This is a genomic window from Mycobacterium sp. ACS4331, from assembly GCF_001667265.1.
In the GTDB taxonomy this organism is placed as follows: Bacteria; Actinomycetota; Actinomycetes; order Mycobacteriales; family Mycobacteriaceae; genus Mycobacterium.
This window is the reverse complement of sequence record NZ_LZHW01000031.1, coordinates 57,672-115,342: the sequence shown is the minus strand read 5'-3', so window position 1 is coordinate 115,342 and position 57,671 is coordinate 57,672. Positions and strand designations below refer to the sequence as shown.

The 57,671-nt window shown below is 68.2% G+C and carries 51 protein-coding genes, 1 tRNA gene and 1 pseudogene (1 of these 53 only partly in view); 22 read left to right on the top strand and 31 right to left on the bottom strand.

Annotation, left to right across the window (positions count from 1 at the left end):
* Positions 1–222 precede the first annotated feature (222 nt).
* A complete protein-coding gene (locus tag A5727_RS08620; protein ID WP_157521283.1) occupies positions 223–1,575 on the bottom strand; it encodes an ABC transporter substrate-binding protein in 1,353 nt (450 codons plus the stop codon).
* A 166-nt stretch (positions 1,576–1,741) separates the two neighbouring features.
* Here A5727_RS08620 and A5727_RS08615 point away from each other — a divergent pair, with 166 nt between their 5' ends.
* The gene (locus A5727_RS08615; protein ID WP_068247619.1) at positions 1,742–2,392 is read left to right on the top strand and encodes a GntR family transcriptional regulator; all 651 of its coding nucleotides are present in this window, start codon (positions 1,742–1,744) and stop codon (positions 2,390–2,392) included.
* Between the two features lie 50 nt (positions 2,393–2,442).
* On the opposite strand, the gene A5727_RS08610 is transcribed toward A5727_RS08615, so the two are convergent.
* The 3 genes from A5727_RS08610 to A5727_RS08600 form a co-directional block, all read right to left on the bottom strand.
* Positions 2,443–2,634, bottom strand: a complete 192-nt coding sequence (locus A5727_RS08610) for a hypothetical protein (RefSeq protein ID WP_157521282.1) — start codon at positions 2,632–2,634, stop codon at positions 2,443–2,445.
* Between the two features lie 75 nt (positions 2,635–2,709).
* Positions 2,710–3,597: a universal stress protein gene (locus tag A5727_RS08605; protein WP_068247612.1), complete on the bottom strand. Its 888-nt coding sequence runs from the start codon at positions 3,595–3,597 to the stop codon at positions 2,710–2,712.
* Positions 3,594–5,417: an amino acid permease gene (locus A5727_RS08600; RefSeq protein WP_068247893.1), complete on the bottom strand. Its 1,824-nt coding sequence runs from the start codon at positions 5,415–5,417 to the stop codon at positions 3,594–3,596. The genes A5727_RS08605 and A5727_RS08600 overlap by 4 nt, the downstream gene beginning before the upstream one ends.
* A gap of 477 nt (positions 5,418–5,894) precedes the next feature.
* On the opposite strand from A5727_RS08600, the gene A5727_RS08595 reads away from it, so the two are divergent.
* Both A5727_RS08595 and A5727_RS08590 read left to right on the top strand, forming a co-directional pair.
* Positions 5,895–6,071 (top strand): hypothetical protein, encoded by a 177-nt coding sequence (locus A5727_RS08595; protein ID WP_197507619.1) that lies wholly within the window; start codon positions 5,895–5,897, stop codon positions 6,069–6,071.
* Positions 6,072–6,373: 302 nt separating this feature from the next.
* Positions 6,374–7,111 carry a carbonic anhydrase gene (locus A5727_RS08590; RefSeq protein ID WP_068247606.1) on the top strand — a complete coding sequence of 246 codons (738 nt, stop codon included), beginning with the start codon at positions 6,374–6,376 and terminating at the stop codon, positions 7,109–7,111.
* A gap of 74 nt (positions 7,112–7,185) precedes the next feature.
* Here the strand turns inward: A5727_RS08590 and A5727_RS08585 are convergent, their stop codons facing one another.
* From A5727_RS08585 to A5727_RS08570, 4 genes are all read right to left on the bottom strand, one after another.
* Positions 7,186–8,343, bottom strand: a complete 1,158-nt coding sequence (locus A5727_RS08585; RefSeq protein ID WP_068247603.1) for an alpha/beta hydrolase family protein — start codon at positions 8,341–8,343, stop codon at positions 7,186–7,188.
* On the bottom strand, positions 8,336–9,124 hold the full coding sequence (locus A5727_RS08580; protein WP_068247600.1) for an SDR family NAD(P)-dependent oxidoreductase: 789 nt from the start codon (positions 9,122–9,124) through the stop codon (positions 8,336–8,338). Before A5727_RS08580 ends, A5727_RS08585 begins: the two co-directional genes overlap by 8 nt.
* 90 nt (positions 9,125–9,214) lie before the next feature.
* Positions 9,215–9,982, bottom strand: a complete 768-nt coding sequence (locus A5727_RS08575; RefSeq protein ID WP_082949677.1) for a nitroreductase family protein — start codon at positions 9,980–9,982, stop codon at positions 9,215–9,217.
* A gap of 10 nt (positions 9,983–9,992) precedes the next feature.
* Positions 9,993–10,643 (bottom strand): HD domain-containing protein, encoded by a 651-nt coding sequence (locus A5727_RS08570; protein ID WP_068247597.1) that lies wholly within the window; start codon positions 10,641–10,643, stop codon positions 9,993–9,995.
* 90 nt (positions 10,644–10,733) lie between these two features.
* Here A5727_RS08570 and A5727_RS08565 point away from each other — a divergent pair, with 90 nt between their 5' ends.
* Both A5727_RS08565 and A5727_RS08560 read left to right on the top strand, forming a co-directional pair.
* A complete protein-coding gene (locus A5727_RS08565; protein ID WP_197507618.1) occupies positions 10,734–11,723 on the top strand; it encodes a GlxA family transcriptional regulator in 990 nt (329 codons plus the stop codon).
* Positions 11,724–11,993: 270 nt separating this feature from the next.
* The gene (locus A5727_RS08560) at positions 11,994–13,064 is read left to right on the top strand and encodes a pirin family protein (RefSeq protein WP_068247593.1); all 1,071 of its coding nucleotides are present in this window, start codon (positions 11,994–11,996) and stop codon (positions 13,062–13,064) included.
* Here the strand turns inward: A5727_RS08560 and A5727_RS08555 are convergent.
* Entirely contained in the window at positions 13,057–13,302 is a 246-nt protein-coding gene (locus A5727_RS08555) for a hypothetical protein (RefSeq protein ID WP_068247588.1), read from the bottom strand. The two genes, A5727_RS08560 and A5727_RS08555, sit on opposite strands and share 8 nt — an antisense overlap.
* A 224-nt stretch (positions 13,303–13,526) precedes the next feature.
* Here A5727_RS08555 and A5727_RS08550 point away from each other — a divergent pair, with 224 nt between their 5' ends.
* Positions 13,527–14,330 (top strand): M15 family metallopeptidase, encoded by an 804-nt coding sequence (locus tag A5727_RS08550; protein WP_082949676.1) that lies wholly within the window; start codon positions 13,527–13,529, stop codon positions 14,328–14,330.
* A 43-nt stretch (positions 14,331–14,373) separates the two neighbouring features.
* Here the strand turns inward: A5727_RS08550 and A5727_RS08545 are convergent, their stop codons facing one another.
* Both A5727_RS08545 and A5727_RS08540 read right to left on the bottom strand, forming a co-directional pair.
* A complete protein-coding gene (locus A5727_RS08545; protein WP_502687666.1) occupies positions 14,374–15,507 on the bottom strand; it encodes a PDR/VanB family oxidoreductase in 1,134 nt (377 codons plus the stop codon).
* Positions 15,500–16,408 (bottom strand): metal-dependent hydrolase, encoded by a 909-nt coding sequence (locus tag A5727_RS08540; RefSeq protein WP_068247585.1) that lies wholly within the window; start codon positions 16,406–16,408, stop codon positions 15,500–15,502. Before A5727_RS08540 ends, A5727_RS08545 begins: the two co-directional genes overlap by 8 nt.
* A 257-nt stretch (positions 16,409–16,665) precedes the next feature.
* Here A5727_RS08540 and A5727_RS08535 point away from each other — a divergent pair, with 257 nt between their 5' ends.
* A complete protein-coding gene (locus tag A5727_RS08535; protein WP_068247582.1) occupies positions 16,666–17,505 on the top strand; it encodes a glycoside hydrolase family 16 protein in 840 nt (279 codons plus the stop codon).
* Between the two features lie 147 nt (positions 17,506–17,652).
* Here A5727_RS08535 and A5727_RS28090 read toward each other — a convergent pair.
* Positions 17,653–17,835: pseudogene (locus A5727_RS28090) on the bottom strand (nitroreductase family deazaflavin-dependent oxidoreductase); the annotation flags it as partial.
* A 401-nt stretch (positions 17,836–18,236) separates the two neighbouring features.
* Positions 18,237–19,436 carry an ABC transporter substrate-binding protein gene (locus A5727_RS28085; RefSeq protein ID WP_231991995.1) on the bottom strand — a complete coding sequence of 400 codons (1,200 nt, stop codon included), beginning with the start codon at positions 19,434–19,436 and terminating at the stop codon, positions 18,237–18,239.
* 559 nt (positions 19,437–19,995) lie between these two features.
* Between A5727_RS28085 and A5727_RS08510 the strand changes: the two genes are divergently transcribed.
* Together A5727_RS08510 and A5727_RS08505 are read left to right on the top strand one after the other, a co-directional pair.
* Positions 19,996–21,495, top strand: coding sequence for an Eco57I restriction-modification methylase domain-containing protein (locus A5727_RS08510; protein WP_082949674.1), 1,500 nt, complete (start codon positions 19,996–19,998; stop codon positions 21,493–21,495).
* On the top strand, positions 21,495–22,439 hold the full coding sequence (locus A5727_RS08505; RefSeq protein ID WP_068247576.1) for a BsuBI/PstI family type II restriction endonuclease: 945 nt from the start codon (positions 21,495–21,497) through the stop codon (positions 22,437–22,439). The genes A5727_RS08510 and A5727_RS08505 overlap by 1 nt, the downstream gene beginning before the upstream one ends.
* 638 nt (positions 22,440–23,077) lie before the next feature.
* On the opposite strand, the gene A5727_RS26855 is transcribed toward A5727_RS08505, so the two are convergent.
* From A5727_RS26855 to A5727_RS28360, 5 genes are all read right to left on the bottom strand, one after another.
* Positions 23,078–23,260, bottom strand: a complete 183-nt coding sequence (locus tag A5727_RS26855) for a helix-turn-helix transcriptional regulator (RefSeq protein WP_082949694.1) — start codon at positions 23,258–23,260, stop codon at positions 23,078–23,080.
* Between the two features lie 117 nt (positions 23,261–23,377).
* Positions 23,378–24,658, bottom strand: coding sequence for a tyrosine-type recombinase/integrase (locus A5727_RS08500; protein ID WP_068247573.1), 1,281 nt, complete (start codon positions 24,656–24,658; stop codon positions 23,378–23,380).
* Positions 24,659–24,761: 103 nt separating this feature from the next.
* Positions 24,762–24,835 (bottom strand) — tRNA-Leu (locus tag A5727_RS08495).
* A gap of 29 nt (positions 24,836–24,864) precedes the next feature.
* A complete protein-coding gene (locus tag A5727_RS28520; protein ID WP_502687665.1) occupies positions 24,865–25,182 on the bottom strand; it encodes a hypothetical protein in 318 nt (105 codons plus the stop codon).
* A gap of 209 nt (positions 25,183–25,391) precedes the next feature.
* Positions 25,392–29,876, bottom strand: coding sequence for a hypothetical protein (locus A5727_RS28360; protein WP_068247570.1), 4,485 nt, complete (start codon positions 29,874–29,876; stop codon positions 25,392–25,394).
* 398 nt (positions 29,877–30,274) lie between these two features.
* Between A5727_RS28360 and A5727_RS08485 the strand changes: the two genes are divergently transcribed.
* The 8 genes from A5727_RS08485 to A5727_RS08450 all read left to right on the top strand — a co-directional run bounded on the left by A5727_RS08485 (position 30,275) and on the right by A5727_RS08450 (position 40,544).
* A complete protein-coding gene (locus A5727_RS08485; RefSeq protein ID WP_082949673.1) occupies positions 30,275–30,835 on the top strand; it encodes a DUF6611 family protein in 561 nt (186 codons plus the stop codon).
* 67 nt (positions 30,836–30,902) lie between these two features.
* Complete coding sequence (gene lysA / locus A5727_RS08480; protein ID WP_068247567.1) at positions 30,903–32,288, top strand: diaminopimelate decarboxylase; 1,386 nt, start codon at positions 30,903–30,905, stop codon at positions 32,286–32,288.
* Positions 32,289–32,479: 191 nt separating this feature from the next.
* Entirely contained in the window at positions 32,480–32,584 is a 105-nt protein-coding gene (locus tag A5727_RS28075) for a potassium-transporting ATPase subunit F (protein WP_231991994.1), read from the top strand.
* Between the two features lies 1 nt (position 32,585).
* Positions 32,586–34,256, top strand: a complete 1,671-nt coding sequence (gene kdpA, locus A5727_RS08470; RefSeq protein WP_068247564.1) for a potassium-transporting ATPase subunit KdpA — start codon at positions 32,586–32,588, stop codon at positions 34,254–34,256.
* Positions 34,256–36,382 (top strand): potassium-transporting ATPase subunit KdpB, encoded by a 2,127-nt coding sequence (kdpB, locus tag A5727_RS08465; protein ID WP_068247560.1) that lies wholly within the window; start codon positions 34,256–34,258, stop codon positions 36,380–36,382. The genes kdpA and kdpB overlap by 1 nt, the downstream gene beginning before the upstream one ends.
* A 1-nt stretch (position 36,383) precedes the next feature.
* On the top strand, positions 36,384–37,217 hold the full coding sequence (locus A5727_RS08460) for a potassium-transporting ATPase subunit C (RefSeq protein ID WP_068247558.1): 834 nt from the start codon (positions 36,384–36,386) through the stop codon (positions 37,215–37,217).
* Between the two features lie 124 nt (positions 37,218–37,341).
* Positions 37,342–39,867 (top strand): DUF4118 domain-containing protein, encoded by a 2,526-nt coding sequence (locus tag A5727_RS08455; RefSeq protein WP_502687664.1) that lies wholly within the window; start codon positions 37,342–37,344, stop codon positions 39,865–39,867.
* Entirely contained in the window at positions 39,864–40,544 is a 681-nt protein-coding gene (locus tag A5727_RS08450; RefSeq protein WP_068247555.1) for a response regulator, read from the top strand. The genes A5727_RS08455 and A5727_RS08450 overlap by 4 nt, the downstream gene beginning before the upstream one ends.
* Positions 40,545–40,548: 4 nt before the next feature.
* Here A5727_RS08450 and A5727_RS08445 read toward each other — a convergent pair whose 3' ends face one another.
* On the bottom strand, positions 40,549–41,751 hold the full coding sequence (locus tag A5727_RS08445) for a cytochrome P450 (protein WP_068247553.1): 1,203 nt from the start codon (positions 41,749–41,751) through the stop codon (positions 40,549–40,551).
* Positions 41,752–41,873: 122 nt separating this feature from the next.
* Between A5727_RS08445 and A5727_RS08440 the strand changes: the two genes are divergently transcribed.
* Positions 41,874–42,275: a DUF4383 domain-containing protein gene (locus tag A5727_RS08440; protein ID WP_068247551.1), complete on the top strand. Its 402-nt coding sequence runs from the start codon at positions 41,874–41,876 to the stop codon at positions 42,273–42,275.
* Positions 42,276–42,291: 16 nt separating this feature from the next.
* On the opposite strand, the gene A5727_RS08435 is transcribed toward A5727_RS08440, so the two are convergent.
* From A5727_RS08435 to A5727_RS08420, 4 genes are read right to left on the bottom strand one after another with little or no spacing between them, the layout of a single operon-like run.
* Complete coding sequence (locus A5727_RS08435; RefSeq protein WP_068247548.1) at positions 42,292–42,513, bottom strand: hypothetical protein; 222 nt, start codon at positions 42,511–42,513, stop codon at positions 42,292–42,294.
* Positions 42,510–43,346 carry an FAD-dependent oxidoreductase gene (locus A5727_RS08430; RefSeq protein WP_068247874.1) on the bottom strand — a complete coding sequence of 279 codons (837 nt, stop codon included), beginning with the start codon at positions 43,344–43,346 and terminating at the stop codon, positions 42,510–42,512. Before A5727_RS08430 ends, A5727_RS08435 begins: the two co-directional genes overlap by 4 nt.
* The gene (locus tag A5727_RS08425) at positions 43,343–44,800 is read right to left on the bottom strand and encodes an NAD(P)/FAD-dependent oxidoreductase (RefSeq protein WP_068247543.1); all 1,458 of its coding nucleotides are present in this window, start codon (positions 44,798–44,800) and stop codon (positions 43,343–43,345) included. The genes A5727_RS08430 and A5727_RS08425 overlap by 4 nt, the downstream gene beginning before the upstream one ends.
* Positions 44,797–46,341 (bottom strand): FGGY family carbohydrate kinase, encoded by a 1,545-nt coding sequence (locus A5727_RS08420; protein WP_068247540.1) that lies wholly within the window; start codon positions 46,339–46,341, stop codon positions 44,797–44,799. Before A5727_RS08420 ends, A5727_RS08425 begins: the two co-directional genes overlap by 4 nt.
* A 102-nt stretch (positions 46,342–46,443) precedes the next feature.
* Between A5727_RS08420 and A5727_RS08415 the strand changes: the two genes are divergently transcribed.
* Positions 46,444–47,238 carry a DeoR/GlpR family DNA-binding transcription regulator gene (locus A5727_RS08415; protein ID WP_068247537.1) on the top strand — a complete coding sequence of 265 codons (795 nt, stop codon included), beginning with the start codon at positions 46,444–46,446 and terminating at the stop codon, positions 47,236–47,238.
* 21 nt (positions 47,239–47,259) lie between these two features.
* Here A5727_RS08415 and A5727_RS08410 read toward each other — a convergent pair whose 3' ends face one another.
* The 6 genes from A5727_RS08410 to A5727_RS08385 form a co-directional block, all read right to left on the bottom strand.
* Entirely contained in the window at positions 47,260–47,781 is a 522-nt protein-coding gene (locus A5727_RS08410; protein WP_157521293.1) for a YdcF family protein, read from the bottom strand.
* The gene (locus A5727_RS08405; protein ID WP_068247870.1) at positions 47,781–48,728 is read right to left on the bottom strand and encodes a Ppx/GppA phosphatase family protein; all 948 of its coding nucleotides are present in this window, start codon (positions 48,726–48,728) and stop codon (positions 47,781–47,783) included. Before A5727_RS08405 ends, A5727_RS08410 begins: the two co-directional genes overlap by 1 nt.
* Positions 48,725–49,216: a DUF501 domain-containing protein gene (locus tag A5727_RS08400; RefSeq protein WP_068247534.1), complete on the bottom strand. Its 492-nt coding sequence runs from the start codon at positions 49,214–49,216 to the stop codon at positions 48,725–48,727. Before A5727_RS08400 ends, A5727_RS08405 begins: the two co-directional genes overlap by 4 nt.
* Positions 49,209–49,931: an FtsB family cell division protein gene (locus A5727_RS08395; protein ID WP_068247531.1), complete on the bottom strand. Its 723-nt coding sequence runs from the start codon at positions 49,929–49,931 to the stop codon at positions 49,209–49,211. The genes A5727_RS08400 and A5727_RS08395 overlap by 8 nt, the downstream gene beginning before the upstream one ends.
* A 19-nt stretch (positions 49,932–49,950) precedes the next feature.
* Positions 49,951–51,234, bottom strand: coding sequence for a phosphopyruvate hydratase (eno, locus tag A5727_RS08390; RefSeq protein ID WP_068247525.1), 1,284 nt, complete (start codon positions 51,232–51,234; stop codon positions 49,951–49,953).
* 176 nt (positions 51,235–51,410) lie between these two features.
* Entirely contained in the window at positions 51,411–52,172 is a 762-nt protein-coding gene (locus A5727_RS08385; protein WP_068247522.1) for a lytic transglycosylase domain-containing protein, read from the bottom strand.
* 146 nt (positions 52,173–52,318) lie between these two features.
* Here A5727_RS08385 and efeU point away from each other — a divergent pair, with 146 nt between their 5' ends.
* Genes efeU through efeB form a run of 3 tightly spaced genes read left to right on the top strand, consistent with a single transcriptional unit; the run spans position 52,319 to position 55,696 of the window.
* Complete coding sequence (gene efeU, locus A5727_RS08380; RefSeq protein ID WP_068247519.1) at positions 52,319–53,239, top strand: iron uptake transporter permease EfeU; 921 nt, start codon at positions 52,319–52,321, stop codon at positions 53,237–53,239.
* A gap of 14 nt (positions 53,240–53,253) precedes the next feature.
* Positions 53,254–54,408, top strand: coding sequence for an iron uptake system protein EfeO (gene efeO, locus A5727_RS08375; protein WP_068247514.1), 1,155 nt, complete (start codon positions 53,254–53,256; stop codon positions 54,406–54,408).
* Positions 54,389–55,696, top strand: a complete 1,308-nt coding sequence (gene efeB, locus A5727_RS08370) for an iron uptake transporter deferrochelatase/peroxidase subunit (RefSeq protein ID WP_068247511.1) — start codon at positions 54,389–54,391, stop codon at positions 55,694–55,696. The genes efeO and efeB overlap by 20 nt, the downstream gene beginning before the upstream one ends.
* On the opposite strand, the gene A5727_RS08365 is transcribed toward efeB, so the two are convergent.
* Entirely contained in the window at positions 55,669–56,631 is a 963-nt protein-coding gene (locus A5727_RS08365; RefSeq protein WP_068247867.1) for a nucleoside triphosphate pyrophosphohydrolase, read from the bottom strand. The two genes, efeB and A5727_RS08365, sit on opposite strands and share 28 nt — an antisense overlap.
* 91 nt (positions 56,632–56,722) lie before the next feature.
* Positions 56,723–57,671, bottom strand: the 3' end of a protein-coding gene (locus tag A5727_RS08360; RefSeq protein WP_157521280.1) for a LuxR C-terminal-related transcriptional regulator. The gene runs 1,682 nt beyond the window's last position; 949 of the gene's 2,631 nt are visible here — the last part of the coding sequence; its start codon lies beyond the right edge, outside the window — the gene reads right to left on this strand; its stop codon occupies positions 56,723–56,725.

Here is a 57,671-nt window from a genome sequence, read left to right as displayed (position 1 = left end):
GCGAATTCCACCCACGTGACCGGCAGACAGCCGTGACGCCAGTGGGCGCTGAGTGAGGGGACTCTCGGCGCCGCTGACGCGTGGTCGCGATCCGGGATGGCCGTCCATCGTCTGCAGGTCCGGGCAGACCCGCAGACGTCCTCACGAAGTCAGAAACCGCTGTCGCCTGAGCAGACCGCCCTCAACCATCGGTTTCAGTTGCCGTTCAGTCGTTGTCGGCCATCAGGATGTTTCGAGGGTCTTGGCGAAGGCACGCACGACGTCGAGTTCTCCGGGGTTCTGCTGGCGGAACTTGGCGAACACGTCATCGATCTTGGTCAACGTCTGATCGGCATTCGCCGCACCGGCGAACATCTGCTGCATCGCCCCGATCAGCGGCAACGCCACCGTCGACGGATAGAAATTGTCCGGCCACCACAACGAGTACTCGCCGCGCGCGCCACCGGTGATCATCGCCCACAACGTCTTCAACCGCTCCGGCAGCACTGAACTGTCGAAACGATCGTCGGCCGGCAGGCTGCCCGTCAGCTCCCACCACAACTGCAACTGCTCCGGCTGATGCAGGAACCGAATGACCTCACCCGCCTGCGCCTTGTCATCGGCGTACCCCATGATCATCACGGTGTCACCGGCGCCCAGCGCCTCACGATTCATCTTGGCCGCCGAGGCCGGGAAGCCGATCAGCTCGAACTCGGAACCGATGGCCGGATCAGCCATCGCCGCGGGCAGCATCAGGGCCATCGCCGCCCCGCCCCGCAGGAACTTGTTGACCGCATCCTGGTTGGTGTCGTTGTTCGGCGCCGCGTTGATGTACTTGTCCCGCAACACCGTCGCGTTCGACACCACGGGCGCATACAACGAATCCCGCACCGGCACGTCACCAGTGACCACCCGCAACAACTCGGCCGGGGAGTCGCACACCTGCAACTTCTCAAGCATGAACCAGCCCTCAGCGCCGATGCCGTCACTGGTGCCGGCCTGGATCGGCGTGATCCCCGCCGCCACCAGCCGATCGCAGGCCTCGATGAACGCCTCATAGGACTCAAATCGACCCTCGACCTTGACACCGGCGCGGTCGAACAACTTCCGGTTGATCACCAACCCCATCGCCTCGATCACGTGCGGCGCACCGTAATACGCACCGTCAGACTTCGTCGAGGCAAGCAGCCAGTGTCCCGTCTCTCCAGCACCGACGTACTCGTCCAACGGGGCGATCGACGACTTGTGCGCCAGGTCGAACGTGAAGAAATCGGAGTACCAGGTCGCCAGCGAGGGACCGGATTTCGCCCGCAGAGCCGCACCCACCGACTGGAAGATCGCCTCGAACGGAACCTCATTCAAACCGCCCAGACGAGCACCGCCGGCAGTCGCGAGTCGATCACGGACCTGAGACCAGTACTCGGCCACCGTCCCCGGCGGCCCGTTATAGGTCCAGTCGTACATCAGATCGACGGCTCCCGAGCTCGACCCACCACCGCCGCCACTGCCGCCGCGACCACACGCAGACAACAGCACAGCAGAGGCTCCCAAGCCCAACGCCCCGCCCAACAGCGACCGACGCGACAACGAAGACACCAAAACCACTCCATCCCGAAAGTCCAATCGAGGTGACGCGCACCACTACGCTTGCGCTACTGTATCTGACATCACCGGAATGTGCAGACTTAAACAAGAAAATGCACAATCTGCCGAAAACGGCACAGCCCGTACACTGTTCGGGCAGAAACGACTAGGGGGAACCTTGGGGACGAAGGCAGAACTGATCTTCAACACCCTGAAGGCCGAAATCACCTCCGGGAAGCTCCCGAAGGGCTCTCGGCTGCTGCAGGTGGAGATCGCCGAGCGGTTCGAGACCAGCACCACCCCGGCACGAGAAGCTCTGCGGCAACTGCTGACCGCCGGCCTGGTCGTGGGTTCCTCACACCACGGCGTATCCGTGACCGCCCCCGACTCGGATCAGATCCGTTCCACCTACGTGATGCTGCGCCTACTCGAGCCTTACGCGGCGCTGCGCGCGTCAAACCGGATGAGCCGGGTGGACTTCGCGGCCGTGCGCCGCATCAACACCGACTACGGCGACGCCTGCGCACGCGGCGACGAGGAGGCCGCCCGCCAACTCGACCAGGAGTTCCACTTCGGAATCTACGGTCACTGCGGGCTGGCGACGCTGACCAGGGAGATACAACGATTCTGGGACGCCTTTCCCTGGGGCGTGCAGGGGCGCGCGGAAGCCGCCAAGGAGCACGACGGCATCCTGGACGCCATGATCGCCGGTGACGAGTCGGAGATCCTGTCGCGGATGGAGGACCACGTGCGCGCCGAGTTCGAGACGCTGCTCACGCATCTGGGCCACGGACTGGACTCCGACCCGCTCCTGCTCGAAGCGGACTAGACCTTCACGTCAGCACACCGGGCACGCCAAAGCCGCACTGGCACAGGTGCTCACGATGACCCCGGCCCGTGCTTCTCCTCCGCGATGACCTGATACCAGGCGTGCGGCGCGTAGTACTCGTCCCATCGCGCCGGTTCACTGAACGACAGCCTGAGGACACCGTTGTCGAGGAACTCGAAGGTGTCGTCGTCGCCGTACTCCCCCGGCTGTTCGTTGCGTTCGAACTTCACTCGAAATGACATCGTGTGAGCCTTTCACTCCGAAGGTTCCGGCGAGGACGTAACGGCCGCGCCGTCCTTTTTGGGTCACTGGGCGGTTCAGCCCGCCGTACGTCGCGGCACGATCATCGCCGGCACCGGCGCATGCCGCAGGATCCGCGCCGCCGCCGAACCGAGGAACACTTGGGCAGCCGGTCCGGCCGCGCCGGAGCCGAGCACCAGGACGTCCCCGGCCCGCCACTCGACGGTCTCCACCGCATCCCGCCAGGTCACTCCCGCACCGATCACCACCTCAGCGGCCAGCACTCCGACCCCCGTACGGACCCGCTGCAACTGGGCGACGATGTTCTCCTGGGTCTGCCGCGCCCACTGCTGCACGACGAGGTCCTCCGCCGAGGTTTCGATGGAGCCGGCGAACATGGTCACCGGCCGCACGGTGAACGACGCGATCCGCAGCGCCGCCGACCATCGCTCGGCGAGTTCGGCGGTCGTGGCGACGAGTCCGACCTCATCGGCCTGCCCGCCGTAGGCCACCGTCAACCGGTCGATCCCGGCGCTCTGCAACGGATAGCCCCGCGGTGCGATGGCCACCGGGATGCTGGCGGTGTGCACGAGGCGGTCGGTGACGCTGCCCAGGGCGATGCGGCCCAGCAGACCCGAGGACGACGACCCGACGACCACCATGTCGGCGCTCAACTCCTCGGCGAGGTCGGTCAGTCCCGCCGGCACCGACTCGGCCTGATGGATCATGGTGCACACGTCGAGCTCACCGGACAGGCCGGCGACCAGTTCCTTGAGTGATCGCAGCGCCTGCCCGCCGACGTGGTCCAGGTACTCCCCCTCCGTCGGATCCAGACTGCGGGGCCAATGATCTTCGACGACCGCCACCGCGACGATCCGGTCTCCGGTGGCCCGAGCCAGCTGAGCGGCCAGATGCAGCGGAGCCGGCGCGTGTCCGGACGCGCTGAACCCCGCGAGAATCGTCATCTCGAAACCCTCTTCTCCGCAACGGATGTCGCGACCACATGGGTGACCGGAACGTCGAACTGGATGCGGGCCCGCTCCACGACGTCGAAACGCTGCCAGACCGAGAACTCCGGCGGCAGGGTGGCGATCACGATCTGGTCCGGCCGGTATCTCTGAACGGCGTCGGCCAGCGCGCGCAGCGGCCTGGCATCACCCAGTTCGCCCTCGACGTCCCGGTTTTCGGTGCGCAGCGCGGTCAGCGTGGTCTCCAACCGGGCCCTGGCGGCCTCCTCGGTGGCCTCGGAGACGTCACGTGGACCGTGCGTGGCCGCGGCGCCGGTGTCGACCGGACTCGCGGGCACCACCACCAGATACCGCGTGTCGCGGTCGACGCCGATCCGGGTCAACTCGGCCAGCAGTTCGTCGGAGTCGACGGTGTGGTTGGCCAACACGAGCACGCGGTGCGCGCGATCCGCGGGAACGTCGTCGGGGCGGACCGGACGCCTGCGGACGAACCACTTGTTGGCGCCGTACAGCAGCAGCACCACGGCCCAGGACAGCAGGCTGAGCACCAGTTGGGAACGCAGCGCGGGGTCGATGAACATCTGCACCAGGATCGCGACGATCCCCGCCGCGGTCAGCACCGAGAGCACCGGGAACAGCCACATCTTCACGCGCAGTTCGGAGTCCGGCGTGCGTCGGCGCAGCACGATCTGCGAGATCGCGATCAGCAGATAGACGAACAGGATGATGGCGCCGCTGGAGTTGAGCAGAAACGCGAAGATGGTGTCCGGGGAGGCCGCCGCGGCGATCACGCAGAGGAACCCGACGACCGAGGACGCCAGGATCGCATTGGTCGGTACGCCGCGCCGCGTCACCGTCACCAGTGCCGCCGGCGCCTCGCGGCGCGCCGCGAGCACAAAGAGCATGCGCGACGCCGTGTACATGCCCGAGTTCAGACAGCTGAGCACCGCGGTCAGCACCACGGCATTCATCACGTGGTCGGCGTACGGAATGCCCATCGCGTTGAAGGCCGCGACGAACGGGGACGCCGCCACGCTGTCGTCGTTCCAGGGCACGATCAGCACCAGCAGCAGCACGGCACCGACGTAGAAGATCAGGATGCGCAGGATCACCGAGTTGGCGGCTTTGGCCACCGCGCGTTCGGGATCCTGGGACTCCGCGGCGGCGATGGTTGCGATCTCGGCACCGACCATGGAGAAGATCACCGTCACGATGCCGACGGTGATCACTCCGAACCCCAGGGGCATGAAGCCGCCGTGGCTGGTCAGGTTGGAGAAGTCAGCCGACTTGTCCGGCCACAGGCCGAACACGTAGGCCCCGCCGACCGCGAGGAACGCGATGATCGCGGCCACCTTGATGCCGGCGAACCAGAACTCGAACTCGCCGTAGGAGGCCACCGAGAACAGGTTGGTGGCCGTCATCAGCACCATGAACACCAGCGCGGACAGCCACAGCGGTATGTCGATCCAGTACTGGATGATCTTGGCGCCCGCGATCGCCTCGAACCCGACGACGATGACCCAGAAGTACCAGTACAACCACCCGACGGAGAATCCCGCCCAATGCCCCAGTGCGTTGCGGGAGTAGTCCGCGAACGACCCCGTCGACGGGTTGGCCACCGCCATCTCCGCCAGCATGCGCATCACCATGATGATGAGCACGCCGGCCATGCCGTAGGTGAGGAAGGCGCCCGGTCCGGTGTCGCCGATGACGACGCCGGATCCGACGAACAGGCCGGCGCCGATCACCCCGCCGATGGCGATCATCGTCAGCTGGCGTTGGCTCAGTGCCTTCTTCAGGGTGGGTGCCGCGCTCATCATGACCTCCGCCGCCGATGTGAACCCCGCCCGCCGGGAGTACCCACACCGACACCACTCCATTCGGTTGCTTGCGCTGGGAAACTTCGGCGAGCGGTTGTGCCCTGGGGAGCTTCGGCGCGACGGCGTCGCGATCCCGTCCGGCCGAGCAGGACCCGTCGCCATGGTCGAGCAGGACTCGTCGCCGAGTCTTCACGCCGGAAGGCGACACTCTGGCAAGCCCGGCCATCGTGAATTGTCCTTAACCGGCGGTAACCGACTCCGCAGCGGTACGTCGTTGGACTGCGGAGTTCTCGGCCGTCACGGTCTCCAATGTTTGCATCTTGAAGCGAGGAAGGACTGGCTGGCACTTTCAGAGAACGCTTATCGCTCATGGTGCGTACGGTGCTGCGAGTTGGCTGTGACGGCACTGAAAGAACAGGGGAACAGGTGGGCGGCGTTCGCGCACTGATCGATCGCGGTGCGTCCGGAACATCGATGAGGCGTGGATACGGCGGCAACGGTGGCGACGGCGGTCAGGGCGGAAGCGGTGGCGCGGGTGTCGGCGGCCCCGACCAGTCTGGGAACCCCGACACCCCAGGCGATTCCGCAGCCGGACTGAACGGCGGCGAGGGTGTGGCCGGCGGTGGCGGCGGCCCGGGAGGTTCGGCCTGAACCATCTTCCAACCGAATAACGCCAGATCCACCGCCTCGAGGTCGATCGGTGGATCTCACGGGAAACCTGTTGGGAAGCAGACAGATTCCGGTGACGCGACAGAGCAGCGCGTCCCCCAGCGTCGTCGCGCTTCCCCAGCAGGCTCCGTCTGTACACCCACCCGCCCAGCCTCAAGCCATGGCCGGGTTTCGTCGAACTTGCCTGTCGGAGAACCACTCTCGTCCGTGAAGTCCGCGACACGCGCCCCATCGATACGTTGAAACCGACCTGTTGTCTGCGTCGCCGCGTTACTCTCACCGGCATGCTTTCACGACGCGCCTGGTTCGGAGTTGCCGGTACGACCGCGGCCGCCGCGGCTCTCAGCGCCTGCGGTGCGCCGGAGAGGACAACGGCCACCGAGACCGTCACAGTGCCCGCGGACGTTCCCATCAGGACCGAGACGCCAAGGCCCAACATCTCGGGTGCCGAGATGGCGCTGGCGGAGTTGAAACAGGGCAATCAGCGGTTCGTCGAGGGCCGCATGATGCACCCCGATCAATCACCGGACGCCCGTCAGCCGTTGTCGGAGGGTCAGTCGCCGTTCGCCATCGTGCTGAGCTGTTCGGACTCTCGGCTGCCCCCTGAGATCATCTTCGACCAGGGCCTCGGCGACCTGTTCGTCGTCCGCGTGGCCGGCAATGTCGTCGACCCTGCGGGCATGGGCAGCATCGAGTACGCGGTCGGCCACCTCGGCACGCACCTCATCATGGTCCTCGGGCACCAGGATTGTGGTGCGGTGTCGGCGACTCTCGCGTCCCTCCAGCAGCATTCGGAGCCACACGGTGACGTCGGTGCACTCATCAGCGCGATCACACCCGCCGTCGCGGTGGCCGAGAAGCGCCCGGGGAATCTGCTGACCAACTCCATCATGGCGAACGCGGAGCAGTCTCGTGATCAGATCATGGCGTCGAAGGAGCTGAAGCCCGCGTTGGACTCCGGCAAGCTGAAGGTGGTGGTCGGCTACTACAACTTGGCCGACGGCACAGTGGCCATCTCGTGACGGCGCGGTCACCGGAGGGGGCCGACGGTTCGCCGTAAGCCGTCGCGCCGGACACCCCGTCTGGATCAGCCGGGTCAGCCCGGACAGTTCCCCGGCGCCTGCCCGGAGCGCACGGCGTCCACGAAGTTCTGCACGTCGACCAACGAGGCGCCGATGACGCCGCGATGGTCCTGCCCGGCGTACACCCGGTAGTCCAGGGTGACGTCCTTGTCGCACAGCGCCTTGGCCAAATCATCGACCCCGGCCGGGGACACCGCCGCATCGGCGGTGCCCTGCACGAGCATGACGGGCACCCGCGGAGTCAGTCCGGTGGGATCCTGGCGGGCGAGGTGGGCCTGCAACCCATCCAGTTCCGCGTCGGGCGCGAACACCTGCCCCGGCGGCACCAGCGGCAGGGCGTTGACCTGCCCGACGCACTCGGTGCGGGCCGTGGTCAGCAGTGGCCGTGCTTGGTTGGAGAAGATCCGATCGGGATCGATCGACGGGTCCACCACCGCAGCCCCCAAGACCAACAGCGGCAGAAACCTCTGTGCCGCCTGCACTTCCGGCCGTCCGGTGCGGATGAGATCGACGGCCTGATCGAACCCCACCCCGCCCGGTGCGATCGACACCGCTGCCAGCAGGTTGAGTTCGGGGGCACGGTCTTCACCGTCCTGCGCGGTGAACAGCGCGGCCTGTCCGCCCTGACTGTGCCCGATGACCACCCAGTCGGTGCCGATGCTGGAATCGAGATTCCTTGCTGCCCTGACGATGTCGGTCACCGTGTTCGCTTCGCTGACACCGTCGACGTAGGGATGCCCGCCGGGCGTGCCCAGTCCCTGGTAGTCGGTCTGGACGACGGCGTAGCCACGGGTCAGCCAACTGTCCAGCATGGGATGGACCACGCCCACGTAGTCGTGAACGAGGCCGTCCGGGGTGTCGGCGGACGGGGCGCAGGTGTCGGCGTAGCCGGTGGTGCCGTGTGCCCAGCTGACGACCGGCCAGCCGCCGTCGGGCGGCGGCGACGTCGGCACCGACACGGTGCCCGAGACGACGATCGGCTCGCCGTGTGAGTCGTCGGAGACATAGGTGATCAGCTGGGTCTGCCCGCCAGGCAGTGCGGCCGAGGTGGTCAACGGACGCGCGGTGAGCAGCTGACCGGGATGCAGTTCCGGGTCACGGTGGGCGGTGCACCCGGTCAGCACGGCCACGGCGGCCACCACGGCGGACCACCGCCGGACGTGTTCACTCATCGACCAGCCTTCGGCGGCTGGCCGCAATCGGGCTCTGCGCGGTCAGGCCACCGTCGAGCACCAGGGTCTGCCCCGTCATGTAGCGGGACTCCTCGGAGGCGAGGTACACCATGGCCCAGCCGATGTCCTCCGGGTCGCCGATCAGGTCAAGGGCGTTGTGGCTGCGGATGGCGTCGATCGCCTCCGCCGGGAGGTTGTCACGCAGAGACGGCGTCATGACCGCACCAGGGGCAACGGCGTTGCACCGCACATTGTTTCGGCCGTACTGGGTGGCGATGTACTGGGTGAGGCGGATGACGGCGGCCTTGGCCGCGCCGTAGGCGCACTGCAGGGTGTCGCCCGCCAGACCGGCGACCGAGACGGTGTTGATGATCGAGCCGCCGCCGTCGGCGATCATGTGCGGCAGCGCCAACCGGGAGGCGACGACGGTGCTGCGCGCGTTGAGTGCCATGGTCCGGTCCCATTCGGCGAGGTCCAGCCGGAGAAGATCGAGGTCCTTGCGCGGGTTGCTGCCGCCCACGTGGTTGCACAGCACGTCGATGCCGCCGAACTCGGCGACGGCTCGTTCGACCATGCCGGCCACCGACTCCTCGTCCATCACGTCCACGGCGATGCCGAGTGCCTGGTCGCCGATCTCACCGGCGGTGCGGGTCGCCGCGGCGCCGTCCAGATCGGCGATGAGCACCCGAGCACCCTCGGCGGCCATCAGTTCGGCCGCCGAGCGGCCGATTCCACTGGCCGCCCCGGTGATGACAACTCTTTTACCCTGGAGCCGGTTCATCGCTTCCCACCCGTCGTAGTGCCTGCGGTCCCCTACCCCCCTCGCAGGCTATGTCGCCGGCCCGCGGAATGGTCCCGAACGCGAGAGTGGTCAGATTCGGCTCACGGTCATCGGAGGGCGGGCGCTCACTAGGGCCTCTGCCGCCGGCCCCGGACCTGCCGTCGTCCCCGGATCAGCGGTCGTCTCACCCTGCGGGGGCCACAAGGGCTGCGGCACCTCGACACCGAACGGCGCATCCCAGCGGTTGCGGGACGAAACCTCCTGCACTGGGCGCCGATTGGCTGCCACCCCCCACTTGCCCCGCGGGTACCCCAGGGCCAGCATCGCCGACATTTTCCAGCCCTCCCCGGTGGGCACCTGCAGCAGCTCGTTGACGCGGTCTTCGACGTTGCGCAGCACCATCGTCATCACACCGCCGACGCCCTCGGCCCGGGCCGCGAGCAGCAGGCTCCAGATCGCGGGGTAGATGTTGGCGCCGCCGAGGTCGTCGATCGCGAACACGAAGATCAGCAGGGGCACCTCCTCGAAGTGCTCGGCCAGGTGGTCCCCGGACCCCTTGATCCGGCGCATCGTCTCGGCGTGGGCGGCCGAGTCCGCCCCGGGTGCCGGTGCGGCCATCGGACCGGCGCCGTTCTCGAACTTCTGGTATTCGATCTGGCGGGACTGCCGGAACAGGCGGGCGAACTCCCGGATGAGCGCCGGATCGTCCACCGCGACAAAGTGCCAGCGCTGGGTGTTACCCCCGTTGGGGGCACGCACGGCCGCGTCGAGCATGCGGGCCTGGGCCTCGAGCGGAATCGGATCCGGCCGCAGCCGTCGCATCATCCTGGTGGTGTAAAGGGCTTCATGGATGTCCATCGTCGTACTCCTATTCGGGCCAGCTGTTGGTGACGATGAGGTCGACGAAGTCCTGCCGTTCGAAGGTGGGGTCGAAGTGCGCCAGCACGTCGTCGTTCATCGTCCCGAAGGTGGTGTCGGGCCGGTGTTTCATACCGTCGTTGAATGCCGCCAGGATGCGGTTCTTGAAGTCGGGCCGGGGGTGGGCGGCGGTCACCGCGGCGATGGCCTCCGGTGCGAGCTCGTCACGACCTGCGCCGAGCACGTCGGTCTCGACACCGGCGATGACCAGCGCGATCTCCGGCTCCAGGAGCTGCGGGACACCCGGGGTGGTGTGCAGTGCGATGCCCAGCCACACCTTGCGCGCATCGGCGGCGTCGACGCCGTGCTGCAGCAGGAAGTCGCGTGCCGCGTTGGCGCCGTCGACTTCGAAGCGCAGCTGCGAGGTGCGGTAGCGCTCGGTCAGGCCCAGATCGTGGAACATCGCGGCGACATAGAGCAGTTCAAGATCGGGCTGCAGGCCCAGGCGCTGACCACGCAGCGCACCGAACAGGTACACCCGGCGGGAATGGTCGAACAGCAGATCGTTCTCGGCGTCGCGGATGAAGTCGGTCGCCTCACGCACCAGGGCGCTGTCGGGGATCGTGATCCCGGCGATCGAGTGGATGGATTCGGTGCTCATGATCAACCTCCGTGAAGTGGACTCGTACGTTCGAGTCAACGCAGGTGGGGGTTGGTTCACCTACGGCTATTGCGCCGTGTGACCCACAGAATGCGACACAATGGCGCTGTGACAGCGGGGGGACGCTCGCGGGTGGTGGTGCTCGTCGTCTTCGATGACGTGACGCTGCTGGATGTCGCCGGTGCGGGCGAGGTGTTCGCAGAGGCCAACCGGTTCGGCGCCGACTACCGGATCAAGGTCGCGTCGGTGGACGGGCGCGACGTGACGACCTCCGTCGGGATGCGGTTGGGGGTCACCGACAGCATCGGGTCCATCGAGTCCGCCGACACGGTGCTGGTCGCCGGCAGCGACGCCATTCCCGCCCGGGCGATCGATCCGGCCCTGGTCGAGGCCGTGAAGTCCTTGGCCGGGCGCACCCGGCGGCTGGGGTCCATCTGCACCGGGTCGTTCATCCTGGCGCAGGCCGGCCTGCTCAGCGGCCGGCGCGCGACTACGCATTGGCGCAGCACCCGCTCGCTGGCCCGGGCCTTCCCCGACGTCACCGTCGAACCCGACGCGATCTTCGTCCGTGACGGGCACGTCTTCACCTCCGCCGGAATCTCGTCGGGCATCGACTTGGCGCTCGCGTTGGTCGAAGAGGATCACGGCCCCGACCTGGTGCGCGATGTCGCCCGCTGGCTGGTGGTCTATCTCAAACGCGCCGGCGGTCAGTCACAGTTCTCCGCGCTGGTCGAGGCCAACCCGCCACCGCAGTCCGCGCTGCGGGTGGTCACCGAGGCGATCGCCGCCGATCCCGGTGGAAACCACAGTGTGCGAAGCCTTGCCGCGAGAGCCTCCCTGAGTACGCGTCAGCTGACCCGGCTGTTCAGGGCCGAGTTCGGCATGACACCGGCGGACTACGTCGAGATGGTCCGCATCGACGTCGCCCGTGCCGCCCTGGACGCCGGCCGCACCGTCAGCGACACCGCGCATCTGGCGGGATTCGGCAGCACCGAAACCCTTCGGCGGGCATTCGTCGAACACCTCGGCGTCCCGCCCAAGGTGTATCGGGACAGGTTCGGCAGCGCCATTCGGACGTGAGGACGCTGGTTTGGTGACGTTCGGGCGTAGGTGCTTTCGTGTCCGCGCGCACGCAATGGTCTGTGCGGTGCCGGGATTCGGTTGGACGCCTGCGCCGACCAGACCGGAGCCCGCCGGCGACACGCGCACCTCAACTCGCTTGGCCTGACTGGTGAATATCGCTTGGCGCACAGCCGATATCGGCATTCACGCATGTCACGGCCTCGGGAATACGCCTCCGACATCCGCCGTTATATGCATAACTCTGCATGAATTAGGGAAGGGAGCATTATGACGACGAGCAGCACCACCACGCAGTCAACCCGAGGAACGATCGTTGAGCTGGGCAAGCCCTGGCGTGGCGTAGGACCGTTCCTGTTCGCCAGCAGGCACGTCGACAAGTACCCCCGCGGCAACGCGCAGGGCGGTCCCGCAACCGGTCTCAGCGGGCGACCGCTGGGCAATGACTTCAACCACCCCTCCGGGTGGAGCATGTATCACGGCGATCAGGTGCCCGGCTTCCCCGCGCACCCGCACCGCGGGTTCGAGACCGTGACGATCGTCCGTCACGGTGTCGTCGACCACGCCGACTCAACGGGCGCCGGCGCGCGTTACGGCGACGGCGATGTCCAGTGGGTGACCGCCGGCCGCGGCGTGATCCACTCCGAGATGTTCCCCCTGCTCCATCAGGACGCGGAGAACCCGTTCGAGCTCTACCAGCTGTGGCTGAACCTGCCCGCGCGCAACAAGGACGCGGCCCCCGAGTTCACCATGCAGTGGCATGAGGAGATCCCCGTCGTCGTCTCCGGGGGCGCGAAAGTCACCGTCATCGCCGGCGACTTCGACGGCACCGCACCGTTGGCTCCCCCGAACGCCTCGTGGGCCGCGGATCGTGATTCCGATGTCGCGATCTGGTTGATCGACCTCGCCGCCGGCGCGTCGATCGAGCTCCCGGACACGAACTCCGACGCCACCGAGCGCCTGCTGTACGTCCACGGTGACGCTGCGGCGTCCGTCTCCATCGACGGTTCGTCGGTGCGTGACGGCCAGGGATTCGCCCAGACCGCCCGGGGTCGCCTGACGCTGTCCACGGCGCAGGCCCCGGCCACCGTGCTGGTGCTGCAGGGGGTGCCGATCAACGAGCCGGTGGTGGCTCATGGCCCCTTCGTGATGAACACCGAAGCCGAGATCCGGCAGGCGTTCTCCGATTACCGCCGCGATCAGTTCGGCGGGTGGCCGTGGCCGGACAACGCCCCCGTGTACGACCTCGACACTCCTCGGTTCGCCAAGTTCGGCGACGGACGGGTCGAGCACCCGGCCACGGAGGCACCCGGTGTCCACGCCCCCGGTGATGTCAGCTGACGAAGACGTTCTGGTGGGCGACGCGGCGCTGACCGTGGTGGCGCCACTGCTGGTGCGAGTGGCCCTGCCACGGGGTGGCCTTGGTGGCGGTCTGGTGGTGCTGCGCCGAGGCGCTGATCGAGGTGCTGGTCGCTGAACCGGTGTCGGCACTGGCGCCGGAGGCGACGCCCAGCCCGATCAGGACCGGGGCGGCCAGCAGGGCGGTGGAGGCGGCGATGCGGCGGGTGATGGCGTTCATGATGAGTTCTCCTCTGTTGCTGAGCTTTTCAATTCTGCGGCCGGTGTGTTCCGGCGATGAGATAAGAATGCCCCGTGCCGAGGCGGACGTCTGTCAGTCGGCCGGTGGATCGGCGGGATGAACTCGTTGTCCACCGATCGGCGGACAGGAGGCCGCTGGCACCACAATCGCGGCGCGCGGCACGCCACCACGCGCCTTCTACGGGTCGGTGTTGAAATAGACGAATGCGATTCCTCCTGAAGGTGGCCGCTGTGGCCGCGGCTGTGTGCATGGCCACCGTTGCGACTGGGCCGGGCGCCGCGGCGCAGCCGGACCCGACCGCACCACCGGAGTTCGTCTCGCTCAGCGATGTCGATTCCACGATCCTGATGGACATCCGCTACGCCACACCACACAACTTCACCGGTGACCCGGTCGACGGGTACGAGGCACCGATGTGCCTTCTGACCCGTCCGGCGGCCGACGCCCTGCACCGCGCGCAGCAGGAGTTCCTGGCACAGGGCTACTCCTTGAAGATCTACGACTGTTATCGCCCGCAGCGCGCCGTGAACGAATTCGTCAACTGGGCAGCTGATCTGGCCGACCAGCGGATGAAAGCAGAGTTCTATCCGCGAGTGGACAAGGCGCGGTTGTTCGACGACGGCTACATTGCCGACAAGTCCGGGCACAGCCGAGGCAGCACTGTGGACCTCACCCTGGTCCGCCTGCCGGCGGCGCCCACCGCGCCCTACACCCCTGGCCTACCGCTGGTGGACTGTGCGGCACCGCAGCCCGAACGCTTCCCCGACAACAGCATCGACATGGGCACCGGCTACGACTGTTTCGACACCCTCTCGCACACCCTGGACCCCCGGGTGCAGGGCGAGCAGCTGAAGAATCGGCTGCTGCTCAAGGAGGGCCTCGAACGGCAGGGCCTGCAGAACTACGAATTGGAGTGGTGGCACTTCACCTTCAAGCCCGAGGCGTTTCCGGACACGTACTTCGATTTCCCCGTCGCGCCGACGTCGCTGAGCGACCAGGTGTCGTGACCTGAGAGGTGGTCGCCGGAACCGACTCCTCGGCCGTGGACGGTCAGATGTCCAGGGTCAGCCGACCGCCCAGGGTGGCGGCGCGGGAGACGCACACCAGCATCTGGCCGGCGTCGCGTTGCCGGTCGGTGAGGGTGTGGTCGCGGTGCTCGACGCGGCCGTCGAGCACCCGCTGTACGCAGGTGCCGCAGAACCCCTGTTGACAGGAGTATGCGATGTTGGCCCGCGCCTCGCGCAGGGCGGCGAGCGCACTCTGGTCCGCGGCGACCTGGACGATCACGCCGGTTCGGGCCAGTTCCAGCTCGAAGGGATCGCCGTCGACCACCGGCAGCGGCGAGAACCGTTCGATGTGCAACTCGGCCTCGGCGGGCACACCGCGGCGGACGAGTTCGATCAACGGTGTTGGGCCGCAGACGTACACCGCTGAGCGGGCGTCCACCCCGTCGAGAAGTTCTGCGGCCGTGGGCAGCCCGTGCTCGTCGTCGGTGCGCACCCGCACCTTCGATCCGAACGCGAGGACCTCGTCGAGGAACGGCAGGCTGGCCAGGTGCCTGCCGAGGTAGTGCAGCGACCACGGCACCCCGAGCCTGTCGGCGCGCCGGACCATCGGCAGGATGGGCGTGATGCCGATGCCTCCGGCCACGAACCGCAACCGATCGGCCTTGGAGCCCGATCCGGGGGCGGGCATCAGGAACCCGTTGCGGGGCGTGCTGATCTCCACCGTGTCCCCGACAACCAACTCGTGCATCTCGATCGATCCGCCGCCGCCCCGGGGGATGCGTCGCACTGCGATCCGGTATTCGTGCTGCCGCGCCGGATCCCCGCACAGCGAGTACTGACGAATCCGTCCGGACGGCAGGTGAATGTCGATGTGGGCTCCGGCGTGCCACCGGGGTAAGCCCGCACCGTCCGGGTCCACCAGGGTCAGCTGGGCGACGGTGTCGTCGCGCGCCACGATGCGCCGCTCCGCGATCCGCACCGGCCTGCGGTTTCGCACCTGCGGGAGGGCCGGCAGTTCACCGTCGCCTCCGAGTGCCATGACCACCGACACGAAGTGCGGGACCGCCGCCCCGGCGATTCGGGTCAGCAGATCTGGGCGCGACGAGCCGTCGAGGGCGGGTGGCGGCGTACCGGAATAGGGTTTGAGCAGTCGCGACAGTCGGCGACGCTCAGCCATGGGCGCGCGCCGCCGGCGAGGTCGCGAGATAGGCGATCGCCTGCGCGGTGCTGGCCTCGTTCACCGGTTCGTAGTCGCGGCGCAGCATCCGCGCTGCGGATGTGAGCAGGTAGCCGAGGGGCGGAACACTTCCGCGCCGGGCCGAGGCGCGCAGCTTCCACAGCAGCCGCACATATCCGAGGTTCGGCAGCGCCGGGTCCTGCCGGACAAGGTACTTCGTGCCGCGGAACACCATCGCGAAAGCGCCGGCGGTGACCAGCGCCCCCGACAGCGCCTGCGCGACATAGTCCATGGCGAAGTACTTCGCGACGTTGTAGGAGACGTGCCGGTGTTCGACCTCTTCGGCCCCGTGCCACCGGTAGAAGTCGGCCATCACCGGGTCCACATCCAGGTTGTCCCAGGTGTTGTTCAATGCCCAGTGACCCAGGATGCAGGTGAAATGCTCTGCGCCACAGAGTATATGGGTGGCCGATGCGATCGCCTTGCGCCGCTTGTTCGGTCCGGCGGCCGCGACGCGTTGATCGTAGAGCGACACGATCCAGTCGACCTGGCGGACGAAGGGCCCGGGATCGATCCCACGTTGCTTGAGGTAGTCGACGAGCACCCGCTCATGGGTGCTGGCGTGCACCGCCTCCTGGCCGATGAAACCGATGATCTCTGCGCGGACGGCGTCGTCGCGGACGTACTCCATTGCATCGACGAGCACCTTGCTGAACCACCGCTCCGCGGCGGGAACGATCAGGTTCAGCGCGGTGACCGCGTGCGAGCCGTACGGGTCGCCGGGGATCCAGTGCAGCGGGCACTCGTCCCAGCGGAACTCCACCTCACGGGGACGCAGGGCGACTTCCTCGGGAGCGAACTCGTCCGGTGCGCTCCGTGCCGTCGATCGTTTCGTGCCCATGTGTGAATTCGCCCCCTGGTCCGAGGGTGCCACACTGCGCGTCGATCCGACAGAAGTCCACGTCAGCACGACGCATCCCGCGGCGCTTCGAGTGTTCACCGTGCTGTGAGCAACGTGTGCCGGTCACATCGTCAGGGGCGGTCCGGGCCGGATCCGAGCAGGTCGAATCCGATCAGGACTACTCAAGATGAGTGATCCGGATCCCCGCGGTGCAGGGCGGAGCCCAACCCGGGCAGTCAGGGCTAGTGTGGTCTGGCATGGCCGAGTTGGACCGTCGAAGCATGCTGATGTTGTCGGGTCTGGGCGTGATGGCGGCGGCACTGCCTGCCACGCAAGCGCACGCCGTCCCGATCAAGCCCCAGACCCCGCCCGTTCCGGCGCCGGAGGCGCCGCAGGCGGCGATGAACTACCTGTTCGTCGACGAGTTCGACGGGCCCGCGGGCTCGGCGCCGAGCTCGTCGAAGTGGACCATCGCTAAGGCCCGCGAGACCATCAAGGACCCGACGTACTGGGAGCAGCCCGGCCGCATCGGCCAGTACCGCGACGACCGCAGGAACGTCTTCGTCGACGGCGGGTCGAACCTGGTCATCCGCGCCACCAAGGAGGGCGACACCTACTACGCCGCCAAGCTGGCCAGCGTGTGGGAGGGCGGCGCCGGACACACCTGGGAAGCCCGGATCAAGTTCAACTGCTTGACGGCGGGCGCCTGGCCGGCGTTCTGGCTGGGCAGCCTCGGCGAGGGTGAGCTCGACATCGTCGAGTGGTACGGCAACGGCAAATGGCCCTCGGCCACCACGGTGCATGCCAAGTCCAACGGCGGCGAGTGGGAGACGCACAACATCGCCGTGGACAACGCCTGGCACACGTGGCGCACCCAGTGGGATGCCGACGGCGCCCGCTTCTGGCGGGACTACACCGAGGGCGCGCAACCCTACTTCCAGGTGGCCGCGAGCCAGCTGCCGGACTGGCCGTTCAACCAGCCGGGCTACACGATGTTCGTGGTGCTCAACCTCGCGGTCGCGGGCTCCGGCGGAGAGGACCCCAGCGGCGGCACCTATCCGGCTGACATGCTCGTGGACTGGGTGCGGGTCTGGTAGCTCGGCTGCCCTGACGCGGCTACGGGAGCGCCTGAGGAGTCACCAGGAATGTCTCCCCGGCGGCCCGCTTGAGGTAGCTGTTGAATGCGTCGGGCGTGAGCATGCCGGCCAGTGAGACCTCTCGGCGGAGACCATCGCCAGTCTTTATCCGATCAGAATCGCGAAGCCGTCTCGCGTCTTGAACACCAGCAGCGGCGTTCGAAATCGGTTGCCCGACTTACGCCCGACTGGCTCGAGCGCCGCCAGTCCCGGAAGCCATGGTGTGAGCGAGCGCCCCAACGGATTGGTGACTCGCCTGTTGAAATGCGCCACATGCAGAGGCACTCGCATTCTTGGACTATAAGTCCGAATGAGCGACGCTAGTGCTCCACGTCGGACGCGAATTCACCGACCACTGGTCGCAGCCGCGTCCACCGTCGCCTCGACTATGTGAATGACGTTGTCGCGCGCCGTGAGTGTCAGCACGCCAACCAGTCGGCGGCGGAGGAACGCGAACACCACCGGCTGTCCGACCGGTGCGCTGACCAGCGTGCCCCGCGACAGGAACCGGAGAAGCGTGGGCTTTGCGAAGCGTTCCGGTAAGGTGCAGGACGGCACGTCGGACGAGTTCGCTGCGCTGGCAGGCAGACTCGCGGTGTTCCGGTTCGACCCGGAGGACTGAGCAGCGGCGGTTCGGTGGACCCTGACGACCACGTCGCACAAGGCTCAGCTTGGGAATCGGACGGTCCGCGTCACTGACTCCCCGTTGGCATGTTCGCGAGCTCGACGGCTCGACTCAGCGTCTGTCGGTCGACGACGTCGGCAGCATTCATCGGTTGGGTGAGGACGCCCGACTCGTTGGCGATGTCGATCATGAACTTCACGTCGTTGTCGGAGAGTCCGCCGTCGTCCGTCCAGAACGGATATCGCTGGATGAGTGCGAACAACTCTCTGAGTGATTCTTCGGAAGGGGGTGTTTCGACGTATTCGTCGACCGCGCTTTGATAGAGGGCGAAGTCGCTTTTCAGTGTCTTCATCGCGCGCAACGTGGTGGCGCAGTACCTGGCGGCGAGTTCGCCGTTCTGTGCGAGCCAATCCGTACGGGCGGCCTGGGCTACCTTGATGAATCCGGGGGCATTCTCATAGAGGGTGGCGATCAGCACCGGTCGGTCCACCGATGCCTGCGCGCCGTCGTACTGCGGTTCGTGAATCACCGTCGCATCGAGCTCACCGGAGGCCCACGCAACCGTTCGGGCGCTTGAGCTTTCGATGATCTGCTGGTTCGGAATCTCGTGGATGTCGCGGTGTTCGCCGATCCCGCTCAGCAGCGCGTTGAGCACGATGGCCCCAGCGCCACCCGGGCTGTCGATACCCACCCGGGTCGACGGTTCGAACAGCTGACTGGCGTTGTTCACACCGTTGGCGCCGGCCAGGACGAAGTCGTCCATGCTGACGTATGGGCAGAACACCTTGACGTCCTCTCCCCGCTCACGTGCGTCCAAGATCGCGGAGAACGACGTCGCCATGACCTGAGCCTCGCCGCCGAGCAGGGTCTGCACCGCATTGGTGTGGTCATCGAATTTCATGACGTTCGAGTCGACGCTGAGCGCCAGCCCGAAATCGCCGCCGTAGCGGTCTACGCCGTAGACCAGCGGGATCTGCGACGCGTGTGGCTGCGCGCCCAACACGATGCGCAGCGAATCCCCGCTCGGCTCGGCCGGTTCGGCTGAGGCGGAGCCACAGGCTACGAGTGTGAGCGCGCTGACGATGCTGACTGTGGTCACGCACGTCGCTCGCCGTCGACGGTTCTGGATGGACACGCGCCCTCTCATTCTGATTCTTCGCCGGTTTGTCGAGCAGGTGGGTGTTGTGCGGACTCGCAGTTGCAGACGCCCGATGCCTGGATCGGGGTCGAGCTGACCATACGCGGACGTGACCAGGCCGGAGCCCAAACGCGCAGTTCTGAGCGGCAGAGCCGGCGGACGGATCGCTCGGGGCGTTTCGTGGGTCACGGTGACGTTGACTCTCAACGGGATGAAATGCGGTTCCGTGGAGCCGATGACAGGGATCGAACCCTAAGGCGACGCCCGAGTGCGCCAGTTGTCAGCCCAGCCATTCGCCGCGGAACGCTTCTAACAGGTCATTTCCAGTGCCCCCAGTCGGACTCGAACCGACACTTGGCGGATTTTAAGATCGTCCAGTCCGCGTTCCCGCTGGTGAGGGTCCGTCGCGGGTTCCTACGGAAAATGCGGGTTGTTCGTTCTAACCTCTTGCAGCACAGGAGGTTTCTTCCGTGAATACTTGCGAGTGCTCGATGTCACTAATGGGTGCCGTGCGGACTGCGTGCGGACTGGCACCTGCCTGCGAGACCCAACCACACAGCATGGCAGCGCAGCGCGGTTGCTACGGAGCGCGCATCACATCTTCGACGGTTGCATCACCCGGGAGAAGTTGGCACCGGAGGCGAGCCGTGTTCCCAATGTGTCATACACCTGCACTAACGTCAGCGGGGTGGCAGCCGACCTTCTCGAAATGGCAGAACAGCACCGTGTGGACGCGCTCGCGGCGCTGGACCCGAAGACCCAGGACAAGCTGGGGCAGTTCTTCACACCATCCCGTGCGGCGGTGCTGATCGCATCAATGCCACGACTACCTGAAACCGGCATCATCCGCGTGCTGGACCCTGGCGCGGGGTCGGGTTCCCTGTCGGCGGCCCTGGTGGCGCGCGTGCTGATCGAGCGCCCAGACCTCTCCGTACACATCGTGACTGCCGAAGCCGACGAGGGTGTGCTCCCCTACCTCAGCAAGACCCTGGACGTGTGCACCTCAGCGGGCAACGGCAAAATCACCTACGAGATCGTGGTGGGGGACTTCATCACCGAATCGACGGGGTTGGTGCCGGATGCACGGCTGCGCGACTTCGACATCGTGATCCAGAACCCGCCGTACGCGAAGCTGGCCGCCTCCTCAGCACAGCGCGAAGCGGTGCGCGAGGTGGGTGCCGACGCACCTAATCTGTACGCCGCGTTCTTAGCGTTAGGTGCCGCCGCGCTCAAGCCTGGCGGGCAGTTGGTTGCGATCACGCCCCGCAGCTTTTGCAATGGTCCCTACTTCGGGCTGTTCCGTTCGTTCCTGCTGGACCGCGTCGCATTGGACCGCATTCACGTCTTCGAGTCCCGTAATACGGTGTTCGCCGACACAGGCGTGCTGCAAGAGAACGTGATCTTCTCAGGCACCCGCGACGGGAACCGCGACGAGGTGGTGCTGTCGGTGTCTGTGGGGCACACCGACGAGGTGACGGTGCGGAGTGTGCCGTACACCGACGTGGTGCACCCGACTGATCCCCAACGGTTCATTCGGCTGACAGTCAACGCTGAGGACACCGCTGTGGCTGAACGGATGATGTCGCTACCTGCCACGCTGGCTGACATGCGGGTCACCGCCAGCACGGGCAAGGTGGTGGACTTCCGGTCCCGTGCATGCTTGCTTACGGAACCTACCGACGGCGCGTTGCCTCTGGTGTACCCAGGCAACTTGCGTGGCGGGGTCATCGAGCACCCGCGCGAGATCCGCAAGCCGCAGTGGTTCCAACCGCACAGCGACAAGGACACCGCGATGCTGGTGCCCGAAGGTTGGTACTGCGTGGTCAAGCGGTTCTCGTCCAAAGAGGAGCGGCGGCGCATCGTCGCCGCAGTGTGGTCACCCGAACGTATCCCCGGCGCGGTGGCGTTCGAGAACCACCTCAACGTGTTCCATCACAAGGGCGGTGGGCTGGATCGAGACCTGGCTCACGGGCTGTGCTGGTGGCTGAACTCGACATTGGTTGACCAGTTCTTCCGTACCTTCTCGGGGCACACCCAAGTCAACGCCACCGACCTACGCACCCTGCGGTTCCCGACCGCCGACGCGTTGCGGGAGGTAGGACGTGACGCCCCGACTACACTGCCCGACCAAGAGAACATCGACGCGCGCATCACTAGCGTGCTGGACGTAACGGGGAGCGCTGCCTGATGGTCACACCTGCGGACAAGGTTACCGAGGCACGGGAACTGTTAGCGGCATTCGGGATGGATGACGAACGTTCCAACGAGCGCAGCGCCATGACCTTATTGTCGTTGCTGTCCCTGGCACCCGATGACCCGTGGTCCTCGGCGTCGAACCCGATGCTGGGCACCCGCGCCATCATGGACTGGATCAGAGATCAGTACGGCGTGGACTATAAGCCGAACACCCGCGAGACGGTGCGCCGGTTCACTCTGCACCAGTTCGCCGATGCGCAGCTTGTGGTTCAGAACCCTGACCAGCCCGACCGCCCGGTGAACTCACCAAAATGGAACTATCAGATCACCGCCGAGGCGCTGGAAGTGATCCGACTGTTCGGCACGCCTGGCTTTGAGTCGGCGGTGAAGGGTTACCTCGAGGACCTGCCCGGGTTGCGCGAAGCTTACGCGGCAGCTCGGGAGATGAACCGCGTTCCGGTGTTCCTGCCCGACGGAGACACGGTGCAACTGTCGCCCGGCGGCCAGAACGTGCTCATCAAACAGATCGTGGACGAGTTCTGTGCCATGTTCACCCCTGGCGCGGCGGTGCTGTACATCGGAGACGCGAGCGACAAATGGGCGGTGTTCGACGAGAATCAGCTCGCCGCGCTCGGTGTCGAGGTTGATCAGCACGGGAAGATGCCCGATCTTGTGGTGTACATGGCGGACAAAAACTGGCTGGTGCTGATCGAGGCGGCAAGCACTCATGGACCAGTGGACGCGAAGCGGCATCGAGAACTCGCGAAGCTATTCGAGGGCTGCACTGCGGGTCTGGTGTACGTGTCGGCGTTCCCCGACCGTGCCGAGATGCGCAAGTATCTGACACAGATCGCTTGGGAGACCGACGTGTGGTGCGCCGACGATGCCACCCACCTGATCCACTTCAACGGCGAACGGTTCTTGGGACCGTACTGAGCTGAGGACAGCACCCGACGAACGCGGTGGCGGTACCCAGCCCCCTGGGGGGTGCCCCCATTGGCACCCACTCGTCCGGCCTCATACAGCCAGCGTCCCTTCTCTCTCAATAAATCGGAGCGGTAGATAGTCATAGAGCGCGTAACCAACGCCGCGGTTCGAGGGCCTAAGGGTTGGCTCTCGGTGCCAATGACTTTGGCATTCAATGCCAAAGCGCGCGACATGAGACCCGGCTCTGTTTATGCCACACGTACTAAGTTCGACGAACCTGTCCGCCGCCCCATATGCACTGCGCACTTCTCGTACACGCTGCCCAATCCCCCCTCGATTGCGTGCGCAGGCACAACGAGACACCGCGAGTTCGATTCAACCGCTATCCACCCGGCATCTTTAGCGCGAGCAATGGCACGGCTAATTCTGTCTGCGGGCACGTAAGTCCAGTCGTCGCCCGGCTTACCTAAGAGATAAGCCAATTCACGATTCTTAGCAACAAAATTCGCGTGCCCATTGCGGCGATGACATGCGAATGCCAGCGCGGCGACGCGCTGCCACAACGGCAGGCTCGCGTCGGCCGCGACCTCTTCCCAGAAAGATTGTCGATGCATGGAGAACGGATTTTCCCTACTCATAACCGAGCCCTAAGCCGCGAACTGTTCATCAAGCCACGCTTCCACATCGGAGCGCCTGTAGCGCAGAGCTTTTCCGATCCTGGCCCCCTTTGGCCCCTTACCGACCTGCCGCCAGTAGTACGCGGTTGATTCGGAGATTCCCAGTTCTTTACACAGATCGGTCAGAGTCATCAGTTGTTGCTGTTCATGCATGACCAAAACCGTAGGCGGAAATTCGCGAAAACCCGGATTTTGTCCGAGAAGTCGGACACACTCATAGAGGAATTGGGCGGCTACCTGCGGATGTGGTGTCCGAAAACTCGGACAGTCCTACGACTCGGAGGCGGTGGCCTTTTCCATCGCAGCCGCGAGGTCGCCGAAGTCATCCGGCAGCATGTGGCTGTAGACGTCCATGGTGGTTGTAGCGTTCCGGTGCCCGAGGAGCTTCTGCACCGTCACCACGGACGCCCCCGCCGCCAGTGCCAGCGATCCGGCAGTGTGCCGCAGCGTGTGCGGTGTAACGCCCTCCAACCCAAGATGGGCAACGGCCTTATCAAACTTCCACCGGAACCGGCCCAGCGTCATAGCACCTCCACCAGGCCCCGAGAAAAGGTACTCAGACGGATCGCGGCCTGCGACGATGACGGCGAGTTCGTCAGCAAGTGCCGTCGTGAGGATTGGGACGGCGCGCCGTTGGTGAGTCTTAGTGTCCCCCTCGACATGGCCCAAGCGTTGAACGTGAGTGATCGACTTAGACACCATAATCCGGCGGCGCTCGATATCCACGTCCTCGACTCTTAGCGCGATGCACTCGCCGAATCGCAAGCCCGCGTAAGCCAAGAACCGCACCATCGTTCCCAGATCGCCGCTAGCGTCGGAAAGCTGTCTGACTTGGTCATGGCTAAGCGCTAAGTCTTTACCTTGGGGCTTACGCGGCAATTCGATGTTGTCAGCCGGATTCACGGCGAGATACTTGGCACGCACCGCGTACGAGAGTACCTGTCGCACAACTTGATACGCTTGAATCACCCGCGCAGCGGATAATCCCACCTGCCCGCCATCACCCTTAGGAGCACTGTCACGCTTAGCTTTCCGAGCAGCGGGGTCGGTCGATAGCCAGTTGACCCAGGCTTGGAGCCGCTCATGGTCAATGTCGCGAAGGCGCTCGTTGCCCCATTTGGGCAGGACCACGACGTCGAGCAATCCTCGGTAACCCGCAACCGTCTTAGGTGCCCGGTTAGCCGCCTTAGCGCTAAGCCACGCTTCTGCCACAGCTTTGAACGTGATCGCAGAGCGCTGCGGATCGGCGTACGTGCCGGTGTTGAGCGCGGTCGTGGTGCCGTCGATGTGCCGCTGCGCGTCCGCTCGCTTGTCGAACGCTTTGGTTCGTTCCTGGCCGTCGTGGTCAACCCACCGGGCGAGCCACCGCTTGCCCTGGCCATGACGCACCGTGCAGACCATCGTGCCCGACGACCTGCCGTGCTTTGGATCTGTACACCAGACCGGACCAGGCATTTGATCGGCGGGCCAGTTGACCTCTTCACCACGGCGGGGTGGCCGATGCCAGCGGTCCTCAACACCAGCTCGAACATTGCGCTTCACGGTCGCCATAGTCCGCAGTGTAAAAGAATCCTGCGGACTGTGTGCGGACTGGGGTCACTACACAAATCAGTGCTTCTGAGCCTAGACCATCTCTGAACTGGACCTTTCTCCGTGCCCCCAGTCGGACTCGAACCGACACTTGGCGGATTTTAAGTCCGCTGCCTCTGCCAATTGGGCTATGGGGGCGTTGCAGGCCAGAGCATAGTTCAGCCCGTTCAGCCTTCTTCTGACGTCCTGAATACCGCAGTGTTATCGATGGCCTTGCCCAGAGCATCGACGACACCACTCAAATCGTCGTTGAGAAGATGGCCGTAGCGGTCGGCGTCATCGCGGCGGTTGCACGCCCAAGCAGTCTCTGCGCCCTTGACGGTAGCGCCTGCACTGATTGCCAGTGCCGCCGTGGTGTGTCTCAGGCGGGTGCGCTCGTCCGCAACAGCTTTCACCGGTAAGGGCATCGTGGAGTCGGCGATCGACAGAGAGCGCCCCAGCTGTCTCGAACAAGACTCGTAGTCAGTCGATTTCAGGCTGAACACTCTCCCACTTCGGCAGCAACACAGTGTCGAGCGAAGAGCTCCACCCGGCAACGGTTTTCGGCTTTCGGTGCTGGCTGGTTGCGAACCACTGCGGCCACCGACCCAAACGTCTCCGAACTCTTCCGAGGATCTACATACTCACCGCGCTGAAGAGCGGCGGTCAGCCCGTTGAGGTATGCCTGTGCGTTGCGCGGAGTTCACCTTCCCGGTCAGCCGGGCGTACCGTTCGCGCCCCGATAACCCGACTGACCGTCCGCACCGGGAGCGCCGGTCGGCCCGACGTCGTCATGAACCCCGCCGGCCGCACCGCCCACGCCGCCGGCGCCGTCGCTCCCGGCCGCGCCACCCGCGGTGCCGTTGCCGCCGCTGCCGCCGGCACCGAACAGCGACGTACCACCGTCGCCACCGCTGCCGCCGTTGCCGCCGTAACCGCCGTCGCCGCCCCTTCCACCGGCACCGCCGTCAGCGTCATTGCCATTGCCGCCGGCACCGCCATCGCCGCCGTCGCCGCCCGCACCGGCGCCGCCGGCGTCGCCGCCGTCGCCACCGGGTCCGGCCTCGGCGTTGCCGCCGCGACCACCATGACCACCGTTGCCGCCCCAGCCGCCCTCGCCCCCGGTATTGCCGAGGCCACCGTCGACGACGCTGATGTAGTCGTCACCGCCGCGGCCACCGGTGCCGCCGGTCCCGCCGGCGCCGCCCGTGCCACCCGTGCCGCCATCGCCTGCGGCGCCGTCTGCCACCGCGCTGCCGCCGGCACCGCCCGCTCCTCCGTCGCTACCGTCGCCGGCGTCGCCGCCCAGACCCCCGATCTCGGCCACGACGGTGCCTCCTTGCCCACCGACACCACCGTTGCCGCCTCGGCCGCCGTCACCGCCGGACCCGCCCGTGCCGCCGTCGCCGCCGCCCAGTGCCGCGCCACCGGCACCGCCGTCCCCGGCGGTACCCGCGTCGCCGCCAGCCCCGGCGTGGCCACCGAGGGCTCGACCTTCGGGCCTGCCGCCTTCGCCGGCGAGTCCGCCGTTACCGCCGACGCCGCCTGCGCCGGCGTCGCCGCCTTCCCCGCCTGCCCCGGCGTTCCCCGATCCGTGGGCCACGCCACCGGCTCCCCCGGCGCCGCCGTCGCCACCCGCTCCCGCGACACCACCGCGACCGCCGGCACCACCGGAAACCTGGCCCTCGGGGGTTTGCCAACCCTGACCGCCGCTGCCGCCCAGGCCGCCGCTTCCGCCGACAGCACCTGCGCCGCCTGCGCCGCCGACACCGCCGTTGCCCGACCCCAGCGCCGCACCACCGGCACCGCCGCTACCGCCGCCTCCACCGACAGCGCCGTCACCGCCGGCGCCGCCGGGCATGCCCGTGTTTCCGGCGCCGAACAAGCCCTCGCCCGACCTGCCGTTGCCGCCGTTGCCGCCGTTGCCAGCCGGGCCACCTGCCCCGCCGCGACCGCCGTTACCCCCGTCGCCCGAGATCGAGCCACCCGTGCCGCCCGCTCCGCCATTCCCGCCGACCCCGCCGGCCGTACCGTCGCCGCCGCCGGCGCCGGCCCCGTCGGGTCCGCCCCCAACGGCACCCTGACCGCCGACAGTGCCAGCCACGCCGCGGCCGCCGTCGCCGCCGTTGCCGCCGTTGCCGACCGACCCGCCGTCGCCGCCGTTGCCGCCGTGCCCGCCACTGCCCATCGAGCCGTCGCCGCCGTCGCCGCCGTTGCCGCCGCTCGTCACCTGGAGACCGTCCGCGCCCCTGACGCCGGCACTGCCGCTGCCGGCATAGCCACCCGCGCCCGCCGCTCCGCCAGCGCCGCCTTCTCCGCGCGTGCCCGGGTCGCCGCCGTCGCCGCCGTCGGCACCGTCACCGACGAGCGCGTTGCCCCCTCTGCCGCCGTTGCCCGGCGTGCCGGCGTTGCCGCCGGCCCCACCCGCGCCGCCGTCACCGTTGCGGCCCGCCTCGCCCGACCCGCCGGTTGCCGTGCCGCCACCGGCGCCACCCCGGCCGCCCATGCCGCCGTCGGCCCCGTTGCCGCCGTTAGTGCCGTTCCCGCCTGCGCCGGGAGGAAGAACGACGAAGGTGATGACGTCGATGGAACCGTTTGCGCCGTTGACGCCGTCTGCTCCGGCACCACCGTGCCCGCCGGCGCCACCGGTCCCGCCGCTCCCGCCAACGCCGCCGTCACCGGAGATCGAGCCGCCCAAACCGCCCGCGCCACCGTCGCCGCCGTGCCCGCCGGCAGTGCCGTTCCCCGCGGGGACGACGCCCGCGGCGTTGGATCCGTTGGTTCCCGCGACGCCCGCGCCGCCGGCGCCGCCCGCGCCGCCGTTGCCGATCGCGCCGCCGTTACCGCCCGCACCGCCGTCACCGCCGCTGGCCCCGGTGGTGGTGGGGCTGTATCCGGTCCCGCCGGCCCCGCCGCTGCCGGCCGCGCCGACCACCATCGCTCCGTCGCTGCCGTCAGCACCGGCCTGCCCGGTGCCGGACGCTCCACCGGTGCCCGCTGCCCCGCCCGCTCCGCCGGCGCCTGCCGCGCCGGGATCGGCGCCGTCGCCGCCTCTTCCGCCGTTGGGTCGGCCGGTGTCACCGGCTGCCCCTGCCCCACCGTCGCCGGGGGTGCCCGCAGCACCGCCTCGACCCCCGGACCCGCCGTCGCCGTTGGCTCCCGCCAGGCCGTGCGCGGCCGTACCTCCGTTACCACCGTCGCCGCCGGCCCCGCCGGAGCCGCCATCACCGCCCCGACCGCCGTTGCCGCCGATGCCGCCGTCGACCCCGGCCACCCCGAGGGCGCCGGTGATCCCGTCACCGCCGCGGCCACCATCGGCGCCTGCTCCGCCCTTGCCGCCGGCCCCGCCGTCACCGGAGACCGAGCCGCCTCGACCGCCGTCACCGCCCGCACCGCCGCTGCTGCCCGCGGTGCCGCTGGTGCCCGCAGCACCCGCGACGGCCCCGTCGACACCCTCGACGCCGGCGACGCCCGCGCCGCCGGCACCGCCCGCACCGCCGTTGCCGATCGCGCCGCCGTCGCCGCCCGCACCACCGTCACCGCCGTTGACGCCCGCGACGGTGGAGCGGAAGCCCGATCCGCCGTCGCCGCCGTTGCCGACTGGACCGACCACCGCTTCGCCGGCATCGCCGCGCGCACCCACCGTGCCGCCGCCGAACCTGCGAGTGCCTGCGGCACCGCCCAACCCGCCGGCGCCCGCCGTGCCGGGATTGCCACCGCTGCCGCCCGCACCGCCGTTGACGATCAGTGCGCCACCGGCCTTGCCGTCGCCGCCGTCGCCCGGAATGCCCGCATCGCCACCCCGGCCGCCGGCACCGCCGTCACCGTTGGCGCCCACCGACGCGAACAACCCGCGCGCCCCCGCACTGCCACCGGCCCCGCCCACACCGCCCGCTCCGCCGCTGGCGCCATCGCCGCCTCGGCCGCCCGCACCGCCAGTGATCGTGGCGTCTGCGCCGTGAACTCCGTTGCCGCCCCTACCGCCGATGCCGGCCGCACCGCCGTCGCCGCCGGCACCGGCATTTCCGAACAGCAGGCCGCTGTGCCCACCGGCTCCGCCTGCGCCGCCGTCCCCGCCGGCGACACCGTCGGTGCCCGACGCACCCGCTGTAACACCGTCTATACCGTCCGCACCGTTGGCGCCTGCGCCGCCGGCACCGCCCTTGCCGCCGTCACTGAATATCGACATCAGTCCGGCGTGGCCGCCCGCACCGCCGGCGCCACCATTTCCGCCGTTCACACCGGCGACACCGGCCGCGCCGGCGCCGCCCGCGCCACCGTCGCCGAACAGCAGGCCGCCGTTGCCGCCACGGCCGCCCGCGCCGTTGTTGACACCGATCTCGCCCGCCCCGCCTGCGCCACCGTGACCGAGCAACCCGGCGTTGCCGCCGTTGCCACCGCGAAATCCACTGCCGCCGTTGCCCAATAGCAGACCGCCCCGGCCGCCGGTGCACACCGTGCTCTGCGGGCACGTGTCTGCGGTGTAGCTGAAACCGGTGCCGATCAGCAGACCCGCGTTGGGACGATCAGCGGTGCCGTTGCTGATGAACACTTCAAGCATGGTCCGGATCGCGGCAGCCGGGTCGGGCGGCAGGGGCGCCGCGGCGGGCGCCGTACTACGGAACGCCGCCGGGATTCTGGTGTCCAGGGCTGCGCGGGAGGCAAGGTCCGCCAGTGTCGTGCCGGCTTCCGAGTCGGCGGCGACGCGCGCACTGCCCTCGACCTGCCGCGACTGAGAGGCTGCCTGCACGGCACTCGGCGATTCCGGCGTCGGTGATCCCGAGCGCTCGTGTGCGGTAACGCCTTTGGCGGTCGTCGCGGCGCCGTGAGAGGTTGTGGAACCGAAGTCCTCATTCGACATTCGAGAGGACTCGGGTCGAGACGCGCGTCCCCGTCGCTTCAACTGCTTCGAATCGTCGTCCTTCGAACGGAAACCAGGCCCGCGCCGCTTCTCGTCGGTGTTCTCGGCTTCGGCGGCAGTCTCCTCGGAGTGAGTGCGTCCCCTGGCGGGTCGCTTCTTCGCCGTCCCGTCGTTCCGCGCCGACCGATCGCCGTCAGCGGACGCGGCGGTCTCGCCCTTGGCCGATTGTGATGTCGCCGCGGAATCCGACGTCGATTCGGCCTGCGCCATACCGGCGCAGGCGATCATCGCTGCACCCAACCCGACGGTGACCGCGCCTGCTCGCAACCAGTCCGACACGGGGAGAACGCGAGGAGCGGTCCCATGATGTCGATTCTGGTGCCTGCCGCTCTTGCGATGCCTACCCGCCACGGGACCCTCTCTTACGACACGGAATCGGGAGGTTCTAGCCGTGTCCCCCAGCGAGCCATGCCGGTTACGAGATCTGAGTGACGTCCTCCAGAGAGGTCAAGTTAGCAAGAAATTCGAAAATGACGGTCAAAATGGTCTTTCTGCGCACGTGACCCGATCCGTGTCGCCTTCCAGCGGATGAAGCCAAGCGACCTCGGCCTCGTGACCATTACCCGGGCCCGCCCGAGAACGCCGCGCCGTCAAGACCAGCCCCGCCCCCGTCAAGAAACCGTCAAGGTCCTCCTCGGTCACCCCCGCTCACCCCAGAACGGGCCTAGCGTCGATATGTGAGTGCGCTCAACTCCAGCACCACCCGGCCCGGCGAGCCCGATCCCCATGTCGGACTCCTGGGCCGGGCCTGGGATCTGCTCATCGACAGTCGCGACCCGTGGGGCACGCTGCAGATCCGCCCCGACCGGTTCGGCACGCGCTACCTGCTGGTCGTCTACCCGCCGGGGATCACAGCGGCAGAACGCCGCCGAGTCCGGATCTGGCGCGGTTGGCCGCTGTGGGGCCTCATGTTCGGGCTCATCATGGCCGCGCCGCTGACCCGCACCCTGGGGACCCTGACGGGCGTGGTCGTCGCCGCCGGGCTGGCGCTGGTCGCGGGCGCGGTGGCGTTCTCCCGCGCGGGCCACGCCAGAATCCAGGTGCGCACCGCCGGCGGGCTGATGTTGGCCACCGCCTACGACCCGGCGGCCGCGCGGGCCTGCCGCAGAATCGAAACTCTGGCGTCCACGTTGCTGCAGGCCGACGGTCACCTGCGCGCCGGTGACATCACCCCCACCGAACACGAATTGATCTGGTGGAGCGTCTATGACGCGATCGACCACAGAGCGTCAAGATAGCCGCGGACCAGGTCAAGAAACCGTCAACGCCAGCCCCACGGGCCCGCCACAAGCGCACGGTGACGTCATGACACTTCTCGACTTCCTCCCGTCCCTGCAGCACGCGGCCACCACCCGCATCGACCCCACCGTCTGGCCGCTGACCACTCAGACAGACGACCTGGGCCGCCTGACGGTCGGCGGTGTCGCGCTCACCAACCTCGCGAATCAGTACGGCACCCCGGCATATGTGCTGGACGAGAAGGACTTCCGCCGCCGCATCCGCGACTACCGTGCCCTGGTTCCCAACGCCGCGATCGTCTACGCCGGGAAGTCACTGCTGACCCCGACGATCGCATCGTGGGCCGCCGAGGAGCAGGTCGGCATCGACGTGTGCTCGGAAGGGGAACTCGCCGCGGCCCTACATGGCGGCTTCGATCCGGCCCGAATCGTGCTGCACGGCAACGCCAAACCGCCCAGCCTGCTGCGCCAGGCCACGGCAGCACACGTCGGCCGCATCGTGATCGACTCCCCCATCGAGATCGCGTTCCTGGCGTGTGAGACGCCGCGCCCGCAACCGGTGCTCATCCGCGTCACACCCGACATCGACATCCACGGCCACGCCTCGGTCACCACCGGCGTCACCGACCAGAAGTTCGGCTTCGCCCTGGCGGACGGCCACGCCGAGCAGGCCGTGGCCCGCATCATCAAACAACCCCAGCTGATCCTCGCCGGCGTGCACTGCCACCTGGGCTCGCAGATCGCCGACCCGGACCTCTACCGCGAAGCCGTCGGTCGCCTCATCGCGTTCATGGCCGACGTCCGGTCCCGGTACGGCATCACGCTCAACGAACTCAACCTCGGCGGTGGCCACGCCATCGCCTACCGCAGCGGCGACCCGACGCTGCACCTGGCCGAACTGTCGGCCACCGTCGACGACGCACTGGAGCAGGCCTGCATCAGCGAACGATTCCCCAAGCCGCGCATCGTGATCGAACCCGGCCGGGCCATCAGCGGACACGCCGGGGTCACGCTCTACCGCGTCGTCGCCGTCAAGACCCAACCGGGCGGGCGCACGTTCGTCGCCGTCGACGGCGGTATGAGCGACCATCCCCGCACGCAGCTCTACGGCGCGAAATACACCGTGGCCCTGGCCAATCGGCACCCCATCGGCGCCACCATGCGGGTGACGGTCGCCGGCCGGCACTGCGAGTCCGGCGACGAGATCGCCCGAGACGTCGAACTGCCCGCCGACACCCACCCCGGGGACCTGCTGGCGGTCGCCTGCACCGGCGCCTACCACCACGCCATGGCGTCCAACTACAACATGGTGGGCCGCCCACCGTTGATCGGCGTCCACCACGGCGACGCCACCGAGATCATCCGCCGCGAGACCGTCGAGGACCTGCTGGCGCGTGACGTGGCATGGCAGAAGAAGCGCCGCAGCTTCGACGCCCTCCTGCACGGCGAGTGAACCCGTAAAGGTCTGGCGCAGCGCCGTAAAGAAACCGTCAAGGCCGCGGTCAGGGCCATTTTTCGAGCCTAGTTTTCCTCATGTGATGCCCCACGCAGAAGGGCACTGTCAAGAAATGGAGCCGACATGTCGGTATTGGTCTTCGTCGTGCTGACGGTGGCGATCTTCGCCGTCCTGGCCATGGTGCAGAGGTGGGTCGAGGACCGGTGAGCCTGCAGAACACCGTCGGCCTGATCCTGGCCGTCCTCATCGCGCTGTTCATGTTCGCCGCGCTGCTGTTCCCAGAGAGGTTCTGACGTGTCGACGACCACCGCGGGGATCTGTTTCCTCGTCCTGCTCATCGCCGCCCTGGCGGCTGTCCACGTTCCCTTGGGCGACTACATGTTCCGCGTCTACTCATCCGAAAAGCACTCGCGCGGTGAGCGGCTGCTCTACCGCGCCGTCGGCGCGGACCCCGACGCCGAGCAGACCTGGGGTTCCTACGCCCGCAGCGTGCTGGCGTTCTCCGCTGTCAGCGTCCTGCTGCTGTTCACGCTGCAACTCATCCAGGGCCGCCTGCCGCTGCACCTGAACGACCCCGCCACCCCGATGACCCCGGCCCTGGCGTGGAACACCGCGATCAGCTTCGTCACCAACACCAACTGGCAGGCCTACTCCGGGGAGTCCACCCAGGGCCACCTGGTCCAGATGGCCGGCCTGGCGGTGCAGAACTTCGTCTCCGCCGCGGTCGGCATGGCCGTCGCGATGGCGTTCGTCCGTGGTCTGGCCCGGCGCAGCACCGGTGAACTCGGCAACTTCTGGGTCGACCTGGTCCGCGGCACCCTGCGCATCCTGCTGCCGATCGCGATCATCGGCGCGGTGGTCCTGGTGGCCGGCGGCGCGATCCAGAACTTCGACCTGCACACCACCGTCGCGCAGACCGTCACCGGCGGCCAGCAGGTCATCCCGGGGGGTCCCGTCGCCAGCCAGGAGGTCATCAAGGAGCTCGGCACCAACGGCGGCGGCTTCTTCAACGTCAACTCCGCGCACCCGTTCGAGAACCCCACCACGTGGACCAACTGGGTGGAGATCTTCCTGTTGACGGTCATCGCCTTCTCGCTGCCCCGCACCTTCGGCCGGATGGTCGGCAGCACCAGGCAGGGCTACGCGATCGTCGCGGTGATGGCCACCATCGCGACGCTGAGCACCAGCCTGATGATGCTGGTCCAACTGCAGCACCACGGCACCGTGCCCACCGCGGTCGGCGCCGCGATGGAAGGTGTCGAACAGCGTTTCGGCGTCGCCGACTCGGCGGTGTTCGCCAGCACGACGACGCTGACCTCCACCGGCGCGGTGGACTCGTTCCATGACTCCTACACCAGCCTCGGCGGCCTGCTGACGATGTTCAACATGCAGCTGGGTGAGGTCGCACCCGGCGGTGTGGGGTCGGGCCTGTACGGCATGCTGATCCTGGCGATCATCACGGTGTTCATCGCCGGGCTGATGGTCGGGCGCACCCCGGAGTACCTCGGCAAGAAGATCACGCCCCGCGAGATCAAGCTTGCGGCAACGTATTTCCTGATCACCCCGCTGATCGTGCTGACCGGCACCGCCGTCGCGATGGCCATGCCCGGACAACGCGCCGGGATGCTCAACACCGGACCGCACGGTCTGTCGGAGGTGCTGTACGCCTTCACCTCGGCCGCCAACAACAACGGCTCGGCGTTCTCGGGCATCACGGTCAACACCGACTGGTACAACACGGCCCTCGGCCTGGCCATGGTGTTCGGCAGGTTCCTGCCCATCATCCTGGTGCTGGCGCTGGCCGGATCGCTGGCCGCACAGGCCAAGACGCCGGAGTCCGTCGGCACCCTGCCCACCCACCGGCCACAGTTCGTCGGCATGACCGCCGGCGTCACGCTGATCCTGGTCGCCCTGACCTTCCTGCCGATGCTCGCCCTCGGCCCCCTCGCTGAAGGAATTCACTGATGACCTCCCCCACCCTCGATTCCGCCTCGCCGGCGCACCCGGCGACGACACCGCCCACCCGCGTTCAGGGCGGACTGCTCGACCCGAAGATGCTGCTGCAGTCGCTGCCCGACGCGGTGCGCAAACTGGATCCACGCACCATGTGGCGCAACCCGGTGATGTTCGTCGTCGAGGTCGGGGCCGTATGGGCCACCGTCCTGGCCGTCGTCGACCCGACGTGGTTCGCGTGGCTGATCGTCGCGTGGCTGTGGCTGACGGTCGTCTTCGCCAACCTGGCCGAGGCCGTCGCCGAGGGCCGCGGCAAGGCGCAGGCCGACACGCTGCGAAAAGCCAAGTCCGACACCATCGCCCGGCGCATCACCGCGTCCGGGGAGGAGCAGATCCCAGCCGCCCAACTGGCCCAAGGCGACGTCGTCGTGGTCGAGGCGGGCCAGGTGATCCCCGGTGACGGCGACGTCATCGAGGGCATCGCCTCGGTCGACGAGTCGGCCATCACCGGCGAATCCGCGCCCGTCATCCGCGAATCCGGTGGCGACCGCTGCGCCGTGACCGGCGGGACGACGGTCCTGTCGGACCGCATCGTCGTGCGCATCACCCAGAAGCCCGGCGACAGCTTCATCGACCGGATGATCGCGCTGGTCGAGGGCGCCAACCGGCAGAAGACCCCCAACGAGATCGCGCTGAACATCCTGCTGGCGTCGCTGACCATCATCTTCGTGTTCGCCGTGGCCACGCTGCAGCCACTGGCCATCTACTCGAAGATGAACAACCCCGGTGTGCCCGACAGCGCGGCCCTGACCGCCGACGGCGTCACCGGCATCGTGATGGTGGCGCTGCTGGTGTGCCTGATCCCCACCACCATCGGCGCGCTGCTGTCGGCCATCGGCATCGCCGGAATGGACCGCCTGGTGCAGCGCAACGTGCTGGCCATGTCGGGACGCGCGGTCGAAGCCGCCGGCGATGTCAACACGCTGCTGCTGGACAAGACCGGCACCATCACGTTGGGCAACCGGCAGGCCGCCGAGTTCACCCCGCTGAGCGGCGTCACCCCCGACGAACTGGCCGACGCCGCGCAGTTGTCCAGCCTGTCCGACGAGACCCCCGAGGGCCGCTCCATCGTCGTGCTCGCCAAACAGCGCCACGGCCTGCGGGGCCGCAGCCCCGGTGAGCTGGCCCACGCACAGTGGGTCACCTTCAGCGCGACGACCCGGATGTCGGGTGTCGACCTCGACGGTCACCGACTTCGCAAGGGCGCGGCCAGTGCCGTCGCGGAATGGGTGCGCGCCGCGGGCGGCGAGGTGCCGGCCGAACTCGGGCAGATCGTCGACGGGATCGCCGCCGCGGGCGGCACTCCCCTGGTGGTCGGTGAGGTCCAGGATGGCCGGGCCCGCGTGCTGGGCGTGATCCACCTCAAGGACGTGGTCAAACAGGGCATGCGGGAACGGTTCGACGAGATGCGCCGGATGGGCATCCGTACCGTGATGATCACCGGCGACAACCCGTTGACCGCCAAGGCCATTGCGGACGAGGCCGGTGTCGACGACTTCCTGGCCGAGGCCACGCCCGAGGACAAGATGGCGTTGATCAAGAAGGAGCAGGCCGGCGGCCGGCTCGTCGCGATGACGGGCGACGGCACCAACGACGCGCCCGCACTGGCCCAGGCCGACGTCGGCGTCGCGATGAACACCGGCACCTCGGCGGCCAAAGAGGCCGGCAACATGGTCGATCTCGACTCGGATCCGACCAAGCTGATCGAGATCGTGGAGATCGGCAAACAGCTGCTCATCACTCGCGGCGCACTGACCACTTTCTCGATCGCCAACGACATCGCCAAGTACTTCGCGATCATCCCGGCGCTGTTCGTCGCGGTGTTCCCCGGCCTGGAGGCCCTCAACGTCATGCGCCTGCACAGTCCGCAGTCGGCGATCGCCTCGGCGGTCATCTTCAACGCGCTCGTGATCATCGCGCTGATCCCGCTGTCCCTGCGCGGCGTCCGTTACCGGCCCAGCAGTGCCTCGAAACTGTTGAGCCGCAACCTGTATATCTACGGCCTCGGCGGGATCATCGCGCCGTTCGTCGGCATCAAACTCATCGACCTGATCATCCAATTCTTCCCGGGAATGTGACATGAAACCGTCTGCCATCCTCCGCCAGCACTGGGCCGCACTGCGCGCGCTGCTGATCCTCACGGTGATCCTCGGACTGGCCTACCCCGTCCTGGTCTGGCTGATCGCACAGCTGCCGGGACTGCGCGACAAGGCCGACGGGTCGCTGCTGGCCGTCGACGGAAAGATCGTCGGCAGCAGCCTGATCGGGCAATCGTTCACCGACGCCGACGGCGCCGCGCTGCCGCAGTACTTCCAGAGCCGCCCCTCGGCGGCCGGTGACGGCTACGACCCGATGGCCACCAGCGCCAGCAACCTCGGCCCGGAAAGCATTGTGGACCAACCGGACAAACCCAGCCTGCTCACCACCGTCTGCGCCCGCAGCCACCAGATCGGCGAGACAGAAAAGGTCAGCGGCGCGCGCCCGTTCTGCACCGACGACGGCGTCGGCGCGGTGCTGTCGGTGCTGGGCTCGCGGGCGATCAGCGTCAACGAACCCTGCGCGACGACCCCCACCCCGTTCCTGACCACCTACCGGGGCCTGCCGGTCGAGTGCGCCAAGACCGGCGAGGACTACAGCGCGGGCCGGATCATCCCGATCCGCGGTGACGCACCCGCAGACCCCGCGGTGCCCGCCGACGCCGTCACCGCCAGCGGCAGCGGCCTGGACCCGGACATCTCGCCCGCCTACGCGGACCTGCAGGTGCCGCGGGTGGCCGCGGCGCGCGGGCTGAGCCTCGAGCAGGTCCGCGCCGTCGTCGCGGCCCACACACAGGGCCGTGACCTGGGGATATTCGGCGAACCGCGGGTCAACGTGCTTGCTGTCAACCTCGCCCTCGACCACCTGTCGCCATGACGGCTATGCGCGAAGACCACGTTATGGCTGCGGTTGCGGCGGGTATCGCTGGAATCGACGACCATAACGTGCTTCTCGGCGATGGCACCACAAACCGGACCTGCCCGAGAGGATGATGGTGAGCGTGGGGACGTCGGGAACCAAACGCGGGGAGCTGCGCATCTACCTGGGTGCGGCGCCCGGCGTCGGGAAGACCTACGCGATGCTCGGCGAGGCGCACCGGCGCCTGGAACGCGGCACCGATCTGGTCGCGGCGGTGGTGGAGACCCACGGCCGTCAGAAGACCGCCGAACTGCTCACCGGCATCGAGGTCATCCCGCCGCGCTACATCGACTACCGGGGCGCGACGTTCCCCGAACTCGACGTCCCCGCGGTGCTGAAGCGGGCACCCGAAGTGGTTCTGGTCGACGAACTGGCCCACACCAACACTCCAGGCAGTCGAAATGCCAAGCGCTGGCAGGACATCCAGGAACTGCTCGACGCCGGCATCACCGTGATCACCACGGTCAACGTCCAGCATCTGGAGAGTCTCAACGACGTCGTCACCGGCATCACCGGGATCGAGCAGCAGGAGAAGGTGCCCGACGAGGTGGTCCGCTCCGCGGATCAGATCGAACTCGTCGACATCACCCCGGAAGCACTGCGGCGCAGGCTGTCCCACGGCAACGTCTACGCACCGGACCGCATCGACGCGGCCCTGAGCAACTACTTTCGGCGCGGCAACCTCACCGCGCTGCGCGAGCTGGCGCTGCTGTGGCTGGCCGACCAGGTGGACGCCGCACTGGCGAAGTACCGGGCCGACAACAACATCACCGAAACCTGGGAGGCCCGCGAACGCGTCGTCGTCGCTGTCACGGGCGGCCCGGAATCGGAGACCCTGGTGCGCCGGGCATCCCGGATCGCCGCGAAGGCCAGCGCCGAACTGATGGTGGTGCACGTCGTCCGCGGCGACGGCCTCACCGGCGTGTCGGCGCCCGAGATGGGCCGGATCCGCGACCTGGCCACCAGCCTCGGGGCCAGCCTGCACACCGTCGTCGGCGAGGATGTGCCCACCGCGCTGCTGGACTTCGCCCGCGACGTCAACGCCACCCAGCTGGTGGTCGGCACGTCCCGGCGGTCCCGGTGGGCGCGGATCTTCGACGAGGGCATCGGCGCGGCCGTGGTGCAGAACTCCGGCCGGATCGACGTGCACATGGTCACCCACGAGCACGCCCGGCACACGACGGCGTGGGCCGATGCCAGCCTGTGGCAGCGCAACGCCGCGTCGTGGGCCGCCGCGGTGGTGGTGCCGTCGGCCATCTGCGCGGTGACGGCGCTGGCGCTGGACCCCCTCCTCGGCATCGGCGGCGAGAGCGCGCTGATGTTCATCGGCGTGCTGGCGGTGGCCCTGCTGGGCGGTGTCGTGCCCGCCGCGGTCTCGGCCGTGTTGTCGGGCATGCTGCTCAACTACTTCCTGGTCACTCCGCGGCACACCTTCACCATCTCCGACCCGGACAGCGCCCTGACCATCGTGGTGCTGCTGCTCGTCGCGGTCGCGGTCGCCGCGTTGGTGGACAGTGCCGCCAAACGGGCCCGCGAGGCGAAGCGGGCGGCGCAGGAGGCCGAACTGCTGGCCCTGTTCGCGGGGTCGGTGCTGCGGGGCGCGGATCTGACGGCGCTGCTTGAACGCGTGCGCGAGGTGTACTCGCAGCGCGCGGTCACCCTGATGCGCCGCGGATCCGACGGGCCGACGGTCAGTGCGTGTGTCGGGCAGGCGCCGTGCACCGACCTCGACGGGGCCGACACCGCGATCGAAGTCGGCGACGACGAGTTCTGGCTGCTGCTCGCCGGACGCCGACTCCCGGCCCGGGACCGCCGGGTGCTGGGCGCGGTCGCCATGCAGGCCGCCAGCCTGGTCCGCCAGCGTGAACTGTCCCAGGAGGCCAGCCAGGCCGCCGCGATCGCACAGGCCGACGAACTGCGCCGCTCGCTGCTGTCGGCGGTCAGCCACGACCTGCGCACACCCCTGGCCGCCGCCAAGGCCGCGGTGTCCAGCCTGCGCGGCGGCGACGTCGGGTTCTCCCCCGAGGACACCGCCGAACTGCTGGCCACCATCGAGGAGTCCGTCGACCAGTTGACCGCGCTGGTGGGCAACCTGCTGGACTCCTCGCGGTTGGCCGCGGGGGTGGTGAGCCCAGACCTGCAGCGGGTGTACCTGGAGGAGGTCGTGCAGCGCGCGCTGCTGGGCATCAGCCGCGGCACCACCGGATTCGGCCGCGGCGAACTCGACCGGGTGAAGGTCGAGGTCAACGACGCCGTCGTGATGGCCGACAGCGGCCTGCTGGAACGGGTGCTGGCAAACCTGATCGACAACGCGCTGCGGTACGCGGCGGACGCCCCGGTGCGGGTGACGGCCGGACGGGTCGGCGACCGCGTCCTGATCGCCGTCGCCGACGAGGGGCCGGGGGTCCCTCGCGGAGCCGAGGAGCAGCTCTTCGCCCCGTTCCAGCGGCTCGGCGACGCCAACACCGGAAGTGGTGTGGGACTGGGCCTTTCGGTGGCTCGTGGTTTCGTTGAGGCCATGGGCGGGACGATATCGGCGGGCGACACCCCCGGCGGCGGGCTGACGGTCGAGATCGACCTCGCGGCCCCACCGAAGGATCTGCGATGACCCGGGTGCTGGTGATCGACGACGAACCCCAGATCCTTCGGGCTCTGCGGATCAACCTCTCGGTGCGCGGCTACGACGTCACGACGGCGGCGACGGGTGCCGCGGCGCTGCGCGCGGCCGCCGACCATCGCCCCGACGTGGTCATTCTGGACCTGGGCCTGCCCGACATGTCCGGCATCGACGTGCTGGCGGGCCTGCGTGGGTGGCTGACGGTGCCGGTGATCGTGTTGTCGGCGCGCACCGACTCCTCGGACAAGGTCGAGGCCCTCGACGCCGGCGCCGACGACTACGTCACCAAGCCGTTCGGTATGGACGAGTTCCTCGCGCGGCTGCGGGCCGCGGTCCGGCGTGGCGCCGCCTCCACCGAGGTCGACGAGCCGATCGTCGAAACCTCGTCGTTCACCGTCGATCTGGCGGCCAAGAAGGTCACCCGCAGCGGCGTCGAGGTGCACTTGACCCCCACCGAGTGGGGCATGCTGGAGATGCTGGTGCGCAATCGCGGCAAGCTCGTCGGCCGCGAGGAACTGCTCAAGGAGGTCTGGGGCCCGGCGTACGCCAAGGAGACCCACTACCTGCGGGTGTACCTGGCGCAGTTGCGTCGCAAACTCGAAGTGGACCCGTCGCACCCCAAACATCTGCTCACCGAGGCCGGAATGGGATACCGCTTCCAGGAGTGAGGATCTACCCGATCACCATCGGCAGCCGTTCCCACCCGCGGACCGTCGAGGTCGGCGAGAGCGCGGCGTCGTCGAGGTCAACACCCCAGTCCGGGAACCGGGTCAGGATCTCCTCGAGCGCGATCCGGCCCTCGAGGCGCGCGAGGGCCGCCCCCAGGCAGAAATGTGCGCCGTGCCCGAACGTCACGCGGGCGCCGATGTCGCGGTGGATATCGAAGACGTCGGGCTCGTCGTAGACCCGCTCATCCCGGTTGGCCGAGGCCATCAGCAGGAGGATCGCACTGTCCTGGGGCACGGTCTGCCCGTGGAACTCGGCGTCGGCGGCCACGTACCGGGCCACGTGCGGCGCCGGGGTCTCGAACCGCAGGATCTCCTCGACGGCGTTGGGGATCAGCGCGTGGTCCCCGGCCAGTTCCCGGCGTTGCGCGGGACGCTCGGCCAGGACCTTGACCGCCCAGCCGATCAGGCGTGCCGTCGTCTCATTGCCGGCGCCGGCGATGACGTGGACATAGGTCAGCAGTTCTCGGCGCGACAGCCGCCGCCGGGTGCCGTCGGTGTCCTCGAACTCCGCGTGCAGCAGATCGGTCATGATGTCGTCGGACGGGTGTTCGACGCGCCAGTCGATGTACTCGGCGAACTCGTCGCCGAGTACCAGGCCCCGGCGATTGAGGCGCATACCCTTCCCCGGTTCGGTGCGCATGTCGTCGTTGCTGATGTCGCGGACGGCCGTCTGATCCGCCTCCGGGATGCCCATCAGCATGCTGATGACGCGCATCGGCATCTGCGCGGCGAACTCGGCGATCACGTCGAACCGGTCGGTGCCCACCAACGGGTCGAGGCACTCCGCGCAGAACACACGGATGCTGGGCTCCAGTGCGGCCACCTTGCGCGGCGTGAACACCCGTGACATCAGGCGCCGGTGGATGGTGTGGCTGGGCGCGTCCTCACCGGCCACGATGCCCGGCGGCATCTCCAGGCCTGACTGGATGAACTCAAGCACGTTGCCGCGTCCGGATCGGAACGTCGCGCGGTCGCCGAAGGCCCGTTCGACGTCGGTGTAGCGGCTGACGGCGTAGAAGTCGTGCGCCTCGTTGTAGTAGACCGGCGCCTCATCCCGTAATCGCTGATAAACCGGGTAGGGATCCAGGGCGATGTCGCGGTCGTACGGGTCGAAGTACACGTCGCTGGATGACGGCGCAGCAGTCATACCGGTAACCCCCCGATCGTCCGGTGGGTCTGAGTATGCGCCACGAGCAGCGATTGACGCCACCACAAGCCGGGTATCCCTGGGCCTACGAAACCGTCAATACGGTGAGGAGGGATTCCGCGATGTCACCACGAGTCGGACTGCTGGCCGACCAATGTGCCGCGATCCTCGTCGCTGCGGTGTTCCTGGTCGTGGGCATCGCCGGTGCGGCCGTCTACGACGGCAGGCTGCTCGGGGCTTTCGCAACCTCGCTGTGGCTCAGCCTCATTCATATCACGTTCGGCATCGCCGGTCTGGTGATGTCGCGCAGCTTCCACGCGGCCCGGCTGTATCTGTTCGGCGGCGGACTGCTGTGCCTGGGCCTGTGGCTGTTCGGCTCGCTGACGGGACCAGGAGTGCTGCGGCTCAACGGCGCTGACAACTGGCTGCACTTCGGCATCGGCGTGGCGATGCTGATCTTCGGGCTGACCCTGGCCGGGACCAGGGTGCCCCGGGGCGCCCGTGGTGAACCGCTGCTGCCGTGACCACCGCGCCGCTGATTCAGCGCGCGCGGCGTCGGCGCCACTGGAGCGCGACGGCGATCGCGGTGCCGACCCCGGCGGCCAGGGCACCGGCCCGGATCGGCCCCGGGATGTCCGACACACCCATCTCGATGCGGGCCGGCCAGGTGCCCATTCGGCCCTCGGCGACGAGGTGAGTGCCTTCGAACCGGATACGTTCGAAGACATACGGAAACTCCCCGACGGGTGAGGTGACTTTCACAGCGGTTGTCCAATCCTGGGTGCCACGGCGGTGCGGGCGTGGGGTCGGGTCTGGGCGTACTCGAGCGCCGACCGGGCCGCCCGCCGCCCGATCTGCGCCGAGTCCTCGGTGCTTCCGTTCTCTCGCTGCGCGTAGACGACGGCCGTGTCCTCGAACACCGCGCCGTCGACGTTGCGGTACGGGACGGCAGGCCCCGCGAGAATCAAGCAGTCGCAGGCGATGTGCTCCAGCGCGCCCCCGGCGTCGACGGCGACACCGGTGATCCGCGGCATGCCGTGGGCGGCGATGATGCGCACGCCCGGACGCACCGTCACCGAGGGGTTCGAGATCGTGGCGGAGTCAGCGAGCCACAGCACGGAGGACGCGCGCGGCCCCCACCCCGCCGTCATGAGCTCGATGCATTCCGCAGCCCACGGTGCGTCACCGGCGATGATGACGTTGGCGCCCAGCCGAACTCGCTGCTGCAACAGGTGCACAGCCAGTGTTGCGGGCATAATGCCGGCGCAGCGGTGACCGTCGATGCGCAACTCCGCGCGAGTCGGCGGCCGATGCCCGGTGGCGATGACGAGCGCGTCCGCCTCCGCCGTCCCGCCGAAGCCACCGATGGCCAGCAGTCGGTCTCCCTCCCACCGGATCACCTGCGTGCCGGGGGCGAATCGCACTCCCTGGCGCTGGGCCTGACGGATGAGGCTCGCGTGGGCCCGGTCCTCCCAGTGTTCGCCGCCGGCGACCGGAAGGCGCTCGTACACGGTGACCTCGCCCGAGGCGGCGAGTTCCACCGCGCAGTGCAGTCCGGCCAACCCGGACCCGGCGATGGCGATACGGGTTCTCATGTCGCCGGGGTCTCCCACTGTGATCCGGGTTCGCCCTGCCGGACCTGCCCGGGCTGGTCACCCGTGGCCGCGGACAGGATGAAGCTGACGCCGACCGAGCAGTAGGCGCCCTGGCAGCGGCCCGCGGTCGCCCGGGTGCGCTTGCGCACCGCGTCCAGCGACGTGGCCGGGACGGGTCCGCGGCATTCCGCCGCGATCTCCGCGGCGGTCACATGCTCACACGCACACACCACCATCGGCTGCTGATCCGGCCTGGCCCCGGAGCTCGCGGTGAAGGCGGTCGCGGCGGCGTCGGTGTCGATCTCAGCCAGTCGCGGGATGGCCGGAATAGACTCGCGCGCCGAGGTTTTCATCGGCAGGTCCATGATCTGGGCACCGATGAGGTCTGCGACGAGGGATGCGACCGCGGGTGCCGACGACACGCCGGTCGACCGAATCCCGGCCGCGTGCACCAGGTTCGGCACCTGTGCGGAGACCTCGATGCGATAGGTGCGATCACTGGCCGGGCGCAGCCCGGAGAACGTCTTGGTGACGTGGCGACGGTCCACCCCGCTGGGGAGCAGTCGCGCGGCTCGCGCCCATACCGCGTCCAGGGTGTCGCCGTCGGTGGATTTGTCGGAGCGGTCCTGTCCGTCGACCGCGGTGGGCCCGACCAGGACGGTCCGATTGGTCGTCGGCACGGCGTAGATTCCGCGCGTGTGCGGCGTCGGGGCGGTGCACATGATCTTGGGCACCAGGTGGCCCACCGCGCGGTCCAGCAGCAGGAACTGCCCCTTGCGCGGCCACATCGTGAACGGTTCGGCGACAGCGGCATCGGAGATGACGTCGGCGTTCACACCGGCGGCATTGACCACCGCGCCCACCGCGGTGACACCCGTGGGCGTGACGACGTGGCTGATCGCGCCGGACGGGTGGTGCCGGAAGCCCGTCACCGGGGTCGAGCGCCGCAGTTCCACCCCGTTGAGCACCGCAAGTTTCGCCAGACCGACGGTGAGCCTGATCGGATCGATGATTCCTTCACCGGGGACGTGCAGGGCCTCGATCGCGGTGGGAGCGGCACTGCGGGCTTCACGCCGCAGTGCGTCGCCGGAGATCAGCTCGGCCTCAATCCCCGATGCGGAGGCCTGGTTGAGCAGATTGCGCAGCGATTCCGAGTCGCCGTCGTCGAAGGCCAACGACAGCGCCCCGATCCGCCGGAACGGCACATCCAGTGCGCGGCAGAGGCTCTCCCACTGTGGGTTGGCCTGCCGGACCAGGTCGGATTCCAGGCTTCCCGGCGCCATGTCGAACCCGGTGCAGGCGATCGCCGAGTTCGCCTTGCTGGCACCTTCGGCGACATCGTGGGCGGCCTCGAACCAGACCACCCGCACGGTGCGGCGGGACAGGTGCGCGGCGATCGCCGCACCGATGACTCCGCCGCCGATCACGGCGATGTCGTAGCTTCGAGAACTCATCGCGTCCGTTCGTCGGTTCGCCGGTGCGCGGCATCGATCAACGCCGACGGCTCCAGGCTGATGGTGGATTCCACGAATTCACGCCAGCGCTCCCGCTCGAGAGCACGCTGTGACTCCGGCAGCGTCGGCTCGACGGTGTGGGTGAACTTCGCCCGTGCGGCCATTCCGGCCAGGTCCAGTTCGCCCGCGCCGATGGCGGCCAGTCCTGCCGCGCCGGCGGCCGTGTTGTCGTGGTGATCGGCGATGGCGACCGGACGTCCGCACAGATCGGCCTGACGCTGCATGAGAACCCGGTTTCTGCTCAGGCCGCCGTCGGCGCGCAACGCCGCCGGCGCCCCGAGTTCGGCGTCCACGGAGTCGATCACGTCGGTGACGCGGTGCGCGATGCCGTCGAGCACGGCATATGCGATGTCGTTTCGGTCGGTGGACGCCCGCAGGCCGCTCAACACGCCGGCCGCGTCGGCGCGCCACCACGGCGCGCCCACCCCGGTGAAGCTGGGCAGGAAGAGCGGATGCTGCATGCGCAGAACGGAATTCGTCGCCGCGGCCGACGACGCCGCCAGCTCCGCGACGTGAGGGGCATTGTCGGCGAGACCGAGGCGCACCAACCAGTCGACGGCCGTGGCGGCGCTGAAGACCCCGCCCTCGATCGCCCACGCCCTGGGTTCACCGGGCACCGTCCAGCCATAGGTGGGCATCAGTCCATGACCGGGCCGCCGGGGAGCGGGGCCGACATTGCTGTCGATGAAACAGCCTGTGCCATAGGTCATCTTTGTGTCACCCGGTGAGACCGCACCGAGAGCGGCCAGTGCGGCCAACTGGTCGACCGCGCTTGCGTACAGCGGCGCGCCCAAGGTGGTCGGCAGCGGTTCGGTGAAGACGGTGTCGACCATGGTGGGCAGCAGTCCCATGTCGATGCCGAACGCCGCGGCGACCTGCGCGTCGAACTGAAGGTCGTCGAGCGACATCAACTGGGTGCGACTTCCGGTGGACGGGTCGGTGACGTAGGCGCCGTGGGCCAACCGGTGAATGTAGAAGGCGTCCAGCGTGCTGATCGCCAATGTCCCGTCGGCGGCGGCGGCCGCGACCTCGGGCAGGTTGAGCAGCATCCACGCGATCCGGGCGGCCGAATAGTAGGGGTCGAGACGCAGACCGGTGATCTGCTCGATCTCGGCGGCCGCAGGGGTGGCGGCGATGCGGTCCACGACCGTGGCCGCGCGACGGTCGGACCACAGGATCACCTTGGACAACGGCTCCCCGGTGTGCCGGTTGAACGCGATGATCGACTCACCCTGGTTCGCCAGACCGATCCCGGCCAGTTCGGCGCCGGGAACCGACGCGACGGCTTCGCGCACGGTCTCCTCGATGGCGGTCACCAGGGCATCGCCGTCCTGCTCATCCCAGCCCGGATTCGGGTGCGCCGTCACCGAGGGCCGGGTGGACGTCGCGACGCAGCGGCCGTCGTCGTCGTACAGGTTGGTGCGGGTGCTCGTGGTGCCCTGGTCGACACCCGCCCACACCCGGACGGACGGTGTGGTCAATTCTCACCTCCAGACGAGACAACGACGTGGATGATGGAATCACAACCGCTCATCTCAAGCAACAGAGTGATCGTTGTTGATCGTTTACTAGGATGTGGACCCATGCCGGAGAGACATGCCGAGGAGCGCCACGCCCTGCTGCTCGGACTGGTCTCACGGCAGCAGTTCGCCTCGTTGGAGGAGATGCAGCGCGTCACCGGCGCCAGTCCGCCGACCATTCGCCGTGACCTGTCGGCGCTGGAACGGCAGGGCCTGCTGAAGCGGGTGCGCGGCGGTGCCTCCCCCGCGGCGGTGTCGAGCACGCTCGACGAGGCCTTCGACCTGCGCCGCCGACGCAACGCCCGGGAGAAGGGCGCCATCGCGCTCGCGGCCGCCGACCTCGTCATGAACCGCACGTCGCTGCTGCTCAATGACGGCAGCACCACACTCGCGCTGGCCGAGGAACTGTGCTCGCGAGCGCAGGCGCTGTGGATCGCCACCACCGGGTTGAACATCGGCGAACGGTTGGCCAGCGTCCCGTCGTTCGAGGTGAACGTGATCGGCGGTGCGCTTCGCGGGTCCTCGTTCGGCACCAGCGGACCGCTGGCCACCGCCGCGATATCCCAACTCAGCGTGGACATCACGTTCATCAGCTGCGACGGCGCCGACCTCGATCTCGGGGTGCGGTTCAACACCCTGGCCGACGCCGAGATCGCCGCGACGATGGCCCGGCAGGCCGGACGGGTGGTGGTGCTGGCCGACAGTTCGAAGATCGGCCAGCCGGCCATCGCCGGGACATTGGGGTGGGCCGACGTCGACGTTCTGGTCACCAACGAGTGCGACGAACAGTGGGCCGAACGCCTGAGAGACCACCGGGTCGAGGTGATCATCGCGAAACCGCCAGCGGCACAGTCTTAACCCGCAGTGCACCGTCGACGGCTAACACCCGCGGTGCAGCCACGCCTTCGCATAACCCGCGCTCTGATAGAGATACATCCACACCCAGTACGGAATCGAGAGGTCCAGGGGCGCGGCGGACATGATCACCTCACCGTCAAAACACCTGCCCATGATGTAGCGCGCCCGCGAGATGTGCGGCGGGTAGGTGACCACAATGACTGTGCGCCAACTCCTCTCGGCCGCAAGCCGGCCGAGCTCTCGGGCTTCGCCCAGGGTGCTGCGGGGATCTGGATCGAAGCACTCCACGGTGAACGCCGGATCATCCAGATTGCACAGCTGTCCGACCTGGCCACCCGGATTGGACAGGACGACGTGCGGCGCCCAGCCCTGGCGGGCCAGATCCAGACCGTGCCGCACCCGGGCCGCCGGACCGTCGCCGCCGACCACCAGAATCGCGTCGGCCACGCGCGGGTCGTCCACCCGCGGGGCGACGAACACCGGGTACCCCGCCAGGCCGACCACCACGACGATGGCCAGCAGCAGGGCCGCCAGTCGGCGCATCACCCAGGCAGGATTGAGAGCACGATTCCGTCCAGGATGTCGTGTTCACTGACGGTGAGCGAACTGATGCCGGCCCGTTCTCCGAGTTCACGTGCCAACTCCTCGACGACGATCGCACCGCCGCCGATGACGTCGACCCGTCCCTCGTGCATCGGGCCCAGTGCCGCACGCTGTTTGCGGGTCATCGCGATCAGCTCGTCGCAGACCGGCAGGAGGTCACCGAAGCCGACCTTCGACAGATGGATGGCGTCGGAGTCGTACGTCGTCATCCGCCGGGCCAGGGCCGCGATCGTGGTGAAGGTGCCCGCGACCCCCACCCAGGTCTTGGCGTGCTGCACCGGCACCGCGTCCAACGCCTCAGACAGGCGCTCCCGCACCACATCACGTGCGGCCGCCACCTCCGCCTGGGTCGGCGGGTCACTGTGCAGACAGCGCTCGGTGAGCCGCACGCACCCGATGTCCGCCGAGAACGACGCCTGCACACGGTCCGATCCCAGCACCACCTCGGTCGAGCCACCGCCGAGGTCCACGACGACGAAAGGCCCTGCGGTATCGTCCAATTCAGCCACCGCACCCAGGAAGGACAGCTCGGCCTCCTCGGTGCCCGTGATCACCTCGGCGATCGCGCCGGGCAGCACCGCGCCGAGAACGTCGGAGGTCATCGCGAAGAAGTCGTCCCGGTTGGCCGCATCTCGGGTCGCCGACGTCGCCACCATCCGCACGCCACTGACATCGTTGGCGCACAACAACTCCGCGTAATCGACCAGGGCGACGCGGGTCCGCTCGATCGCGTCGGGGTCGAACTTCCCCGTCGCGTCGACACCCTGGCCCAACCGCACGATCCGCATCTCGCGGTGCACGTCGGTCATGCTGCCGTCGGCGGCCACGTCCGAGATCAGCAGTCGGATCGAATTCGTGCCACAGTCGATCCCCGCCAACCGGGTCATGCCCACTGCTCCTTCACCAGAATTCCCGCCATTCCCGGTTCCTGCGCGAGGATCGCCAGCGCCTCATCCCCGAACGGGTTGACCCCCGGACCCTTGGCCAGCGAATGCGCGATCACCACGTGCAGGCACTTCACCCGGTCAGGCATGCCGCCGCCGGTGAACGTCGTGCCCAGGGGTTCGATGGCGTCGCGTTCGGCCAGATAACTCTCATGAGCCCGCCGGTAGGACGCCGCCAGCTCCGGGTCCTGCTCCAGGCGGTCGGTCATGTCCTTCATCAGCCCCGAGGACTCCAGCCGGCTCGCGGCCGCGGTCAGCGCGGGGTGTGTCAGGTAGTACAGCGTCGGAAACGGTGTTCCGTCAGGGAGTTTCGGCGCGGTCTTGACCACGGCGGGTTCACCGTTGGGGCAGCGGTAGGCGATCTCCAGCACACCGCGCGGGGTGCGCCCGAGTTGAGCTTCGACCGCCGCCAAGTCGTCGGGATCAACCACCTGGGGTGCTCGGATCTGCCGGGGGCGGTGGCGGAACCTCGCCCGGGACGACCGCGGGAGGCGGCGGTGGAATCGGTGGCGGCGGGGCGCCGTGCGGGGTGTCGGCGATGGTCTTCCACAGCGACGTGTACCACGGGTCGGTGTTGGCGACAGCCTCCGGCGCCTGTTCGGGGCCGTCGGTCACCACCGCACCGGGCGGCAGCTGCACCTGATACGGAATGTCGCCGGGCATCACGAAGCCCAACCGTTCCCTGGCCTGCGCCGCGATGTACTTCGGGTCTGCCAGCTTGTCCTTCTGCGCCTGCAGCTCCGCGATCTGCGCCTCGAGCGCCTGCCGGCTGGCCGCCATCTGCTGCATCTCGGTGCGCTGCGCGAAGTAGGTGCGGACCGGACCGGCGATGGTCAGCGTCAGCACGCAGACCACCGCCGCCAGGATCGCCGCGCGCCGCGCGGTGAACCCCAACCGCTGCTCGGAGGACAGTTCGGCCGATTCGGCGATCGACTGCCGGATCGGCTCGAGTGCCTCAGTGTTGGCGTCGGGCTCACCTGTGTCCTTACGGGGTTCTTTGCGGGGTTCCCTGCGCGCCGACGTCGGCGACGTCGCGGCGGGCTTCTTACGCGCAGTGCCGCGACCCGACGCTCCGGCCCGTCCCCCGGCACCGGGCCGTGAGGTCGGTGACCGTCGTTTCGGATCGGGCCGCTTCGCGTCGGACATCAATTGCCCACGCTACCGCCTACTTGGCCTCGTACCGAGGAAAGGCCAGGTCACCGGCGTAGCGCGCGGCGTCGCCGAGGGCCTCTTCGATGCGCAGGAGCTGGTTGTACTTGGCGACGCGCTCGCTGCGGGCGGGGGCACCGGTCTTGATCTGGCCGCTGCCGACCGCGACGGCCAGATCGGCGATCGTGGTGTCCTCGGTCTCGCCCGAGCGGTGGCTCATCATCGTGCGGTAGCCGCTGTTGTGGGCCAGCGCGACGGCGTCCAGGGTCTCGGTGAGCGTGCCGATCTGGTTGACCTTCACCAGCAGCGCGTTGGCCGCACCCTTGACGATGCCCTCTTCCAGGCGCTCCGGGTTGGTGACGAACAGGTCGTCGCCGACCAGCTGGATGCGGTCACCGATCGCGGCGGTCAGCGCGACCCAGCCGTCCCAGTCGTCCTCGGACAGCGGATCCTCGATCGACACCAGCGGGTAGGCGTCGATCAGGCCGGCGTAGAACTCCGCCATCTGCTCGGCGGTGCGGGTCTCCTTCTCGAACGCATAGCCGGTGCCCTCGGTGTAGAACTCGGTGGCCGCGACGTCGAGCGCGAGCGTCACATCCGAGCCCAACTTGAGGCCCGTCGCCTCGATGGCCGAGCTGATCAGGTCCAGGGCGGCGCGGGTGCCCGCGACATCGGGGGCGAAGCCGCCCTCGTCGCCCAGGCCGGTGGCCAGGCCCTGCTTCTTGAGCACGGACTTCAGCGAGTGGTAGACCTCAGCGCCCCAGCGCAGCGACTCCTTGAAGGACGGCGCGCCGATGGGGGCGACCATGAACTCCTGGACGTCGACACCGGTGTCGGCGTGGGCGCCGCCGTTGAGGATGTTCATCATCGGCACCGGAAGGATGTGCGCGTTCGGCCCGCCGAGGTAGCGGAACAGCGGCAGCGCGGCGCTGTCGGCGGCGGCCTTGGCCACCGCAAGCGACACGCCGAGGATCGCGTTGGCGCCCAGGCGGGACTTGTCGGGGGTGCCGTCGAGGTCGACCAGGGCCTGATCGACGACACGCTGCTCGTCGGCGGACAACCCGATCACCGCGGGGGCGATCTCGTCGAGCACGGCCTCGACGGCCTTCTCCACGCCCTTGCCGCCGTAGCGGTCGCCGCCGTCGCGGAGTTCGACGGCCTCATGCTCGCCCGTCGACGCCCCGGAGGGCACCGCGGCGCGCGCGAACGTGCCGTCGATCAGCGCAACCTCGACCTCGACCGTCGGATTGCCGCGGGAATCGAGGATCTCCCGGGCCGCGACCTGCTCGATGATGGGCACTGAAGTCTCCTTAGACGTCGGATGGCGTAGCGCTCAACAGCCTAGAACGTGCAGTGCAATGCCGCGCCGCACGGGTTGGCTTGTATTCGAGGCCTGGCCCGCCGAGATGTCTTGATTGGCGGTGAAAACAGCGTTTGCGCGACCATTACGGACAATTCGATGACAAGCGGAGGCATCTACAGCGAATGCCCGGTGGCGTAGGCAGTGGCCCAATCACGGACCATGCGGGCGTACTGATCGGAATAGTTGTAGGCCCGCAGCGCCGCCATCCACCCCTTCGGCGTGGACAGGTCCTTGCCGCGCGAGCACAGGTACCCCGCGGCGGACAGTGCCGCGTCGTCGATGTTGTCGGGGCTGATCTCGCCGTCATTGTTGGCGTCGACGCCGTAGAGCTTCCAGGTCTCGGGAATGAACTGCATGGGCCCCATCGCGCGGTCCAGGTGGTCATCGCCGTCGAGTTCACCGGCATCGGTGTCCGGAATCTTCATGTTGCCGGCGGTGCCGTCGAGTCGGACACCCCGAATCGGCGGGCGGACATCGCCATTGGGCTTCACGACCGACCCGCGGTAAGTTCCGTGATGGCTCTCCACCATGCCGATGCCGGCCAGGGTGGGCCATGCGAGCTGACACTTGGGGTTCACCACCTCCGCCACGCGGGCCGCGTAGGCGTAGGCCTCCAGCGCGGTCACCGGCATCTCCAGCGATGGCGCCCGCGCGGCAGCCCAGTCGTGAAGTTGGTCTGCGGGACGGCCCTTCGCCTCGATGTCGACCGCGGGCACCGGGTCACCCGTGGGGGGCGGAACGCCCTCCGGAATGGGGGTGCCGACCTGCCAGGAGCAGCTTGCGGCCAGCAGCAGGGCTGTCGCGGCCACAACGGCGGCAGTCTGCAGCCAACGCACCGACACGGCCTCCCTCACCCCGTTGTAGATCAGGACCATCGTCCCACGACGGCGGAGCAGTTCGTCTCTTCGGGAGGCGTGGCATGAAGTTGTACTCTGCCTGTTGGGCCGCTGCTAAGGTGAGCCACACCTAGCTATGGCAAGCCAAAGCTGGGTGAAAAAAACTCACGTCAAGGGACGACGATATGACTTCCCTCGGGGATCTGCCGGTCACAGCGCTGATGGCGGGTCCGAGCATCTCGACTCAGGTCTTCGGCAGTGGCCTGATAGGCCTTCGCGAAGGCTTGGAAGCCTCGATAGTGGTCATGATCCTGGTGGCCTTCCTGGTGAAATCGGACCGCCGCGACGCGCTCAAATGGGTGTGGCTCGGCGTGGGCGCAGCAATCACGATGACGATTGCCGTGTTCCTCGTCATCCAGTTCGGCGAGAACACCGTCACCGGCCTGGCGGCCGAGGCCATCGCCGGTGTGGCGTCCCTCATCGCCGTCGTCATCGTCACGACCATGGTCCTGTGGATGAAGAAGGCCGCGGCCGGCATGTCGGGGCAGCTGAAATCCGAGATGACGCAGGCACTGGAGACCGGCGCGCTGGCCGTGGCCACGCTGTCCTTCCTGGCGGTGGGCCGCGAGGGGGTGGAGACCGCGCTGTTCATGGTCGGCTACGCCGAGGCTGAGACGCTGTGGCCGCTGGTCGGGCTGATCGTGGGCGTGCTCGTCGCCGCGGCGATCGCCTACGGCATGTACCGGGGTGCCGTCCGCCTGGACCTCGGGAAGTTCTTCACATACACGGGCGTGTTCCTGATCCTGGTGGCCGCGGGCATCCTGTCCTACGGCGTCGGCGCCCTGCAGACGGTCGGCTGGCTGCCCGGCCTGGCCAGCCGGGCGTTCGACATCACGTCCTGGTTCAACTGGTCATCCTGGTACGGCGAGGCCATCCAGGGGATCTTCAACATCTCCCCCACGCCCACGGTGCTTCAGCTGGTGTGCTGGCTGACCTACATCGTCGTCGTGCTCGCACTGTTCCTGCGTCCGCAGAGCAGTGCCGCCAGACCTGATCCGACTCCGGACCCGAAACCCAGCACCGAACCTGAAAGGTCAACCAAGTGAACGTTGTCTCCCCGATGACCGCCAAGGCCGCCGCGGCCGCCGCCACCGCGATCCTTGCCGGGCTCTCCCTGACCGCCTGCACGGCCAAGGAGTCCACCGACAGCGCCGACGGCGCCAAGTCGGCCAACGAGGTGAAGGTCACGGCAACCGACGACGCATGCGAACTGTCGTCGACCGAGGGGACGACGGGCGCCAACACCTTCCTGGTCACCAACAACGGGAACAAGGTCACCGAGTTCTACGTCTACGGCGAGGGCGAGCGGGTGATGGGCGAGGTCGAGAACATCTCCCCCGGACTGAACCGCAAGCTGATCGTGCAGCTGTCCCAGCCCGGCACCTACCAGCTCGCGTGCAAGCCGGGCATGGTCGGCGACGGCATCCGCTCGGAGTTCACCGTCACCGGCGACGCCGTCGACGTCGACACCGAGGGCAAGTTCAAGGAGGCCGCCGACAGCTACAAGCGGTACGTCAACAGCCAGGTGGACGCGCTGATCCCCGCCACCCAGCAGTTCGTCGACGCCATCAAGCGCAAAGACATCGAGGCCGCCAAGGCGCAGTACCCGATCGCGCGCACCTACTACGAGCGCATCGAGCCCGTCGCCGAGTCCTTCCCCAATGACCTCGACCCGCGCATCGACCTGCGCGAGGCCGACCTCGAAGAGGGCCAGAAGTGGACCGGCTTCCACCGGCTGGAGAAGGACCTGTGGGTCAGCGGCCTGCAGCCGGACACCAACGCGATCGCCGACCAGCTGCTGGCCGACGTGAAGGAGCTCGAGGCGGGCGTCAAGGCCCCCGACTACAAGATCGACTCCACGCAGATCGCCGGCGGCGCGCAGGGTCTCCTTGATGAGGTCGCGGCCAGCAAGATCACCGGCGAAGAGGACATCTTCAGCCACACCGACCTGTGGGACTTCAACGCCAACGTGCAGGGCAGCCAGACTGCCGTCGCCTCGGTGCGCCCCATCCTCGACGAGCGCAACCCCGAACTGGGCAAGCGTGTCGATCAACGATTCGCCGAAGTCGAGGCGCTGCTGATGAGGCTGCGCGCCGGTGACGGCTTTGTGTCCTACGACAAGGTGACCGAGCCGCAGCGCCAAGAGCTTTCGCGAGCCATCGACGCCCTGTCCAAGGAGGTCAGTCAGGTGCAGGGTGTCATCGCAGGACAGTGAGACAGCTCAGGCGGTGACCCCCTCCGGTCTCTCGCGCCGAAAGCTTCTCGGCGCGGCCGGAGTGGGCGCCGCCCTGGTGGGGACGGCCACGGCCGGCGTTGTCGCCGGTCGTGCGTCGGCCGCCGACAGCGGCCATGTGCTGCTGCAGTCTCCGGTGCCGTTCCGCGGCGAACGGCAGGCGGGCATCATCACCGAGGCCCAGGACCGGATGCACTTCGCCACGTTCGACGTCACCAGCGACCGGCGCGAGGATCTGGTCGAGATGCTGCGCGAGTGGACGCATATGGCCGAGCGGATGACGCGCGGTGAGGAGACCTTTGAGGACGGCGCCGTCGGGCTCAACCCCTACGCCCCGCCGTCGGACACCGGAGAAGCGTTGGGCCTACCCGCTTCTCAGCTCACCCTGACCATCGGTTTCGGCCCGTCGCTGTTCCTCAAGGACGGCAAGGACAGGTTCGGCATCGCCGACAAGCGTCCCGAGATACTCAAGGACCTGCCGAAGTTCGGCAACGAGACCATGGACCCGGCGCGGTCCGGTGGCGACATCTGCATCCAGGCCTGCGCCAACGACCCCCAGGTCGCGGTGCACGCCGTGCGCAATCTGGCCCGCGTCGCGTTCGGGACGGCCGCGGTGCGCTACTCGCAGCTGGGGTTCGGCCGCACCTCCTCGACCACCCGAGACCAGGCCACACCGCGAAACCTGTTCGGCTTCAAGGACGGAACCAACAACCTCAAGGCCGAGGACACCGGCAAGCTGGACCGGCATGTGTGGGTCGCCGACGGTGACGGACCGGCCTGGATGACCGGCGGCACCTACATGCTGACTCGTCGCATCCGGATGCGGATCGAGTCGTGGGACCGCACCACCCTGCTCGAGCAGGAGCGTGTCATCGGCAGGCACAAGGGCAGCGGCGCGCCGATCGGGTTGGCCCAGGAGTTCGAACCGCTGAACCTCGATGCGGTCAACGGCGACGGCGAACCGCTGATCGACCCGACCGCGCACGTTCGACTGGCGTCACCCGAGGACAACAACGGCATCGAAATGCTGCGTCGCGGTTACAACTTCACCGACGGCACGGACGGGTTCGGCCACCTCGACGCGGGCCTGTTCTTCATCGCCTTCGTCCGCAACCCGGAGACGCAGTTCATTCCGCTTCAGTCGCGGTTGGCCCGCAGCGACCTGCTCAACGAGTACATCACCCACACGGGCACCGGGATCTTCGCCGTGCCGCCGGGGATTCGCGAGGGCGACAAGGACGCCTACTGGGGTTCGACGCTGTTCGGCTGATCTTCGCCGGCCGGCGCGGGCTGCACCGGCCACGCCGCGCGCCACTCCTCGACGCTGACCTCACCCAGCGCATTGCTGTCGATGTCGCCGCGCTGGAATCCGACGGCCCTCTCGGCGGCGTGCACGGTCTCGATGAACCGCAGGACCGTGCAGCGCAGGGCATTCTCGGCGTCGACGTCCTCGGAGACGGTGATCGACGTCAGTTCCGGCGGGATCAGGTCGGCGGGAAGCCCGGCCTGCCGCACCCGGCTGATCACCTTCTGCGCCAACGCCAACGCGGGCTGGGCCGTCGGGATGCCCTCGAGCACGGACTCCCGCGAGGACTTCTCCAGCGCCTTGCGCTCCTCCCATTGGGCCAGTTGATCGGCCAGCGAGATCTCCTCGCCCGCGAGCACCGCGGGCACGCGGTTCACGAGCTTGCGCACCAGCGCGTCGGCCACGTCGTCGATCGAAAAGGCGTTCTCCGGTGCCTCTTCGGCGATGCGGGCGTGGAACAGCACCTGCAGCAGCACATCCCCGAGTTCGTCGCGCAACTCCTCGGCGTCACCGCGGTGCACGGCGTCGAAGACCTCGTAGGTCTCCTCGAGCAGGTAGCGGCGCAGCGAATCGTGGGTCTGCTCGCTCTCCCACGGGCCGTTGGTCCGCAGCTTGTCCATGATCGCGACGGCCTCGAGCAGGCGCTCACCGGGGTGTGGGTCGGGCGCGGAGATCACCGGCTCCCCCGCGACGATGCGCGCCACGACGGCGGGATGGGTGGGGTCCGAGGACAGCAGCACCGGCGCATCCTCGCCGGTGCCGACGGGCCGGGCACCGGGCAGCGACCACGGCACCTTGACAGGTATCTCCTCGGTGTACTGCACCTCACCGACAAGCAGTTCGACCGCGTCGACCGGGATCAGGGTCGGTCGCGCAGGGTCCAGCAGAACAACTGTCACCGTCCCATCATCCCTCCCGACACTGCCGACAGCCGAATCATCGTCCACCGACCAGGTCAGACCACCGCGTTGAGCGTGTCGAAGCCGCCGCTCACCGGTCGGCTGCGGGGAGGGTGTCGGGAGCGGGGTCGTCCTCGCGAAGCCGAACGGCGAGGTCGGCGCGACCGCGCGCTCCGAGCTTGACGCACACCTGTCGGACGTGCCGCTCGATGGTCGGCACCGTGACCGACAGGGCTGCGGCGATCTCACGGTTCGTCATTCCCCGGGCGACCAGCGTCGCCACCTCCCGTTGCCGACCGGTCAGCACGGAGGCCAGCGTGAGTTCCGCGACCACCGGGCCCTGAGTCGCACCGCAGCGCCGCGCGAGGTCCATCGCGCGGTCACCCGCGGTCAGAGCACTCCCCCGCAGGCCCTGTGACCTGAAGACCATGGTTGCCGCCGCCGCCGCGTGAGCGGCTGCGACCGTGTCCCCGATGTGTTCGAATTCCTTTGACACGCATTCCAATTCCCTGCCATCCCGCGCGGTGACGGCGCGGGCGTAGCGCAGGACGATCGGGCACCTCGGGCCGTACACCGACTCGGCCAGCGCGGACAGGGTCGCCTCGACGCCGGTCTGCCCGAAGGCCACCGCGGTCTGCAGGCAGAGCACTGCGGGCGCGCGCTGACCGCGAGACAGCGCGAGGTCGGCAGCACGCACAGCCGTCTGGCGTGCGCGGCTGACGTGACCATGAGCGGCGTGCACCCACGCCTCGGCGTGGAGCAGCGCGTAATCCAGATGGGCGTGGCCCGGGTGCCGGTCGGCCATGGCCGCCGCCAAAGCCTCGGTGGCGTCGTCGGCGCGCCCCGCCACCGCGAGTGCCTCCGCGTAATAGATGCGGTAGCGATAGGCCATTCCGATGTTTTGGCCGTACTCGTCGAAGTTCAGCCGGGCCGGCTCCAGATCGCGCACCGCGGCGCGGATGTCGCCGCTGCGCAGCGAGGCCATCCCGGCGATCCCGCGGGCTGCGGCGGCCGCGGTGCCCGGCAGGTCCGCGCACCGC

Excerpts from the sequence above, each read along its gene's own strand:
- A5727_RS08610 (WP_157521282.1), bottom strand. The coding sequence starts at position 2,634 with ATGTCATTTCGAGTGAAGTTCGAACGCAACGAACAGCCGGGGGAGTAC.
- A5727_RS08605 (WP_068247612.1), bottom strand. The coding sequence starts at position 3,597 with ATGACGATTCTCGCGGGGTTCAGCGCGTCCGGACACGCGCCGGCTCCG.
- A5727_RS08600 (WP_068247893.1), bottom strand. The coding sequence starts at position 5,417 with ATGAGCGCGGCACCCACCCTGAAGAAGGCACTGAGCCAACGCCAGCTG.
- A5727_RS08595 (WP_197507619.1), top strand. The coding sequence starts at position 5,895 with ATGAGGCGTGGATACGGCGGCAACGGTGGCGACGGCGGTCAGGGCGGA.
- A5727_RS08590 (WP_068247606.1), top strand. The coding sequence starts at position 6,374 with ATGCTTTCACGACGCGCCTGGTTCGGAGTTGCCGGTACGACCGCGGCC.
- A5727_RS08585 (WP_068247603.1), bottom strand. The coding sequence starts at position 8,343 with ATGAGTGAACACGTCCGGCGGTGGTCCGCCGTGGTGGCCGCCGTGGCC.
- A5727_RS08580 (WP_068247600.1), bottom strand. The coding sequence starts at position 9,124 with ATGAACCGGCTCCAGGGTAAAAGAGTTGTCATCACCGGGGCGGCCAGT.
- A5727_RS08575 (WP_082949677.1), bottom strand. The coding sequence starts at position 9,982 with ATGGACATCCATGAAGCCCTTTACACCACCAGGATGATGCGACGGCTG.
- A5727_RS08570 (WP_068247597.1), bottom strand. The coding sequence starts at position 10,643 with ATGAGCACCGAATCCATCCACTCGATCGCCGGGATCACGATCCCCGAC.
- A5727_RS08565 (WP_197507618.1), top strand. The coding sequence starts at position 10,734 with ATGCGACACAATGGCGCTGTGACAGCGGGGGGACGCTCGCGGGTGGTG.
- A5727_RS08560 (WP_068247593.1), top strand. The coding sequence starts at position 11,994 with ATGACGACGAGCAGCACCACCACGCAGTCAACCCGAGGAACGATCGTT.
- A5727_RS08555 (WP_068247588.1), bottom strand. The coding sequence starts at position 13,302 with ATGAACGCCATCACCCGCCGCATCGCCGCCTCCACCGCCCTGCTGGCC.
- A5727_RS08550 (WP_082949676.1), top strand. The coding sequence starts at position 13,527 with ATGCGATTCCTCCTGAAGGTGGCCGCTGTGGCCGCGGCTGTGTGCATG.
- A5727_RS08545 (WP_502687666.1), bottom strand. The coding sequence starts at position 15,507 with ATGGCTGAGCGTCGCCGACTGTCGCGACTGCTCAAACCCTATTCCGGT.
- A5727_RS08540 (WP_068247585.1), bottom strand. The coding sequence starts at position 16,408 with ATGGGCACGAAACGATCGACGGCACGGAGCGCACCGGACGAGTTCGCT.
- A5727_RS08535 (WP_068247582.1), top strand. The coding sequence starts at position 16,666 with ATGGCCGAGTTGGACCGTCGAAGCATGCTGATGTTGTCGGGTCTGGGC.
- A5727_RS08505 (WP_068247576.1), top strand. The coding sequence starts at position 21,495 with ATGGTCACACCTGCGGACAAGGTTACCGAGGCACGGGAACTGTTAGCG.
- A5727_RS26855 (WP_082949694.1), bottom strand. The coding sequence starts at position 23,260 with ATGCATGAACAGCAACAACTGATGACTCTGACCGATCTGTGTAAAGAA.
- A5727_RS08500 (WP_068247573.1), bottom strand. The coding sequence starts at position 24,658 with ATGGCGACCGTGAAGCGCAATGTTCGAGCTGGTGTTGAGGACCGCTGG.
- lysA (WP_068247567.1), top strand. The coding sequence starts at position 30,903 with ATGACACTTCTCGACTTCCTCCCGTCCCTGCAGCACGCGGCCACCACC.
- kdpB (WP_068247560.1), top strand. The coding sequence starts at position 34,256 with ATGACCTCCCCCACCCTCGATTCCGCCTCGCCGGCGCACCCGGCGACG.
- A5727_RS08460 (WP_068247558.1), top strand. The coding sequence starts at position 36,384 with ATGAAACCGTCTGCCATCCTCCGCCAGCACTGGGCCGCACTGCGCGCG.
- A5727_RS08450 (WP_068247555.1), top strand. The coding sequence starts at position 39,864 with ATGACCCGGGTGCTGGTGATCGACGACGAACCCCAGATCCTTCGGGCT.
- A5727_RS08445 (WP_068247553.1), bottom strand. The coding sequence starts at position 41,751 with ATGACTGCTGCGCCGTCATCCAGCGACGTGTACTTCGACCCGTACGAC.
- A5727_RS08440 (WP_068247551.1), top strand. The coding sequence starts at position 41,874 with ATGTCACCACGAGTCGGACTGCTGGCCGACCAATGTGCCGCGATCCTC.
- A5727_RS08430 (WP_068247874.1), bottom strand. The coding sequence starts at position 43,346 with ATGAGAACCCGTATCGCCATCGCCGGGTCCGGGTTGGCCGGACTGCAC.
- A5727_RS08425 (WP_068247543.1), bottom strand. The coding sequence starts at position 44,800 with ATGAGTTCTCGAAGCTACGACATCGCCGTGATCGGCGGCGGAGTCATC.
- A5727_RS08415 (WP_068247537.1), top strand. The coding sequence starts at position 46,444 with ATGCCGGAGAGACATGCCGAGGAGCGCCACGCCCTGCTGCTCGGACTG.
- A5727_RS08410 (WP_157521293.1), bottom strand. The coding sequence starts at position 47,781 with ATGCGCCGACTGGCGGCCCTGCTGCTGGCCATCGTCGTGGTGGTCGGC.
- A5727_RS08405 (WP_068247870.1), bottom strand. The coding sequence starts at position 48,728 with ATGACCCGGTTGGCGGGGATCGACTGTGGCACGAATTCGATCCGACTG.
- A5727_RS08395 (WP_068247531.1), bottom strand. The coding sequence starts at position 49,931 with ATGTCCGACGCGAAGCGGCCCGATCCGAAACGACGGTCACCGACCTCA.
- A5727_RS08385 (WP_068247522.1), bottom strand. The coding sequence starts at position 52,172 with ATGGTCCTGATCTACAACGGGGTGAGGGAGGCCGTGTCGGTGCGTTGG.
- efeU (WP_068247519.1), top strand. The coding sequence starts at position 52,319 with ATGACTTCCCTCGGGGATCTGCCGGTCACAGCGCTGATGGCGGGTCCG.
- efeO (WP_068247514.1), top strand. The coding sequence starts at position 53,254 with ATGACCGCCAAGGCCGCCGCGGCCGCCGCCACCGCGATCCTTGCCGGG.